The following is a 57,671-nucleotide window of genomic DNA, read 5'->3' on the forward strand; positions in this document are numbered from 1 at the left end:
GCCGAAGCCAAGCAGACGATTGCCGACGGAGAAACCCAGCTTGCCGACGCGAAACAGGAAATCGCCGACGGAAAAATCTCCCTTGCGGATGCGAAACAGGAAATTGCCGATAAAGAAAAGGAACTTGAGGACGGCAAAGCCGAATATGAAAAAGCAAAAGCCGACGCCGAACCAGAAATCGCGGATGCGAAGCAGGAAATTGCGGACGGTGAGAAAACACTCGCAGACCTGAAAAAACCAACGTGGTACGTCTGGGGACGGAATAAGGTAACGTCAACTGAGAGCTTCGGTCAGGATGCCGGCCGTATCTCGAATATCGGAAAATTCTTCCCGGTTATCTTCTTCCTCGTGGCTGCTCTCGTCAGCCTGACGACGATGACACGAATGATCGAGGAACAGCGTCAGCAGATCGGAACGTTAAAAGCCCTCGGCTATTCCGACGGCGTGATCGCCTTTAAATATTTCGCATACGCGATGCTCTCCACCGTATCCGGCGCTCTCGCGGGCGTGGTGGTTGGAGAAAAAATCCTGCCCTGGGTTATTATGAATGCCTACGGCATGCTGTATACCGGACTCCCGTATTACATGACCCCGCTGAACTGGGAGCAGGGAGGCCTTGCGATTCTGGCGAGTGCAGCCTGCACCGGCGTGGCGACGATCGCGGCATGCTACAAAGAACTCGCCGCAGGTCCGGCAGAGCTGATGCGGCCGGAAGCACCGAAAAACGGCAAACGGATTTTCCTGGAACGCATCGGCGTACTCTGGAAACATCTGAACTTTACGCAGAAATCAACCGTGCGGAATCTGGTGCGGTATAAAAAACGATTCTTCATGACCGTTATCGGAATCGGCGGATGCATGGGTCTGATCCTCGTCGGTTTCGGCCTTCAGGATTCCATCACCGCGATTGCGAAAAACCAGTTCGTCAGCCTCTTCACCTATCAGGCGAATGCTGTGCTGAATTCAGATGTGGATGAATCCGAAAAAGAAGCATTGCAGACCGATCTGGAAAACTACAGCGGCATCGATGAGCTGCTGGAAATGTACTGCCAGAACATCGAACTGCAGACCGACAAAAAGACCGTGGATGCAGTGCTTGAAGTGCCGAAAGAACTGACGAATTTCAATGACTTCTATGCCTTCCGAGACCGGAAAAGCGGAGAAGTTTACGAATTCCCGACCGACGGCGGCGCAGCCATCAGCGAAAAGACAGCAACGATGCTCGGCGTAAAAGCAGGCGACACGGTTCAGCTGAAAAAAGGCGATGATATTGTGGACGTAAAGATTTCGATCATCGTCGAAAACTACGTGCGCCATTACCTGTATCTGGCCCCGGATCTCTACGAGGAGCTGTTCGGCGGAGCGCCGGACTACAACCAGCTTCTGATGAAATATCAGGACATGTCGGGCAATTATGAGACAGCACTCGGAGAAAAAATCATGACGTACGACGGTGTAGCGGCAATCTCGTTCACATCCGACCTGATTGATCAGATTGACAACATGCTTCGTTCCCTCGACATCGTCATCGTGGTGCTGATCGTATCGGCGGGCCTGTTGGCGTTTGTGGTGCTGTACAACCTGAACAACATCAACATCACCGAACGACAGAGAGAGCTGGCAACGCTGAAAGTGCTCGGCTTCTTCGACGGCGAGGTGGCATCGTACGTGTACCGGGAAAACATGGTGCTGACACTGTTCGGCGTTATCGCGGGCATGGGAATTGGAACGTTTTTACATCATTGCGTAATTCAGACCGTCGAGGTCGATATGATGATGTTCGGACGAAACGTGTTCCCGCGGAGCTACGGCTGGAGCGCCCTGATTACCCTGGCGTTTGCTCTGTTCGTCAATTTTATGATGTTCTACCGGTTAAGAAAAATTGATATGATTGAATCGCTGAAAAGCGTGGAGTAAACAACAGAAAAAGGCCGTCCGCGGTGATGCAGAGAATCTGCAGAAACCGTGGGTGGTTTTTTCATTTTGAAAGTGAAATATGAGCCGGAATGCTTGTTTTTTCAGACATTTCGTTGTATAAAAAAAATAAGGGTTTTTATTAGAACAGAATCAAAAAACAAAGAGTAAAGGGGATTTTTACAAATGGGAACAACAGAAACGAAAAAAATGAGAGTCGGCGTTGTCGGCTGCGGAGCGATCAGTGATATTTATCTGACGAACATGATTCATAACTTTGAGAATCTTGAGGTAGCAGCATGCTGCGCAGGCCATCTTGAACATGCGAAAAAGAAAGCAGAGCAGTATGGCATCAAGGGCTGTACCTACGAGGAAATTCTGGCAGATCCGTCGATTGAAATGGTAGTCATTCTGACACCGGCACCGACCCACGAGGGGCTGATCCGTCAGGCACTGGAAGCCGGAAAACACGTTTACACTGAAAAAACAATGACCCTCGCACCGGAAACGGCAGCGAAACTGATCGGGCTGGCAGAGGAGAAACATCTCTATCTCGGTTCCGCACCGGACACCTTCCTTGGATCGGCACTGCAGACCGCAAGAAAAGCGATCGACGACGGGCTGATCGGCGAGGTGACATCTTTCGAAGCATGCGCAAACCGCGATCTTGATTTGCTGGCGAGCATCTTCCGTTTTCTGCGGATGCCGGGCGGCGGTATCTGCTACGATTTCGGTGTTTATTATCTGACGGCAATTGTGAGTCTTTTTGGTCCGGTGGATCGCGTTGTATCGTCCGTGCGAAACCTTGCGGCGAAGCGTGTGAACATCATTCCGGGCAGCCCGGAATACGGACAGGAATTTGACTATACAAACGAAAGTCAGGTCTTTACCATTCTGGAAATGAAAAACGGTGTGACCGGTACATTCTGCGTCAATGGTGACAGCGTCATCAATGATCAGGCGGTATTCACCATTTACGGTAAAAAAGGTATCTTAAAGCTTGTTGATCCGAACAATTTCGGCGGCGATGTTGTCTATATTCCGGGTGTAAAAGACTGGACACAGCAGGCTGTTCCGGAAGTTTTACATTATGGCTTTGATTACAGCGAAAACAGCCGTGGTCTTGGCCCGTCTGAGATGGCAGAAGCAATTGCCGAGGGCAGACCAAACCGTGCGAGTGCCAAAATGGCATATCACGTACTCGATACGATCGATCAGATTATGAAGAGTGCGGAAACGGGTGCATTTGAGAAGGTTCCATCCACCTGCGAAAGACCGGAGGCCATGCCGAATTCATAGTCTATTTCTGATAGGATTGCAGGTACATCTGACGGAAGTCGGTAGGGCTTACATTTTTTGATTTCAAAAAGACTCTGTTAAACGTAGAAATACTGTTAAAACCGGATTCGAGCGACACTTCGGTGATCGTGAGATCCGGTTTTTTTAACAGGTTTTCGGCGATATGGAGCCGTTCCCTGGTGACGAAATCCGTGAAGGAGAGGCCGGTGTATGCGCGGAACAGCTTGGAAAAATGGCAGCGGGAGAATCCGGCGACTTTTGATGCTTCTTCCAGGGAAACCGGTTCGGTGCAGTGACTTGAGATCCAGGTACATGCAGCAACCATCTGGCGGTGTACCTGTGCGGAATGGCCTGTTTTTTGCGGTGCGGCAGTTTCGGTCGGCACGGAGAGATTTTCGCCGAGCAGAATAAAAAACTGATACAGCAGAACGCATCCGCGCAGTTCGGAAAAACTGATACCGGAGAGGGAGAGCCTGCGAAGCTCTGTCAGAAATCCGCGAAGCTTTTCGATTTCCGGGAAGTTGTTCGCATTCAGAAGACGGATCTGATAAAAAAGATAAGCAACAGACTGGAAATCCACGCGTTTTTCCAGAAAATCTGCATCGAGCTGAAGCATGATCAGACGATGTTCTCTGTTGGTTGTGGAAACAGCGTGCAGCTCGCCGGGCCAGATAAAGAGAAGATCACCGGGCTTCAGCGGAAAGGCTTCTCCGTTTACTTCATAGATAATGCCGTCATCCTGTGCAAGCACAATTTCAATATAGTGATGCCAGTGCAGACCGAAATAGGCGGGGACATGCGAAATAGAGATATCGTAAACATAGCTGTTAGCAAAATGATTGTTTTCGAAAAAAGAAGTCGAATCGTTTTTCATGGCAAAAGAATCCTCCGTATCTGATAAACGGTATTATACAACAGAAGAGAGAAAAAATATAGAAAAAATCGAAACATCTGGGCAATGATCGGCAATATATAAGTAGTGTTTTACGAGGATCTGTATTATGGTTAAGATATGAAAATTGTGAAGAACGGCAGAAATCGGAAAAAGAGTGATGTGATTTTGGCGAAAATTCACAATAAAAGTTTATGAAAAGTGAAGAAGTGAGAGGTAAGCGAAAAATGCAGATTTATGTAGATGGAAATGCTGTGCGAAGCGGAAATGGGCAGAAGGAATATCCATTTCAGACGATTTCCGAGGCGGCAAAAATTGCAATGCCCGGCGACGAGGTGCTTGTAGCGCCTGGCGTATATCGGGAATATGTAGATCCGGCGAATGCGGGATGTGAGGATGCAAGAATTGTGTACCGTTCTGTGGAACCGGGAAAAGCTGTGATTACCGGTGCGGAAATTGTGGATAACTGGGAGCATTTGGAAGGTGATGTGTGGACAGCGCGCGTTTCGAACGGATTGTTTGGGGATTACAATCCATATACGACACTGGTCAGCGGTGACTGGTTTATCGCATCCTACACGGCACACACCGGAGAAGTGTATCTGAATGGAAAATCCATGTATGAGGTGACAAGTCTGGATCAGGTGAAAAAGCCGGAGATCTATAAAAAATCCTGGGATCAGGCATTCACGGTTTACACCTGGTATGTGGAGCAGGACGAAGAAAAAAATGAGACCGTTTTCTATGTGAATTTTCAGGGAAAAAATCCGAACGAAGAAACCGTAGAAATCAATGTACGTGAGAATTGCTTTTATCCATCGAAGGAGGGCATTGGTTATATCACGCTGTCCGGCTTTGTTGTAAAACAGGCGGCAACTCAGTGGGCTCCGCCGACGGCATATCAGGAAGGAATGGTCGGCCCGCACTGGTCAAAGGGATGGATCATCGAGGATTGTGAAATTTCAGATTCGAAGTGCTCGGGCATTTCACTTGGAAAATACAGACAGCCGAACAATGACAATAAATGGCTCAAATGGAAATTCAAAGATGGTACACAGACGGAGCGTGACTGTATCTGCCAGGCGCAGCGGGAGGGATGGACAAAGGAAAACATCGGAAGCCACATCATCCGCCGGTGCAACATCCACGACTGTGGACAGACGGGTATTGTAGGCCATTTAGGCGGTGTGTTCTCGATTATTGAGGATAACCACATTCACCATATCAATAATAAACAGAACCTTGCGGGTGCGGAGATCGGCGGCATCAAGATGCATGCGGCGATCGATGTGATCATTCGAAGAAACCATTTCCATCACTGTACGAGAGGCCTCTGGCTCGACTGGCAGGCACAGGGCACACGTGTTACGCAGAACCTGTTCCATGACAATACGCTGCCGAACGAGGAGAATGCAAATCCGGAGGGGATGGACGGCATCGGCGAGGATATCTTTATTGAAATTTCCCACGGACCGACACTGGTGGACAATAACGTACTGCTTTCGGACCGCGCGATGAAGCTGGCAACACAGGGTGTTGCGGTAGTACATAACCTGATCGCGGGATCGTTTACTGCTGTCGGCCGCGGTGTCAACAATGGCTCCGAAAAGCTGCCGTCGCCACGCTACACACCGTACCATGTGCCGCATCGCACAGAGATCAACGGATTTATGACGGTTCTTCACGGTGACTGCCGGTTCTACAATAATATCTTCATCCAGAAGCCGGTTCGTGCGGGAATGGAAGAAATCCGTAAACTGACCGGAGATAATGAGTGGGATGACGGAAATCTGACAGCAGGAACCGCACCGTACAGCGGATATCCGACGCTGGAGGAGTACGTGGCAAGATTTGAGGGCTACTGCGGAATGGGCTCCGGAAAGTCGCCGGATCTGTATTACGAGAAGCTGCCGGTATGGCTTGGCGGAAACGTTTACTTCAATGGGGCGAAGCCGGCCAAGCAGGAACAGGACGCTGTAGTGGATACCGAGCATGAAATCACCATCGGTGTAAAAGAAGAGAACGGAAAATGGAAACTGGAGACCAATGTTTACGATTATCTGCCGCAGAATGCCTGTGCAGTGATCTCAACGGAGACGCTTGGCATGGCATTTGAGCCGGAACAGAAATATGAGAATCCGGATGGAACGCCGATCGTGTTCCGATATGACTACTTCGGAAACCGTCAGGGCATTCATCCGCTGCCGGGCCCGTTTGCATCAAAAGAGGCTGCGGAAGAAGCATTATCGTAAAGAAATTCTATAGACCCGCAAAAAAATAGCGTAAAAAATTCAGCGCCGCAGAGAGTGAATGATTGCGTCACAGCCTTTTTGGCAGTGTTTTCGGGTTTTACTATAACAAAAAGGAGTATAGAGAAATGATTTACTATGTCAATAATTCCGCTCCGAAGAATGGAAACGGAACAAAAGAGATGCCGTTCAAGTTCATCAACGATGCGGCAAAAATTGCAAAGGCAGGAGATGAAGTTCTGGTTGCACCTGGTATTTACCATGAATATGTTGATCCGGTCAACGGCGGAACCGAGGATGCGAGAATCGTCTATAAGAGTGAGAAGCCGCTCGGCGCAAAGATCACCGGTGCGGAAACGATGAATGACTGGGAGCATTACAAAGATAATGTGTGGGTATGCCGTGTAGACAACGGAGTTTTTGGCAATTATAACCCATACACGACAATGGTCGGCGGTGACTGGTATTTTGCACCGGTGGTACGCCATACCGGCGCGGTTTATCTGAATGACCGCCAGTTATACGAGGCAGAGACACTCGAGGAGTGTATCAAGGGCGAGGTTTATGCGCCGTCCTGGGAGCCGGAGTGGTCGGTTTACAAATGGTATACCGAGCAGGACAAAGAGAAAAATCAGACGGTCATCTACGCAAACTTCCAGGGTAAAAACCCGACGGAGGAAAAAGTAGAAATCAACGTGCGCCGGAACTGCTTTATGCCGTCGAAAACAGGCGTAAATTATATTACGTTCAGTGGATTTGATGTCAGCAAGGCGGCAACGACATGGGCGCCGCCGGCTGCTTATCAGGACGGTATGATCGGTCCGCACTGGTCGAAGGGATGGATTATTGAGGACTGTGAGGTCAGCAACAGCAAGTGCTGCGGTATTTCGCTCGGAAAATATTACGATCCGGAGAACGACCATTACTTTACCAGAAAACACGTAAAAAGCCCGACCCAGATGGAGCGTGATGCTGTGTGCCGCGGCCAGTATCACGGCTGGACGAAGGAGAACATCGGAAGCCATATCATCCGCCGCTGCCACATCCATCACTGTGAGCAGACCGGTATTGTCGGACGAATGGGCGGTGTGTTCAGTATTATCGAGGACAACCACATTCACAACATCAACAATATGCAGCAGCTTGGCGGAGCCGAGATTTCCGGTATCAAGATGCATGCGGCGATCGATGTTGTGATGAGAAGAAATCACATTCATCATTGTACGATGGGCATCTGGTGCGACTGGGAGGCACAGGGAACACGCCTGACCCAGAATCTGCTGCACGACAACTGCCCGCCGGAGGGAACACCAAAGGCAGAGGGTGCAATGATGAGTCAGGATATTTTCATCGAGGTTGGCCATGGTCCGACACTGATCGATAACAACATTATGCTCTCACCGGTCAGCGTTCGTATGGCGACCGATGGTATTGCCTGCGTACACAATCTGATGCTTGGCTCATTAACTGCAGTTGGCGGCGGAACAGGAGACCGTTACACGCCGTATCACATCCGTCACCGTACCGAGGTTGCCGGATTCATGACATTCCTGCATGGCGATGACCGGTTCTACAACAACATCTTTATCCAGAATTACCCGGTTGAGGAAACAGAAACGGTTGAGGACATGGGCTTCAAGATGGAGGATAACCAGGAGGTCGGAACGCATGTGTTCGACGAGTATCCGACCTATGACGAGTGGATCAGTCACTTTGAGCTGGATAAACCGGCCGACATGAGCAAGCTGGAGCCGTATCACAACAAGTGCCATCTGCCGGTTTGGGTAAACGGAAACGCTTACTTTAACGGAGCAAAGGCGTGTGTGAATGAAAAAGAGAGTCTTATGGATAACGAGAACCAGGTTAAGGTGGAACTTGTGGAAAAAGACGGCCACTATTCCATCAAGACGAACGTGTATGAGTTCCTGAAGGATTTCCGGACGGGAATTATCAACAGTGATATTTTAGGATACGCCTTCGAGCCGGAGCAGAGATTCGAAGATCCGGACGGAAGCACGATTATCTTCGATCAGGACTATCTTGGCGAGCACCGCGGCGTGGCAGCAATGCCGGGACCGTTTGCGGATGGAGCTGAGGCAGAGAAGATTCTGTGGTAGAAGAAATCAGAACTTACCGGTTGATACGAAAAAAACAGGGCGCTGTGCAGGAAATGGCACAGCGCCCTGTTTTGGTAAAAGGAAAGTCAGGATGCCTTTGCAGAATCTTTTGCCGTCGGCATTTTCTCGTATAAGATTTTCAGCATAATCGGTGTTGCAATACTCGAGAAGAGAATCAGCAGAATCACGGCACTGAAGAAATCGCCGGATAAAAAGCCTGCATTCAGACCCTTTTGTGCGACGATCAGACAGACTTCACCACGGGTCATCATACCGACACCGATTTTCAGGCTGTCGCCCCAGGTAAAGCCGCATCCCTTTGACATCAGGCCACAGCCGATAATTTTTGCGGCAAGGCCGACGATGACGAAACAGATGGCAAAGAGTACGAATTTCTCGTTCATGCCGCTGAGCGTTGTTTTGAGTCCGATACTTGCAAAGAAAATCGGTCCGAAAATCATATAGGAGCTGATATCCATTTTTTCTTCGATGTAATCGGAAGAATCGAGGGAACACAGGATAACGCCCGCAACGTATGCACCGGTAATATCGGCGATGCCGAAATATTTTTCGGAAATGTAGGACAGTCCGAAGCAGAGCGCAAGACCCAGAATCGGGAGACGGCGGGTGTGCGGAAATACGGAGTTCATGCGGTTGAACAGCTTAAAGCAGAGAAAACCGAGCACAATCGCAAGGGCAAAAAACAGAATGGTGGAGGCTGCTACTTTCAGCGGATTGGATGTCGGATCTTTAAAACCGATGACAACAGTCAGCACAATGATACCAATGACATCGTCGATGATGGCTGCATTTAAGATGGTTGTTCCAACCTCTGTTTTCAGCTTGCCGAGTTCTTTCAAGGCCTGTACGGTGATGCTGACCGATGTTGCAGTCAGAATAACACCGATAAAAACAGCGTGGTAAAATTCTTCCGTTCCGACAGCAGAGAAGCCATAAAAGCTCATGTATAAGATGGCTCCAAGAACGAGAGGAACAAAAACACCGGCACAGGCGATCAGCAGGGATTTCACTCCGGTGCGGAGCAGATCCTTCAGGCTGGTGCCAAGACCTGCGGAGAACATCAGCAAAATGACACCGATCTCCGCCATTTGTGCGAGAAAGTCAGACTGCTGAACGAGTCCCAGCACACTGGGTCCAAGGACAATACCGGCAATCAGCTCGCCCACAACCTGCGGAGCCTTGCATTTTCTGGCAAGAATACCAAACAATTTTGCGAATACGATAATGATTGCCAGGTCTTTTAAAATGACATACGTATCCATGAAAAAGATACCCCCTTTTATGAAGTTTATGTATGTGTCGGCAGCTTGAAAGAGCAATGCCGGAGTTTGATACGCATACATTTTCAGTATAACAAAAATTGAGAAAAAATACTATCGGCAAGAAAGAAAAAATAAAGTAAAACGGAAAAAGAGATATAGAAAAGAGCATGTAGATATAGTATGATCAAAGCAGCAAATAAATTTTACATGAAGTTCAAAAAGCGGGATCAAAAAAACGAAAGGGGAAATAAAAAATGAGAGTTGGGAACGTGAAAGAAATTGTATTTTCCAAAGATCCAAAACAGATGAACTGGCTGCGGGAGGATTTCCCATACGCCGAGGTGAAATGCCCGCCGGAGTTTTCGGCTGAGGTGCAGAATGAGAAAGACGGAGATGTGCTGACAACGAAGATTGTGGTTTCTTACAACGGTGCGCATCCGTATTTTACAAATGCCGGAAGTATTGGGGTTTCATTTCCGTTGCAGGACCGCTACACGGACAGTGTGACCTGCCGGGATTACCGGTGCCATGCACATATTTTCTGCGGGGAAAATACCAGTTATATCATGGCACTCCGCATGGGCGGTGCGGCTCCGCATCTGGGAATGGTACTCACAAAAGGCAGTCTTTCTGCTTACAGTATTGAGCGCGATCTGAAACTGCAGAGCAATGACAGAGGCTGCTTCTGGCTGCACCCGTCCGCACAGGAATTTGCGCCGGGAGACACGATGACGCTGGAGTGGAAAGTATTTCCGCATCAGGGACGCGAAGATTTCCGGGAGAAATTAAGAGCATTTTCCCAGGTGATTCTGGTGGATGCGGAGCAGTATGTGATTTATCCGGGAGAGACGAGTAAGGTAACCATTGAACCGGTATTTCCGGCGGAAAAAGTGACGGTAAACGGAGTATCGCTGGAAAAGACGGAAAAAGGTGTTTATGAATATCTGTTTGAAAATGAAAAAACAGGGGAATATGTACTTTCAATTTGTGCCGATGAGGTGAAAACTATTTGCCGTCTTCTCGTACAGGAGCGGCCGGAAGAACTGGCTGCAAAACGGTGTGCGTTTATTGTCGATCACCAGCAGTATCATGGAAAGATCAAAGAACTACAGGGTGCCTATCTGCCGTATGATAACGAAGAAAAAATTCTCGTCTGCACGCCGGAAAATGATTTCAATGCCGGACGGGAGCGTACCGGTATGGGTGTGCTGATTGCACGGGCACTGCAGCAGAATCTTTTAAAAGACCGGGAAAAAGCGGAGAAGAGTCTTCGTGAGTACCATGCATTCTATCTTCGCGAGCTGGTAAATGCATCAACTGGACTTGTATGCAACTGCTCAGGAAAAGACAACAGCTATTTTCGGCTTTACAACTATCCATGGGCAGTGACATTCTTTCTTGAATGCTGGAAGCTGTGGGGAGAAAAAGAAGATCTGAAGACAGCAGTTCGTATCACAGAGAAATTTTATGAACAGGATGGATTCCGTTTTTATCCGATTGAAATGCCGATTGTGATGCTCTGTCAAGAGCTGGAAAAAGCAGGAGAACAGGAGGATCTGAAAACAGTAAGAGATCTGTTCCGACGTCATGCTGATCAACTGATTGAGATTGGAACGGCTTATCCGGCTTCGGAAGTAAATTACGAGCAATCGATCGTACAGCCGGCGGCTGAAGTCATTCTTCAGGTTTATGAAGTGACCGGGGAAGAAAAATACCTGTGCGGAGCCGAGCAGCAGATCGCCGTCCTCGAACTCTTCGACGGCCAGCAGCCGGACTACCATCTGCATGAAATTGCAATCCGTCATTGGGACGGCTACTGGTTCGGAAAACGCAGAGTCTTCGGAGACACTTTCCCGCACTACTGGAGTGCAGAAAACGGTCGAACCTTCAAGCGCTACGCCCGCCTGACCGGAAACGAAGAATATAATATTCGCGGTGAGCATTCCCTGCGCGGCGTGCTGTCCATGTTCTTTGAGGATGGAACAGCGACCTGTGCGTACCTGTATCCGTATTCCGTCAACGGAAAGAAAACCGATTTTGCCGATCCGTATGCCAATGACCAGGATTGGGGATTGTGCATGAACCTGGAATAAAGAATGACCAGAACCTTCAAACTGAAATCATACAGAGTGATTCAGTTTGGAGGTTTTTTGGATTTGCAGAAGATGGATTCCGGCATGGTGTAAGAATAATGATATGATTTTCCTCAATGATGATGTAATAAAACCAGAACCAGACAAAGGATTTGTGAAAATCAAAAGGGTATGGAAACAATCCATACTCTATTTTTTCTTTTAAAAAGAGAAATAAAAAACGTTGACGAAAAAAAAGAAATTTGATAAACTGGAAAAATAAAAGGGAGTAGCTAGCCAACCGTGTTCACTTCTTCGTCAGTACAGCTATTGACATTCAATAACTCGGAAAGTGATTAAATAGCGAGACTTTTACTGTAGATGCAGTAGGAGTCTCTTTTTTTATGCCTATAACACCTGCTGCAAAGAATGCAAAAGAAAGAGAGGAAGATACGTATGATGTTACAGGCAGGGATTTTGATAGTGGGTTTCCTTTTTCTGGTAAAAGGAGCAGACTGGTTTGTGGAAGGGTCTGCAAGCATAGCAAGAAAGTTTGGAATTCCCCAGCTGATTATCGGACTTACCATTGTTGCAATGGGAACGAGTATGCCGGAGGCTGCTGTAAGTATTACCGCAGCGATGCAGCAGAACGCAGGAATTACGATAGGAAATGTGGTTGGAAGCAATATTTTGAATATTTTTATTATTCTCGGACTTACGGCATTAATAACAAATGTGGCAATACAAAGGTCTACCTTGTTTTATGAAATACCGTTTATGATGTTTGTTACGGTAGTTTTAATGATATGCGGAATGACAGGAGGAAAAGTAACGTTTGCCGAGGGCATAGTCTTATGGGCACTGTTTCTTGTATATCTTGGCTATTTGTTTGTAATGTCGAAAAAAGGGGAAAATCCGGAAGAGGAGGAAGCGAAAAATTATCCTGTCTGGAAATGTCTTCTTTTGATGGTGGCAGGCGGCGTCCTGGTTGTAAAAGGAAGTGATTTTGCCGTCAGCGGGGCAACCGAGATTGCCCGATACTTTGGAATGAGTGAGCGTTTTATCGGATTGACGATAGTTGCTCTCGGAACATCTCTTCCAGAGCTGGTAACATCTGTGACAGCGGCAAAAAGAGGAAATGCAGGGATTGCAATCGGAAATATTGTCGGAAGCAATATTTTTAATATTTTATTTGTAATTGGAACAGCCGCACTGATCTGTCCTGTGCCATTTGAAACTAAATTTATTGTAGACACAGGAATCGCAATTCTGGCAGGTCTGGTTTTATGGATTGGGACGTACAAGAACAGGGAATTACGGAAAACGTGTGGTGTCGTTATGCTTTTATGCTATGCAGGATATTTTGCATATTTATGTGTGGTATAGGATGAACCATTTTTGATGAAACCATTATTTAAGCACCGACCATTTGGCCGGTGCTTTTGAAGTGCATTCAAAGCTATGCGAAACGGAAGAAAAAATCAAGAATCATGCTAGAATCTAGTACATCGTTTTGTAAATAACTATACCAATCACGCAGGATGCAGATTCGAGTGTGCAGGTATAAAAATGTAGGCGTAGCGGGCTACGCCGAGGCTTTTATGCCTGTGCAATCAGATTTGCAGACAAGTGAGTGGTATAGTTATTTCGAAAACGATGTACTAGCTTCGGAAGGCGGAAAACAGTCCCAAAAAGTGCAACAATTTTCTGGAAAATATGCTATAATCTGATCAAAGTAGAGAAAAGCGGAGAGTAGAAATGAAAAAATTACCAGAATCAGAACAGGAAATTATGATGATTATATGGGAATATGAGGAACCTGTCAGTCGATTTCAAGTTGAAGAAAAGTTGAATGTAGAGAAAAATGTTGCACCGAGTACCATTTTAACATTGCTTACTCGTTTGGAAAAAAAAGGATTTATTCAAAAAGTGAGGAACGGGAAATCAAATCTTTATGTACCATTAGTAGAAAAAGAAAATTATATAGGCACGGTTGGAAAAAACATGTTAGATAAAATGTTTCAAGGGTCATTAGCAAAATTCGCATCGGCACTGTATGATGGAGAAAAACTTAGCTCAAAAGAGGTTAAGCAATTGCAGGAATTTATTGACAGACAAAAATAGAAAAAGTGGTGTAGAGGATATAGTTACAGATGGCATTTATCATAAAGTGGAATCTTTCAATAGGCATAGTCGCATTTATGGCATATGTTGTACAAAAAATAATGGGGAAAAGGCTCGGTCATTACTGGAGAAAGATAGTCTGGATACTTCTGACACTTAAAATGTGCTTTCCATTTTGGAGTGTGACAGAGAAATTTCGGCAACATCCTTTTATGATTTCTATGCCGGCATATTATATCGGGGAACAAAATCAAAAGACCGCGATCATGACGAAAATGGGAAACGTTTCAATTCGAAGGTGGATGTCAGGCGAAAAATTTTTGCTGTATATATGGATTGCAGGGATGATTTTATGTCTTTTGTTTCACGCAATACAATATAGAATATGGAAAAAAAGAATATTTGCAGAATGTAAAAAGATGCAAAAAAATTCCGTATTAGAAGCTCTAAAAAAAGCAAGCGAAGTTTGTAAAATAAAAAAAACAGAAATATGGGTCTGTGAAAATCAAGATTTTTATTCTCCTATGTTGTTTGGTGTACGAAATACAAAAGTATTGATTCCACAAGAAATGCTGGAAACGGAAAATTACTCCTATGAAGAATGGTATTTGATTTTTTTACATGAATTGACACATCAGAAAAAACACGATTTATGGTATAAAAGGTTTCTTCAAATTATAAGGGATGTTTATTGGTTTTGTATCCCAATGCTGTGGGTGCAAAAAATGGCAAATATAGATATCGAATGTGTCTGTGATGAGACTGTTACAAAACATATGAATCTGACGCAACGGAAAGATTATTGCAATGTTATTTTAAAAGTGGCTTCAAAACAAACGAAAAAAGAATTGTCTGGAGTTGTTTCAATGGTATCAGAAACAGAGATACTGAAAGAACGATTTTACAATGTGTTTTTAGCAAGAAAAAAACTTCGAATATACGTCACTGTTTTTCTTTTTGGAATAATTATTTTGAGTTTTTCGGAAATGCAAATAGCGCGACAAATATGGTCATCATCGCATATAGAAAATTGTCCCAAATGCAAAGCTGCGGTACAAGGAGAAGTGGTTTGGAATGCATGGGAAAATGAAAAAAATGTAGTATGTACACATCAATATGCATGGGGAGATGACTTACAGAAAGCCAGATATGGAGTAGAAAAAATCAGGTGTAATGAATGTGGAAATTTTTTTGAGATAAAGATCAGGCAAGAAAAAATAGTCTGCCATGGGTATAATGATTAATTAGACAAATGTAGAAAAAAGATTGACAAAAAGTAGGAAGTATGGTATTTTTTGTTATACAAATGTAGAACGTACGTTGACAGGTATAATAAATTTTTAAGGAGAAAAGTATGAAAGCGGTAAAGAAAAAAATTTCCATTTTTCTAATGACCTTAATGTTGGCCAGTACATTTTCTGCCAATGTAACAAAAGCGGATGTTATCGAAAGTAAGAATATTTTTGCGTATGAAGAAATTATGCCGTATGCTGCAGTTTGCCCGAGATGTGGAGGAAGAATAACATCGTCAACCGTATGGGGAAGCTGGATAAGCAGTGGTACAGTTACATGTACTCATGGTCACGCATGGGGAACTGATTTGAAGCAGTATAGAACAGGAATAAAAACTACAAAATGTTTAAATTGTAACGCAGGAAATACTGCTAATGTGAAAGAAACAAGAACAATTTGTCACGGATATGATAATTAATGGTTAAAACACAAGGCTGTTGTATGATATGTAAAAAAACAGAAGTCATGCAATAGCCTTGTGCTATATAGAAACATAGGGGGTAGCATAATGATGGGAAAAAGGTTGAAAGAAATTTTTGGTTTGATTCTGATTAACATCACATTAGTCAGTGGGAGCTTAAATGCAGAAACGGTATATGCAGATACACAAGCCAAGATTGAAATTGAGAAAACGGAAATGCCATTAAAAATTTGTGTTGATGAAGAAAATAAAAAAACGGTACTTCAAATAGTGGCAGCCTGGAAGAAAATATATAAAAATAATGGAGTGGAACTAATGGTAATCCCATCAGGGCAACAGGCTTCGGAAGAAAAAGTACAGGAGATCCAGAATGAAATTACGACAGGAGAAGGGCCGGATGTATTTTTGGCAGAAGGGCCGAATCCGACCTGGAGTGAGCAAAGAGCAGTTGTTTTTGAGGACCCCAAAAAAGAAATGTATCAGGGAACCTTTCTTTCGTTGAAACCATACATGAAATATTTTGATATAGATATTTTAGAAGAGAAGATTTTGTCTGCAGGTATGGCTAATGAGGAACAAATACTGATTCCTATGACATACGATTATTTTCTATATGCATTTACAACACAGGATTTACCGGAAAATACAGAAATATCAAGAAATTGGCTGGAATTAGCCAGACAAAAAGAAAAAGCAATTCAACAGATTGTAGGGCAAAGAAGTGGGGTTCAATTTTTTGATACATTTAGTGAGGTAGTTGATTATAAGAAAAAAACACTTCTATATTCGGAAGAGCAGATAAAAAAAGTTTTGGATGAAACAGTAGCATTAAAAACAAGATCATTAGCTTTAAACTGGAAAATAAAAGATACAGGAGTAGTAAGTCTAAATGATTTGGAAGAACTTGGAGGTGAAAAAACAGTTCATACGGTATTTGCAATGCCGAATCAGGAAGGCGGATTCACTGCAAATGTTACACTTTATGCAGGAATTAATAAGAACACAAAGCAACCTTTAAAAGCAGTCTCCTTTTTACAAATGCTATACAGTGAAGAAGTTTTATCAGGAAAAGGAATAGAGTTAGAAGATAGAAGAGAGGCAAGCAATATAAGATTTCCGCAAGGGGTTTCTATTTACAAAAAGGAACTAGAAAAACGAATGCGGAGTCTTTCGAGACAAGATCAAAAACAAATCAAAACGATACAGGAAGAAGTAAACACCGTTCGATTTTATTCGGTATGGGACAGGGAACTTAATTCCTTATTATCTAAGTATGAGGCACAGGAAGATGAAAAGCAAAAAGAGCATGTCTTCATAAAAACAATACAGAAATGGAAGGGAAAAATACAGAAATGACATAAAAAATCAGCCCTGTGGAGTGAGAGTTGCAAGAAACAGATTTTCCGGAGTACTGTGGAACAGTCTGTAAAGCTAAAGCGGATATTCGCAATCCGCTTCGTTACTTGCTCATAACTGAATAGCTGCTTCACCGCTTATCAGGACTTGGTTGATTCGGTTAAATTCTTTTAGGGTTTGTCAAGGGTGATGAGGAGCTTTAAAAACAGGCTCCTCTTCACCCTTAATTTATATATCGGTTAATGATCTGTGCGTTTGAGAAATTGATTCGTATATATCAAGACACATATGACAGAGCATTACTTTTGACAGGAATTTTTAGAAACAATAACCTTTGTCGGTCGATACAGTTTTTCTCCGAAGAAGTAGCCTTTCTGTATTTCCTCGACAACTCTGTCTTCTTCCACCCGGTCGGTTTCTTCGATGTGCACTGCATCATGGATATGAGGATCAAATATTGTACCATTTGCTTCCATCGGTAAGACATTCAGCTGATATAAATTCTGCGCCAAAGCTGTACGGAAATCCATCATAAGAAGCTTTTCATCCATATAGGCCCAGCGATTCGTCGTTCGTTCCGAACTGACAATTCCATATTCGAGATTGTCTTTTACAGCCAGCAGCTTTTCAATCCATGTGCTGACTCGGATATTTGTATCTCCGTCATGACAGTCTGCAAATACTTCTTGTGTCTGTCTGGCGATCATCTGGATTCTCTTTCCAATTGCAGAAGCCTTCGTTGTGGGGTTCAGATTTTCCGCCCCCAGGCAAAACTCTTTTCCGGCCTGAAGTACATTTGCGAGAAGCTGTTCCGGTACGAAAACGGTATTTATCGGGAAGCGTTTCGGCTTTTCTTCTGTGAATTGACTCAAATCTATCTTTGCAAGATTCTCTCCTGATTGCAGTATCAGGGTAAAATCGCCGCATTCCATTCCAACCTCGATCCATGCTTTCAGCCGGCTTGCATCCTTTGGAAATTCAGGACAGATCTCCTCCATTTTCTAGGTTCTGACTTTCCTTTTAGAATCCTTTGATTTCAGATACAGGTTCAGACCTTTTCCTTTGATTCCGGAATCCAGCAAAATGTCGAAACCATCTGTTCGCATGGGAATCATGTGTCGTTCTTCGTTAAGCCAGGTTAATGGAATGCATTCCTTTCCCCATTGGATGGTTGAAATTTCAATTCCGGCGGTCCATGGGAAAAGTACAAGCATGGTAATAGGCTTCGCGGTAGGATTGGTAAGTCTGGCTCCCTGGGCTGCAGTTCTATCCGCGGCCACAACGGAAAGATCCTCGTATCCGATTGTTTCCTGACCCAGTGTTTCTCTCGATTTCGTATCACTTAGATAATAGTACGTCATATTTGGAATCATTTCTGGAGTATTCTCTCCGATGGTATATTCCAATCCTTCCAGCATATTAGTTTGATCTGTCCATGCTGAAAATTCTGCCAGCAGATTTTGCTTTTTACAATTTGAAATCACACGAACCCCAAATTGCTGGTCATGTTTCATATCTTGTGCTTTTGAAAGGGCACAAGCATCTGTCGCAGTCATAACCCTTATTACATGAAAGCCTGCTTTTTCCATGGCGGTCCGTACATTTTTCTGCGTTATAATTTCCGGTATAGAAAGGGCAAGCACACAATCGCTTATCTGTGCAAATGCAGTTTTTTGAAGCTCCATTTTCAATTCCTTCATCAGAGCAATACAATATCGAATCGAACAAGGCTCCAGGGTAGAAGAAACTGCGCTTTCTGCTTCCTGCATAAAGTCTTCTTCGTCTGTGTTTCTCTCGTGAAGCATCCGTAATATCCGCCTGACTCATAACGGTGAAGATACGGAGCAGTTACTTTTTATCAAGGGTTCTCGCGCATTACGCCGACCAGTGCATGCGGGACATATGGCTCTTCGAGATAAGCAGTCTCATCCGGTGTCAGCTGTACACCGATGGCTTTGACGCCCTCTTCAATATGCGATACCTTTGTCGCCCCGACAACCGGAGCAGTTACTTTTGTGAGCAGCCATCCGAGCGAAATCTGGATTCTCGTCAGCCCCTTCTTCTTTGCAAGTTCACCGACGCGGTCGATAATGATGGCGTCTTTTTCTTTCGTCGCATCATACTTTCCTTTTGCGTACGTATCTTCCTGCAGCCGTTTGGAAAGCTCCGACGGTTTTTTTGCCAGGCGGCCGGAAGCCAGCGGGCTGTACGGTGTCAGTGCAATATTCTGATCCTTGCAGAACGGAACCATCTCGCGTTCCTCCTCGCGGAATAGCAGATTGTAATGTCCCTGAATCGAAACAAATTTGGCCCAGCCGTTCTTATCCGCAATATAATTTGCTTTTGCCAGCTGCCATGCGAAGCAGTTAGAAATACCGATGGCGCGTACCTTTCCTGCAACGACAGCTGAATTTAATGCCTCCATCATTTCTTCTACCGGTGTGTGATAGTCCCACATATGGCAGATATAAAGGTCAACATAGTCCATGCCAAGATTCGTAAGGCTGCGATCGAGAAGACCTAAAATATGATCTTTTCCGCTCACCCCGTCTGCAATTTCCTGCGGGCTGCGCGGGAAAAATTTTGTTGCGACAACGACTTCATCACGTTTTGCAAAATCGTTCAGCGCGCGTCCCAGATACTGCTCGCTGGTGCCGCTCTGATAACCGGCAGCGGTATCAAAAAAGTTTACACCAAGTTCCAGACCGCGTTTTAAAATCGCGCGGGAATGCTCCTCGTCCAGTGTCCAGGAATGTATGCCGCTTTTTGCATTTCCAAATCCCATACATCCCATACAGATTCTCGATACCTTTAAATCCGAATTTCCAAGTTTTGTGTATTCCATGAAAAAATCTCCCTGTGCGATGATGTACTCCCAGAGTACATGATTTCGTGCTTTTCTAAGATACTTCCATTGTAAAATCGGAATACAGATTTGTCCAATACTTGATGCAAAAAGAAGGGTATGTTCAAAAAGCATGAAGAACGAGAGAAAGAACAGGAAAAACATGTGAAGGAACATATACAAAATCAAGTGAAAGTCAGTTTTCTAAAAGTAAAAAGTCAAATCAGAACATTTTTTTTCATCCCGGAGTATGCTAAAATTTTTTTATAAGACAAAGACAGGATGTGCGAAAGCATGTTGCAGGGGTTTTTACGCACAATCCGGAAAAGAGGAAACATGAAGAAACAGTATTACTGCAATCCATTAAACATGGACTACCGTTACCAGTTTATCGAGGATATGAGAAGCGGCGAGGACAAGATTTCCCGCGAGGCCGCCGATCCGTCGATGATTTTATTTCAGGGAAAATATTATATTTTTGCATCCATGACTTTGAGCGTCTGGGTTTCGGAGGATATGGTTCACTGGGAGAGCCACCGTCTGCCGGACAGCCTGCCGCTGTATGACTATGCGCCGGATGTGCGCGTGGTCGGCGATTACGTGTATTTCAGCGCATCCCGTCGTGGCACGATCTGCGATTTTTACCGCACGAAAGATATCTTAAACGGTCCGTTTGAGCGTATTCCGGGAACCTTCGATTTCTGGGATCCGAACCTGTTTCTTGATGATGACGGAAAGCTCTATTTTTACTGGGGATGCAATAACGTGACTCCGATCTGGGGTGTGGAGCTTGAACCGGAGACGATGGTTCCAAAGACCGAGAGAAAAGAACTGATCTACGGTCAGCCGGAAAAAATCGGATACGAGCGCGTCGGAGAAAATCATTCCAAAATGCCGCTGAGTGAAGAAGAAGCTGTTGAAAAATTCAAAGAATTTCTGAAAGCACAGGGAAAAGATGCGGATCATCTGACGGAGGAGCAGATCGGGTTTGCCAAAATTATGTTCAGTCAGAGACCGTTCATCGAGGGCGCATGGATGACAAAGCACAATGGAATCTATTATCTCCAGTATGCCGGCCCGGGAACGGAATACAACGTTTACGGTGACGGTGTTTACGAGAGTGATTCCCCGCTTGGCCCGTTCCATCTGGCAAAGAACAATCCATATTCCTATAAACCGGGCGGATTCCTGCGCGGTGCAGGTCACGGTTCGACGATGGAGGACCGCTATGGAAACTGGTGGCATACCGCGACAATGCAGATCAGCAAAAACCACGATATGGAGCGTCGTGTTGGCATCTGGCGGGCAGGCTTTGACGAAGATGGTGTTCTGTTCTGCAATCAGCAGTTCGGCGACTGGCCGATGGCAGTGGAGCAGGCAAAAGAAGACCCATGGGCAAAACCGGAGTGGTATCTCTTAAGCTATCAGAAAGCAATGAGTGCATCGTCCTGTGAAGAAGGCAGAGAACCGTCGTTTGCGGCAGATGAAAATATCCAGACCTGGTGGCGCGCCGCCGGAAATCAGCCGGGTGAGTGGATCTCGATGGATCTTGGTGAGGTAAAAGATGTCCGCGCCGTACAGATCAATTTTGCGGATGATAAAATCGATGTACCCCTGCCGGGCGAGCGTCAGGGCGAACGATATATTGACCCGAGTCAGCATAAAACAAGATGGCTGCTTGAGGCATCCGCCGATGGAACAAACTATTTTGTCCTGGCAGACAAATCAGACGCAGAAACTAATCTGCCACACGATTTCGTTGTAAAAGAAGAGGGTGTACAGATCCGCTATCTGAAACTTACTGTTTTTGAAGTACCGTACAATCAGAATCCATGCATCTCCGGCTTTCGTGTCTTCGGACTCGGCAACGGCGAAAAACCATCCGCACCGCAGTATCAGGCAGAGCGAACCGGAACCATGGATATGCGCATCACCATTGAGCCGCAGACAGACGCCGTCGGATACAACGTCCTCTGGGGTTTTGCTCCGGACAAGCTGTATCACAGCTGCATGACCTTTATGCCGGAGCAGAATATTGGCGCGCTGGTCGAAGGCGAAACGGTATATGTGAGAGTCGATGCGTTTAATGAAAATGGAATTACGGAAGGGACCGTAAGGCCGCTTGCATGATACAATTATATTGAAAAAGCAGAAAAACAGCTCAGGTGCTCTTTGGAGAAATGAACATTAGAAATAGACAGATCAAACATAAGGAGTAATCATGGAAATAGATAAATTGCAGCAATTGCTTTCAGAAATGTCTTTGCAGGAAAAAATAGGACAGATGGTACAGCTTACCGGTGTATATTTTGACAAAGAGGCAGTGCTTACCGGTGTTGTTGGCGAACAGTTACCACCGGAATGGATCATTCAATATGCCGGTTCAGTGCTAGGAGTGATCGGTAAAGATAAAATTTATGATATCCAGAGCAGATATATGGAACAGCATCCCCATCATATCCCGCTTCTCTTTATGGCAGATGTTATCCATGGATGTCGGACGATTTTTCCGATTCCGTTGGGGCAGGCGTGTTCATTTCATCCGGAACTGGTGTCTGAGGCGGCTTCTATAGCTGCCTGGGAGGCATCTTCAGAAGGGCTCAGAGCAACATTTTCTCCTATGATTGATGTTTCAAGAGATCCCAGATGGGGAAGAATGATGGAATCCTTTGGAGAAGATCCATATGTAAATGGGATCATGGGAAAAGCAATGGTAGATGGCTATCAGCAGAAAGATGATGCCGGAATAGCGGCATGCTTGAAGCATTTTGCGGGTTATGGAGCAGTGAATGCAGGCCGGGAATATAATGATGTTGAAATATCCCAGCGAACATTTCTGGAACAGTATGTAAAACCTTTCCGTATGGCATTAAAAGCAAAGCCTGCTATGGTCATGACAGCTTTTAATGCTATTGACCGTAAACCGATAAGCGGAAATAAGGAACTTCTTAAAGGGCTTCTGCGGGATAAGGAAGGATTTGAGGGAACTGTAATTTCAGATTGGGGCTCCATAGGTCAGCTGGAAGAACAGGGAGTGGCAGCTGATATGGAAGAAGCAGCAATCCAGGCTTCAGAAGCCGGTGTAGACATTGATATGATGAGTCCTGCTTATATGCTGTGTCTGGAAAAACTGGTAGAAAGCGGAAAAATCCCGGAAGCGTTTGTTGATGAAAGTGCATTCCGGGTCCTGATGATGAAAAATCAGCTTGGGCTTTTTGAAAATCCGTTTGCCGGTCTTGGAAAGAGTGGAAAACTGACTCTGCATAACCGGGAAAAAGCATATCAGCTGGCTGGCGAAAGCTGTGTCCTTTTGAAAAATGAAAAGCTGCTGCCATTAAGCATGAAGAAGAAAGTTATCTGGGCAGGTCCTTATACAGCGTCAAGAGAACTATTAAGCCGCTGGTCAATTTTTGGAGAACATGAGGCAGTTGAAACAATAGAAGATGTTTTGCAAAAAAAGCAGATAGAAGCAGAATGTATTACAGGATGCGATATTCTTTCTGATGAAGAGTGTAAGGTATGGCAGGTGGAACAGGAATTGTCTGACAAGCCAAGGGATGAGCAGTGGCTGGAAACGATAACCCATGAAGATACGGTTGTATGTGTACTTGGGGAACATGAGTCCCAGTCAGGAGAGGCTGCCAGCAGGGCATTCCTGACTTTGCCGGAAGAACAGCAGGTGTTATTTGAAAAAATAGCAGAACGTACAAGTAATATTGTGACTGTGGTAATTACAGGAAGACCATTGGACCTGCGGAGGATATCAGAAAAATCCAAGGCTGTCATTATGGCATGGAGACCCGGCACTATGGGAGCTGAAGCAATCATAGATCTTGTGTATGGCAGAATAAACCCTTCCGGCAAATTAGCTGTGAGTATCCCATGGTGTGTGGGACAGGTGCCCATAAGCTACTGGGATGTAAAAACCGGGCATGTGCTTACTGCAGATAACCTGGAGAACCGTTTCACCAGCAGATATATGGATATTCCCAATACACCATTATATCCATTTGGTTTTGGATTATCCTATACAGAGTTTGATGTTTCGGATGTTGAAGTTCGGATGGAACAGGACAAAAGAGTGCATGTACATTGTAAGGTAAGTAATACAGGCAATATTGCGGGGGCAGAGGTCGTTCAGTGTTATTACGAAACATTACATGCATCTGTGGTGCGTCCGATGAAAGAGCTTGTCCGTTTTCAGAAAGTCTTTCTGGATCCGGGAGAAAAGAAGGATGTAGATTTCTTTATTGACCAGGAAGAATTCTCATATTATGGCAAAAACATGGAAACCGTCAGCAGCGGAATGAAACTGCGTATCAGTATTGGAAACAGTAGTGACCACCTTGTTTCTGAGAACATTATACAAGCATAGGAGAAAAGAGACATGAAAGATTTTGAAAAGGATTTGATTTATGGCGAAACGGTGTATGTGAGAGTCGATGCGTTTAATGAGAATGGAATTACGGAAGGAAGCGTAAGGCCGCTTGCATGATGCAATTATAGTTGAAAAAGCAGAAAAACAGCTCAGGTGCAGAAATGCACTTGAGCTGTTTTGACGTTAGGCATATCAACGTCTAGCGTAAAAGCCTTTTTCAGACACGCTCTAGGATACGGAGAAACGTCGGTGCAGTATTAGAAGAACCACATGCCTGCACGTCAGAAGAAAAAAATCAGTCATTGGAGTGATGCACTTTTTTGTGCTCGTTGCATTGGTCCCTGTATTGTTTTGGCGTGAGTTCGTTTACTTTTTTAAACATTTCAATAAAAGCGCGGGAACTGGAAAAACCACTTTCTTCTGAAATATCAGGAATAGAAGAAGTCGTAGTTTCAAGGAGATGGGTCGCATGGTCTAATCGGAGCGAAGAAAGATAGACATTAAAATTGCGACCTGTTTTTTTGGCAAATATTCTGGAAAAATAGGTCGGATTGAAGCCAAAATGTTCGGAAACACTTTCCAGAGTGATATGTTCTCTATAATGTGCTGCCAGATATTCGGTAAAAGAAATCGAATCCTCTAATTTGGATCGGGGGGGGGTAGTACAAGTCGGAGCAGCCATGCTTTCAGAGAGAAGGATATGAAAAATTTGGAGAACACAGGCATTCATCCCAAGGAGATCAACCGGTTTTTCGGATCGTGAATATCGGTAGATATCCATAAGAAGTTCTATGATTTCTTTCCGATGTCTGTTCACAACATCCTGTTCTATAATAGGGTAGTTTTTACTATCTGGGTTAAAAAAAAGCTGTATGATAGAGACAGGAACAAGCACTGCAAATCCTAGAAAGGAGGCAGAAACTTCAAGTGACTTATGAATAACATTTGGGTTCACAAAAAGAAAATCATTATCTTTTGCATATGTCATAGTAGAGCCGATTTCACAGCGCAGTGTTCCCGAAATAGAACAGTTAAATTCAAAACTGTTATGCCAGTGAAAATGCGGTGCTGAATTTACATCTTTAGGTTTTTCTAACTGAATCCAGTCAGAATGAAATACCTTGCAAAAGCGTCCGTCATACAAATTGATTGGTTCATATTCGATAATTTCCATATGCTTTGCCCTCTTTTGAATTGTAGATTAACCATGAATAAAAAAGGAAAAATGATCACATACCATAAAGATTGCACAATAACATATTAATCGAAATTCGTTAAAAAGTCTATAAAAAAGTGATATAAAGTAAAAATACTGTATAGATTAGATAAGAAAGCGTCTTGAGAAAAGATAAGAAAAAGTATAAAAATAGATTATAACAAAAACGAACTTTTCTAAAGGAGGAAAAGAGATGAAAAGAAAAACATTAGCAGTTTCACTATCAGCAATCCTTGCAGCATCCGTGCTTTTTGGATGTGGAAGCAATTCCAAAAGTGGGGATACGAAGAGTTCTTCTAACAATGGTAGTGCCAGTGCCAGCGCATCTGATACATCCAACACGGGCTCAGATACTTCTGGTTCAGGTATCCAGTACGATGGAGACGATGTAACGATTACCTATTGGCATACACATGGTGATTCAGAGGAAGAGGTTCTTGTAGATACCATTATTCCTGAGTTTGAAAAACAGTATCCAAATATTCATGTTGATGCTGTAAGAATGCCATACGATGGATTGATGCAACAGATTATTACCAGCCTTTCCAGTGGAACAGGCCCGGATCTGATGCGAATGGATATTATCTGGGTTCCAGAACTTGCTGAGATGGGAGCACTTGCAGCAGTTGATGATCTGGAAGGATTTGCAGATCTGAAAGATAATCTGTACGAAGGACCGCTGAGTACTAATTATTACAATGGAAAATATTATGGATTGCCATTGAACACAAACTGTCTGTCAGGCGTTTACAGTAAGACCATGATGGAGGAACTGAATATTGACAGTATTCCGACAACTTACGATGAAGTTGTTGCATTGAAGGACAAGCTTGGCTCAGATCAGTATCTGATCGCATGCGAGGGGGCAAACTCTTGGGCTATGGCTCCATTGTTTCATTCTCTGGGCGGCGTTTATACCAATGAGGACTATACGAAAGCATCTGGTTATGTCAACAGTGAAGATAGTGTAAAGGCACTGGAGACTATCGTTGAGTGGTATGATGAAGGAATTATTGGACCTTGCTTCACAGGTGGAAAGCCGGATGCAGCAAATGGTCTTTACGATGGAAATTATCTGTTTAGTTATCAGGGTCCATGGTTCTTCACAAATGATGATGAAGAAAATCTGGCAAAAGTAGAAGTAGGACTTCTGCCGGCTGGTAAAGCCGGATCTCTTACCGTTAACGGTGGCGAGGATTTGGTTATGTTTGAGAGTAGCGATAAGAAAGAAGCATCCTGGGTATTTGCAATGTTCTTAATGAGTGAATTCTCTCAGACAGCACAGGCTGTAGGCGGTGGACATCTGATCCCGACTGTAAAAACAATTGCCGAATCTGAAGAAGTACAAGCAGTACCGAATATGAGTACGTATATTGAACAGCTTGAGGGAGCTGTATCCCGTACCCCATCTCCGGCATGGGAGAAAATTTCAGATAAACTCTCTGTAGCATTCCAGAGCGCAGTTCTTCATGAGGATACGGCACAGTCCGCACTCGATAAGATTGCTCCGGAACTGGATGCATTGCTTGCAGGTGAGGCATCATAATTCAAGAAAGATGAAACAAATTTCCACAGGCTTTCTTGCCTGTGGAAATTGTTTATAGGGCGATAAAAAGCAGCCCGGAAAGGTATCTGTTATGAAAAAACCTTTATCAGAAAGATTTTCCAAAGGTCTGAAACAATGGTTGGCCGTTTTGCCCTTCCTTGCAGTGGGAATGACCTTATTTATTGTCTTTGTATTATATCCACAAATTAAGAATATTTATATTGCACTAACAAATTATAGCATTATGCCAGGTTCGGAAAATACATTTGTTGGAATAAGTAATTTTGCTAAAATGTTCAAAGATATTTCAACAAAAGGATCTGATGCCTATTTTTTCTGGATTGCATTTCGAAATAATATTTTAGCAGTTCTGGTTACTGTGCCAGGACAGTTGGTTCTTGGCCTGATCGTTGCTGTTTTGATTCATAACCTGAAAACAGGAAAAAATGTATATAAAGTACTCTTATATATTGCAGTTATTTGTGACTGGGTTGTTTTCTGTAATATCATTGATTATATTTTCCAACCGGATGAAGGAAGTCTTGTAAACTACTGTCTGACTACCATCGGAATCTTAAAAGAGCCGGTAGCATGGTTGAAGAATACATGGACAGGAAACTTTGTTATCTGGATCTGCTCAATCTGGAAGGGCTATGGCTGGGTTATGATCATTTACACCGCCGGTCTTCTTGGAATCCCATCAGATCAGTATGAAGCTGCAACGATGGATGGAGCCAATGCGGTTCAGAAATTCTTCCACGTTACACTTCCTGGATTAAGAGGAACTACGCTTTATCTACTGATTAATCTGATTAACGGTGCAATGAATATCTTTATTCAGGTGTTCCTGTTGACAAAAGGAGATCCGCTCGGAACAACAGATGTTGTTATGGATTATATTTACCGGAGGGCGTTCAATTATTTCGATTTTGGGTATGCGGCCGCTTGTGGTATTGTCATGGGTATTGTTGTATTTGTTATTTCCATGGGACTGAAGAAATTCCTTCGCTATGGTGAAAATCTTTAAGGAGGAGAGCAGCAATGAAGAAAAAGAAAATAATTAGTCAGATCTGTATTCATGTGATTTTAGTAGCGTTGACAGCAATATGCCTTCTTCCTTTTTTGTCAATGATTTCGACTTCATTTATGAAGGTAAAAGGTGTTTTGCCGAACGAGCCAATTTTATTTCCGAATTTTCCACTTTATCTGGAAAACTATGTAAAAGCGTGGACTGCAAACCATTTTCAGACGTACTTTTTCAACACACTATACGTGTCTGTAGTGGGCCTTATCGTAAATCTGTTAATTTCGATCACGATGGCATATTCTTTCTCACGATTCCAGTTTCCAGGAAAGGAGCCTATTTTTAACTTGCTGTTGCTCACAATGATGATTCCGGCACAGCTGGCTATGATCTCCCAGTACACTGTTTTAAACGGATTGAAACTGATTGATACCTATAAAGGAATTTGGCTGCTGTGGGGAGGCACTTGTGTGGCAGGAAACACCTTCTTCTATAGAGGTTTTTTTGAAGCAGTGCCGAAAGAGCTGGAAGAGTCCATGTACCTTGATGGTGCAACCAGGTTTCAGACCTTGTTACATTGCATTATTCCGTTAAGTAAACCGGCAATTGCAACACAGGCAGTATTGGCGTTTAATGGATACTGGTCGAACCTATTTGATATTCTTACCTTTACAAAATCGACAAACAAGAGAACACTTTCCGTTGCACTGCAACTGTTCCGTGGACAGTATACGACGAACTATGGCCTGATGTTTGCTGCCAGTGTTATTGTTATTATTCCGATTATTGTATTGTTTGTTATTTTTCAGAAACAGTTTATGCAGCAGGGCATTACGGACGGTTCCATAAAAGGATAATATCGGATTCTCTGCAAAATTTCAGCCGGGAGGTGAAGTATGATTACAACTAGAAAAAAACAGTCGTTTGGTATTGCAGCAGTTGAACTTGGTGCACCGGTTTCGGCAGTACCTTCCATTCCTGTGAATTTAAATGAATGGGAACATGCGGTGTTAATGGACACATTTTACAGTGCAGGCGGAAGAGAGACCGTTTCAAGTACAAATCTACGGATGATGTGGGATCAGAAAAATCTGTATCTGTATCTGATTTGCTATGAAAAAGAGGCAAGGGTTTCCCGTCCGTCTGATGAAAATGTGCTGAAAACAGAATGGATGCTTCGCAAAGATAAGATAGAAATTGCATTGAGCAGCGGAAATTTTGGAGAGCGAGACTACGCAGTATTTTGTGCAGACACAGAGAAACAGGCGGGAGCCAGGACGGAAAAGGGAATGACCTATTTCGGTGGCGATAAAGCAATTTTAAATGATTACTTTACCGAAAAAAATGATGCGGTAAAAACAGAAATCCCATCATGGAAATATACATGCAAAATCGCTGTAGAAAAAAACTGTTGGCGTGTCATGTTTGGAATCCCATGGGAGCTGTTCGGTGGATTTCCGGAAAAATATTTTAAGTTTCAGGTTTACCGGAAAAAGAATCAGACCAGTGAAGTGTTGGCTTTGAATCCGTTGGATTTAAATGCAAATTACGAGTCCAGATTTGATTTTGATCCGGAAAGCTTTATTGAGTGCACACCTGGAGGAACACCGCAGGTTATCTATTCCAACAGTGCTTGCGTGATCCTACCGGATGGAACGATGCATTGGCAGCGGCCGGCGACACTGGAATGGCCATCTATAAATGAGCGGGCTGAGATTATGCATTTGCAGAAATCGCTGACACCGACAACACCGGATGAATTGCCAGATCGGATTATAACCGTACAAAGATGGCAGGATGTGTTAATGTTGGAAGGAATGGATTTCTTCCCAAATGCAAGATGTGAAAACTCTTTTGATAAAGTGGATCCTTGGGTACAGAGACGTCTCTGCAACGAAGCACTTCGAAAAGGAGATACTGCGACAGCCTGCAGAGAACTGGATGTCTTGATTGGCTATTTCCGAACGCTCACGGCATGGTGGTATGCAGATCATACACTTGGAGATGCAGACGAAGACAACTGGATTGGATTCACACATTTGAAATCTGTTTCAGATCAGGGGAATCAGATCGTATTAAAGTACGAATATGGTTTGAACACCTACGATGCCGTATTGATTCCACAGAATCGTGGTTTTCGCTTTTATACAAGAGAAAAAGGAGATTTTGACAGCGAAGCAGTTTCGTATACATTTTCAGAAATAGAGGGAGAATATCAGATCAAAACAGCACATTCTGTGATTGTGATTACAGCGGGAGAAGATTGGAAGATCTGTGCAGATGAAAAATTTGTATTAGATGCAGATAACTTCAAGCTCTATGATTATGCAGGAAGCAAAGGATTCGATGTATGCCAACCGCTTCAGGAAAGAGAAATGGTGTATGGATTCGGTGAACGCTTTGATGCTATAAACCAGAGAGGTCGGGTACTTTCTTTGTGGCAAAGAGATGCATTTGAAGGTTGTAATTGTTCTATTGGAAATCAGTCATACAAAAACGTATCATTTTTACACTCTACAAAAGGTTATTCTTTGTTTATTAACAGTTTTTACAGAATTAGAGCAGATATTGGAAGAGTCAGCAAAGGGCTTCGAATCACAACAGCAGGACCCAAAGCAGATATTTATGTTTTTACGGGAAGCGTCTTAGAAAACATGGAGGAATATACAGCCTTAACCGGAAAACCGCTGCTTCCGCCTGCGTGGGTGTTTGAACCGTGGGCCGGCGGTGGGGTAGGCAGATGGATGGACGGACCGACGCACGATGTAATCCAGGAGATGGAAGGTGTTGTACGGAAGTTTAAAAATCTTGATATCCCACATTCTGGCCTGTATGCAGAGGGTGCTGGTTGGAAATGGGAAGACCATTACAACAAAGAAGAAATTTATAAGATTGCTGCGTTTACAAAACAACAGAAGATGCGGGTTTTTTCGTGGCAGTTTTCACATCTGGATATGGAGCAGGCAAAGGAACTTCTGCCGAACTGTGCGGAAGAAGATCTGCCAATTACAAGAACGCCGGGTTATCATGGAGAAAAAGTTCTTCCATGTGCTATTGATTTTTCACATCCAAGAGCAGAGGAACTTCTGGAAAATCAATGGCATGATCGAATGGATGCAGGTTTTGATGGAACTATGGTGGATTTTGGAGAAATTATTCCAGATGAAGCAGTGTTTTACGATGGTCGTACGGGAGATGAAATGCACAACGCTTACGCGCTGGATTATACAAAAGCGTATCGAAAACTCTTTGAAAAATATAAAGGAGAAGATCACGTGCTGTTTTCAAGATCTGCGGCAGCGGGTGTTCAAAAGTATTCCTGCCAGTTTGGTGGAGACCAGCTTTCAAGCTTTAGAGGCCTGACTTATGCAATGAATGGAGGTCTGACACTGGCGGCTTCCGGTTTTCCATTCTGGGGTGTTGATGCAGGAGGTTATTCAGGATTTGCAGACGAAGAAACGTATCTCCGTTGGACGGAATTTGCAGCCTTCTCACCGATTATGCGTTTCCATGGAGTGACCCCAAGAGAGCCGTGGGTTTACAGTCGATATGCAGTGTCTGTTTATAAATTTTATGCATGGCTAAGAGAAAATCTTCTGAAATATTCGGTTCATACAGCGGAAGAGGCACATAAAACAGGCATACCAATGATGAGACCGTTGCCAATGGTATTTCCTAATGATAAAGAGGCTGTCTATTGGGAAGATGAATATTTTTATGGTTCAGATCTGTTAGCTGCTCCGGTTCATCAAGAAGGGGAACAGAGAAGAATTTACTTCCCAGCAGGAAGATGGATCAATTTGTTGGATTTCAGAAAGATGGTTGGTGGAAACCGAATTCTTCAGGTGGATGTTCCAATTGACAAAATTCCTGTTTATATTCGGGAAGGAGCGTGCATTCTGTCTGTTATGAATGGAGAATTGCAGCTTGGACAAAGCATGACATATGAAAAAAAGAATACAGTTCTTATGAGCCGAGCTTTAAATGAAACCTCAGGCAAACGGTATGCGGATGGAAAAGAAATTGAATACAATATTTTGGGCCAAACGGGTGAAGATTTCTTTATGCTTCGCCATGCATCCGAGACAGAATTTATTGTTCTTCTTGGTTTTGACAGAAAGCCAGAAAGTCTGGAGTTGAATGGAGTTTCTCTTTCAGAGAGTGCATCCTTGAATGCATTGAATTATGGCTCCGGTTGGTATTGGAGAGAGGATGCAGCAGTTGTTGTCAGTGTTCCGAAATTGGAAAAAACAGAAATCCATGTAATTCATAAAGAACAATAGTATCAAAATGACGAAGTGATCCCTGCGAAGATTCTTGAGAGAAAGTCCCGTCTTCGGTTTAATTTCGAAGAGGGGACTTTCTCAAAAACAAACGAAACATTTCATGGAAAGAGAGGGTGGAAGATGGAAAATACAGGGTTTTATGTAATACCTAATAAAACGCAGTATGAAATTGGGGAAAGAGTCTGGCTGGAAATAAAAAAAACAGGGCCGACGAAAGCAAATCACGTGAAAGTTTCGTTGTTTACGTATCAGGGAGAAAATCTGAAAATGGAATGTACCCTGGAACAAGGAGTGTATATTCCACTTGCGGAAAGCATTTCAGAAAAAACGGGTGGATATCTGGTAAAAATAGAATTCTTTCAAAAGACTGAAAAACTAGGGAGCTGTTACACGGCATTTGATGTTGTGAATTGCTGGACAGAAGCTCCAAGATATGGATTTCTTAGCAGTTTTTCTGAGGAAGATAAACAAAAAGAAGAGTATCAGGAATTTTTCAGGGAAATGCACTTGAATGTGATTCAGTTTTATGACTGGATGTACCGCCATGATGAGTTTTATCCGGAGAGTGATATTTATACAGATATCATGGGAAGAAAAGGTTCGATGACTGCTGTTGCGAAAAAAATCGAAGGAGTGCACGCTTGCGGTGCCAAGGCAATAGCATATGGCGCTGTTTACGGTGCAGAATCATTTCAGGAAGAACATCCGGAATGTATCTATCGGTACGATAATGGAGAACCAATGATTTTCATTGACAAAATATGGTTGATGGATATTCACAGGGGAACGGCGTGGAGAAAACGGATTTTACAGGAATATGGAAAAGCGCTGGAAAAAGGTTTTGATGGCGTACATATGGATCAATACGGAGATCCGAAAGAGGCATTAATTTTGGAAAATGGAAAATATGTCATTCGAGATCTGGCGTATGATTTTGGCGATTTAATCAATGAAGCAAAAGAAAAATACCCGGAAAAACAGTTCATTTTTAATGCAGTAAATAACTGGCCGGTAGATTCGGTAAAAAAGAGTCGCGAAGATTGTGTTTATATAGAGGTCTGGTCGCCGAATGATACTTATAGAGATCTATATCGTTTGATTGCGCATGCTCGGGAAACAAAAGATGAGAAGAGGGTGATTCTGGCAGCGTATTTGAATCCGTTTAAAACAGAACCAGAAAGAAATCTGAAGGGATCTACAGCGCAGCTTGCAATGGCAACAATTTTCGCTTCTGGCGGATACCATCTTCTATTGGGCGAGGAAGGAAGTGTTCTGACAGAGGCATATTATCCGGACAACTGCAGAATTGGGGAACATTCGTTCCGAAAAATATTGAAAAAATATTATGATTTTATTACCGCGTACGGCGGACTTTTATTTCCGGAAAGTTGGACGGATCTGACGATGCAGTATGCAGGAGGAATCAACTCAGAATTTATATTCGAAAATGTTGATTGGTCACCGTATCCGGAAGCAGGAAAGGTATGGATTCAAATTTATAAGAGAGGACGAGAATTTTCAATACGATGTGTGAATTTTACGGGAATTTCGGACATGAACTGGAATAGAACACATGAGGAATTCCCACAGCGTGTAGAAAAGATAAAAGTGAAGGCAAAACTTCCGGGAGAAAAGAAACAAATATACGTTGTGACACCGGACGGTGAAATTCAGGAGCCAGAAGAAGTGTATTATAAAGTAAAACTAGGGGATGATCAAAGACAGGAAATTACATTTGAATTGGACAAATTATTGGTGTTTTCTGTTATATATCTGCGTTTGGAATAGGATTCTGAGCGTAGGTAAAAAAACAGGAGGGTTTTTACATGAGATTGAAATTAGATAAAAGAACAGGACCCCTTTACTGGTGTACCTATGAGAAACAGTTTACTGAAAATACTTTTATGCCAGAAGAACGGTTCAAAGAAAATATTGATTGGGTAGCAAAGGAATTTGTTCCATATGGATACGAGATGGTATGCACAGATGGATGGATCGAGGATTCTTTCTGCATCAATGAAAATGGATATCTAACTCGTCATCATGATTCATGGAAACATGATTGGAAATATTGGGCAGACTATCTGAATGAGAGAGGAATGGCTCTCGGCGTTTACTACAATCCGACCTGGATCAGCCCGGCAGCGGTAAAGAACAAAGAAATTTTGGTCAAAGGAACAAATATTCCGGTGCGGGAAATTACAGATTTGTCGTATGTTTATAATGGAGAAAATGAGAAAAAAATAACGGGGGATCGTTTTTCTTATCCAAATGGAGAAGATCGAGCATTGTATTGGGTGGATGTAGATCGTTCTGGAGCAAAAGAGTATGTGCAAGGATATGTAAAGTATTTTATTGACTGCCATGTAGCTTTTTTACGAATTGATTTTCTTTCCTGGTACGAAGATGGAATGGATAAAGGAAAGCAGATTGGCAGAAATCATGGATCAGCAAATTACCGAAAAGTTCTCGAATGGATCAAGGAAGCAGCAGGGGATCAGATAATGATCAGTCTTGTTATGCCGCATTTGAAAAACAATGGTGAGAATGAGTTTGGCATGGGACAGATGGCGCGTATTAACGAAGACTCCGGTACGGGAGGCTGGGATACTTTTAGTGATCGAAACAGAGGACTGCATTTTGATTATTGGTCTCAGTGCACGACAGCATTTGAAGGCCTGATTTACTGGTCAAAAATTTTTGCTGACCACAACATGATCATGGATGCGGATATGCTTCGCCTGAATACCTTTGCAAATGATGAGGAGTGCAAATCGGCTGTATCGCTGGAACTGATTGCGGGAGCGCCGCTGGATATCGCAGATCAGTATGATACGATCAAAGATCGGGCATGGATTTATCAGAATGAGGAACTTCTTGCGTTGAATAAAAAAGAAATTTTATCCTTCCCATTGTCAACGGATACCAAAAATCCGGACAGTACCATCTGGATTGGAAAAGAAGCAACAGGAGAGATTATTCTTTCCGTATTTAATAGAGATGCAGAAGAAAAAGAAGTAGAGATTGATTTTAAACAAGTGTTATTGTGCAGAGCTGCCAATGTCAGGGATCTTTGGATGCATGAAGATCTTGGAGAAATGAAGAGCTTTCATACCATGCTTCCGCCACATGGATGCCGGGTACTGAAACTTTCGGAAAGGAGTTAGTATGAATCTGGCTGCTTTTTATCACAGCGGGATGTACCCGGAAATTTATGCACCGGATCGGTTTCATCTGAGATTTTCTTTCCGGGCAGCGAGTGGGGACATAGAAACGTGTACGTTGGTTTATTTTCATAAGAATCACAGAGAAGAAACAACGAAAGAAGAAAGAATGTCAGAGCAGTACCATTTAGGAACATCGGTTGTATATACGGCAGTGGTTTCTTTTCAAAAGCCGGCGAGATATCTTCAATATTATTTTCGAGTGACGGGAAAAAACGGGGATACGCGTTGGTATAATGCGTGGGGAACAGTTGAAAAATGTCCGGATTCCGGCTTTTTCGAATATGCATATGCCAATAAGTGTACTGTAGAGTATATGCCACCCAAATGGAGTCAAGGAACGATTTACTATCAGATATTTCCAGAGCGCTTCCGCAAAGGAAATCCGTCTTATGCGCCGGAGGATTGTGTGGCGTGGGGAAGTAAACCGACAGCTTCCAACTTTATGGGCGGAAATCTGGATGGAATCCGAAAATCGCTTAGCTATCTGGCAGAGCTTGGAGTAGAATGTATTTATTTGAACCCGGTGTTTACGTCTCCTTCAAATCATAAATACGATACGACGGATTACTATAAAGTAGATCCTCATTTTGGAATCAATGAAGATCTGCGAGTTCTGGTCAAAGAAGCACATGAAAAAAACATAAGGGTTATTTTAGATGCTGTGTTTAATCATACTGGAACAGATTTTTTTGCATTTGCTGATCTTTTAAAAAAGCAAGAAAAATCAGAGTATCAGAGCTGGTATCATATTACTCGTTTTCCGGTAAGGGAAGAGGCAGACTGTTATGAATGTTTTTTTGGATTTGCTGGCATGCCAAAACTGAATACAGGAAACGAGAAGGTACAGGAGTATCTTTTGAATGTACTGGAATACTGGGTACGGGAAGTACAAGTGGATGGATATCGCTTTGATGTGATTGATGAAATTGATGAGAATTTTGTTCTCAAAATCAGAGATCGACTCAAACGCTTGAACCCGGAACTTGTTCTGATTGGTGAAACATGGGCAGAGGGAAAACGACTGCTGAACGGATGTGAAATGGACAGTATTATGAATTATTCTTTCCGCCAGGCAATGCTGGACTTTTTTGCAGAACGGAGTATTAACGCCGAAACATTTGGCCATCGGTTGGAAACTGCATTGTCGCGACATCCTGATGAAACTAATATGGCTATGTTTAATGCATTGGACACACATGATACCAAGCGTTTTATCAACAGTTGTAGTCATCGGTTAGATTCCTTTAAACTTGGTGTTGTTGTGCAGATGATGTTTCCGGGTTCGCCGTCCATTTATTATGGGGACGAAGCAGGAATTGACGGAGAAAATGATCCGGACTGTCGAAAGTGTATGACGTGGCAAGAAAATCCGGGAGAAAAAGAGAGTTTCCGTTTTTATCAGAGACTGATTCAGTTTCGAAAAAAACATTCTGCCATACGAAACGGTTCGTTTACAACAGTTTTGGCAGATGGACGCGTATATGGTTTTGCGCGTGAAAATGAAACGGAGATAATAGAAATTTTTGTAAATGACAGTGATGACACAGTAGAGATTACAGTCGAAAACGCTAGATCAATTTTGATTTCAAAGGGAAATTTTTACATTGTGTGCAGAAAAAATGGAGAAATAATAGAAGAAATCTGCAGTTGAAAAAACTGCGGGAAAGGAGTTCTTTATGGGAAAACTGAAATTTGGGGTTTCATCAATTATTCTGGGAAAAGAACAGAAAACGGAGAATCTGAAATATGATTCTGTGGAGTGGGGAGAGGCGGCTACGATACGGGATTTTTTCCGCGCGGGAGGAAATCCGTCTCCAGTTACACCAACAAGATGTAAACTTCTGTATACAGCAGAAAAGCTGTTTGTTTTGTTTGAAAACATGGAAGAAAAAAATCATCATATCTTGAAAGAAGAAAATACCGTTACAGAGCTAACAGTAAAACGAAAAGATCAAGTAGAAGTTGCACTTTCAGGAAGAGAGTTTTCAAGAAGGGATTTTGCAGTTTTCACAGCAAAACGGGATGGCAGTAGCAGTGCTTTTGTAGAAAAAGGAATGACATATCTTAGCGGAGATCAGGCATATCTGGGAGAGGGAAAAGACCAGGGAGAAAAAACGGCAATTTCGAAAGAGCAGTATTCTGTAACAGTAGATATTCTGCAGGACAGATGGTACGCTTTATTTGCAATACCGTGGATGCTTTTTGGCGGAAAGCCGGAGAAAGAGAAGTCTTTTGATCTTCAAGTCTATCGAAAAAAACATCAGTCAAGTGAAGTTCTCTGCCCAACACCATTAGATCTGAATGTGAATTATTCGGATCGATTTGAATATGATCCAGAGACTTTTCTTGAGGTATCTTTTGGAGAAAAGGGGGAAACGAAAACGGAGAACGGCATTGTCTTTGTCATGCCGTCCGGAATTTGCCACTGGCAGAGACCAGGAGTGTTGGAAAAAACTAGTACGGAAGAACGGAGGGAAATTTATCAGCTACAAAAGAGTGTGGAACCAACAACGAGAGAAAATCTGACAGATAGAATCCGAATTGCACAGCGCTGGCAGGACAGTCTGACATTGGAGGGCTTTGACTTTTTCTTTAACCAGGAAGTTGCAAATCCATGGAAGCCTATGGACCCATGGGTAGAAAAGCGTTTAGTGAATGAGCGGTTAAGAGAAAACCGATGGGAGGAAGCAGCTGCTGAGCTGGATCGTTATCTTACGTTTTTAAGAACTTGCAGTGCATGGTGGTATGCGGATCACAGCTTTGGAAACCAGGATCTGGAAAAATGGACATCATGTAGTGAAATTGGACATGTTCTGGAAACAAAAGATCATGTAACGATTTGTGTTGAATCAAAAGAGAGAACATGGGAGCTCATGATTTATCCTGTGGTCGGTGGTTTCCGAATGGTCTCTGGAAAGAAAGGCTTCTTTGATGGACAGCCGGAAGCATTTTCTGTGGAAGAATCAGAGCATGCATATATAATCAGAAGCAAAGAGCATGAGATGATACTCCAGAAAGAAACACTGGAAATTTCTATTGATAGAAAAGCAATCACAAATCTGAAAAATATTTCGTTTATATTTGAAAAGGAAAGTGTTTCGGCTTCGCGAATTCGATTTTCAATTCGGGAAAACAGTGCCATTTATGGATTTGGAGAACGTTTTGACAGCGTGAACCAGTATGGAAAAACCGTTGCACTGTGGCAGAGAGATGCTTGTGAGGGATGTCTTGCATCCATTGGAAACCAGGCGTATAAAAACATTCCATTGGTACACACAAGTGATGGTTTCAGCTTTTTTGCAAATACTTCATATCGGATGCGGATGGATGTGGGAGATGCTGTGCAAGACTATCTTTCGGTGGAAGCACTTGGAGATGTTTTTGATTTTTATATTTGGAGCGGAACACCGCGTGAGGCGCTGACTGCTTACGGAACGCTCACAGGGCTTCCGATTTTCCCACCGGAATGGGTATTTGAACCATGGGCTGGCGGTGGCGGCGGAAGATGGAGAAACGGTCCGTTACAGGATATTGCGCTGGAGCAGATGGCGGCAATGAAAAAGTTCCATGAACTCGATATTCCGCATTCCGGCTTTTATGCAGAAGGAGCAGGAGCTACCTTTTTTGGAGAATATAAAAAAGAGGAATTATACAAAGTTGTATCGTTTGGAGAACGTCATGGATTCAAGGTGTTTTCCTGGCAGTTCCCTAATATGACGCAGGAATTGGCGCAGGAATTGTTGCCGGAATGCCCGAAGGAGGAGCTTCCGATTACGAGAAATAAAAATGATGAGGAAGAAAAACTTCCGGTGTATATCGATTTCTCCCATCCGCGTGCGAAAGAGCTTCTGGCAGCACAGTGGAAGGATCGTATGGATGCAGGTATTCGTGGAAGTATGGTTGACTTTGGAGATGTTGTACCGGACGAGGCAGTTTTTTATGATGGAAGACGCGGCGATGAGATGCATAACGCGTATGCCTATCAGTATGCGAAAAATTATAGAGAGTTATTTGAACAAAAATATGGAGATGACCATGTTCTTTATACAAGAGGCGCTGCACCCGGATCTCAACACTTTGCGTGTCAGTTCGGCGGGGATCAGCTGACCAGTTTCCAGGGACTGAAATATGCGATTGCAGGAGGCCTTTCTGCAGCTGCTTCTGGACTTCCATTCTGGGGTGTTGATGCGGGAGGTTATGATGGATTCCCAGATCAGGAAACATATCTCCGGTGGACAGAGTATGCTGCATTTTGTCCATTGATGCGTTTCCATGGAACGGAGCCGAGAGAGCCGTGGGAATACGATGCTTTTACAGTGAAAGTTTATCGTTATTATACGTGGCTGCGGGAAAATCTTCGTCCATATATTGTAAGTGTAGCAGCAGAAGCTCACAAACTGGGAATACCGATGATGCGTCCGCTTGCGATGATGTATCCAGAAGATCAGGAAGCAACAAAGGTATGGGACGAATATCTTTTCGGAGAAGATCTTCTGGTTGCGCCGGTTTCTGATGAAACAGAAGAGCGGGAAATCTATTTTCCTGAGGGACGGTGGATTAGTCTGTGGAATTTAAATGATGAAATTTCCGGTCCGGTGCAGAGGAGCGTTGAGGTGCCAATTGATAAAATACCGGTGTACATTCGAGAAGGAAGTTTTCTTCCACTTCGACTGAATGAAAGTCTGAAACTTGGAGAAAGTATGAGCGAATCGGAAACCGAAATGATTTTGGCCGTGGTGCCGCAGAATGACAGTATCGTAAAAGAAACATTGTATGAGAGATCCGGTGCCAAAACATGTTGTGGCATGGAAAAAAATGGCGAAACTATACAGCTCCAAATTTCAGGAAAAACAGTAGAGCTTTATGTAATGCTGGCGGGAATTCATTGGAAAAATACAGAAGCTATCGTAAACGGAAGAACATTAACAAAAGTGACTGCGAGAGAAGGTCTGTATTTCACGGAAGGTTATCTGGAGTTGGAAGAGGGTATCCTGGTGAAAATTAATCCATCTGCCGAATCGGTGATAAAAATACAAAAAAAATAAGATAAACATTAAGGAAAATCTGATAAACAGTAGGGTGAGAACAGAACATATAAGTCGCTGATTTGAAATCAGAACCCCTTTGTTTGGGATACATCAAGCCTTTTCAGACACGCTCTAATGAAAAGCAAATTTTAAATTGTAAAAAGTAACAGGTTTTTCCAAGGTATCTTAATAATTATGAAAAGGGCTGAACAGTCACACTGTACAGCCCTTTTCGATTATTAAAAATTTACCGCTCTTTCTTCATCTCAAACACCAGCGCAATCGGTGCGGAGCCTCGTCTGAATCCTGCCGGGACGGTCATACAAATGCCGCCTTCGACTTCTTTGAATGCAACATTTTCTCCGTTTTCCACCATACAGATCTCCGAAATCTTCGCCTCGGTATACGGTACGAAAATTTCTGCCTCTACCGATTCCTGTACCGTCGGATATAACCGGAATACATAGACAGAATCACCTTTCTGTGTGAACGAAAGGGTTCCGCTCTGGTACGGCGCGCAGACGCGGGTTCCGTAGATAGCATCGCCGAAAGTTTTCATCCACTGGCCAAAACCGTTCAGGCTGTCCCAGGCATCGACCGGGATGCGGCCGTCTGGCTGTGGGCTGACGTTCAGTGCCATGTTGCCGCCTTTGGCAACGATGTTGACAAGCATGCCGACAAGCTCACGCGGAGATTTATAATGGTCGCCGTATTCGTACGTAAAGTCAACGCCGAGGGTAAGGCAGCTTTCCCACGGAACGTTCAGCGGTTCTTCCGGAATGCAGAGCTCCGGTGTCACGTAGTTTTCGTAAGCACCGCCGATTGTACGGTCAACGGAGAGAATCCACGGCTGAATCTTACGTGCTTCCTCAACGATCTTTCCAAGCTCAATATCCTGGCCGTTGCTCTCAGAGACCCAGCCCGCGTCGAACCAGAGAATATCCAGCTTACCGTAATTCTCACAGAGCTCCAGAACCTGATTTTTTGTATATTCTTTAAAACGGTTCCACACCTTGGGATATTCCTTCGGATCGTAGGAAGGTCCGCGGGATGTCAGACCATCTTTTCTCAGATCTTCATTCCAGTAGTCCGGGCAGTGCCAGTCGGCTTTGGAAAAATAAGCACCGATGCCGATGCCTTTTGCACGGAATGCATCAAACATGGATTTTACGATATCCGCATTTTTATGTTCATGGAACGGGCAGTCCTCTGCAGTTGTTTTATAATCTGTATATTTGGTGTCCCAGAGGCAGAATCCGTCGTGATGCTTTGTGGTCAGAAGAAGATAACGGAATCCGCAGTCCTCTGCCATCTGCGCCCATTCCTCCGGCTGAAAGCGGACCGGATTAAACGAACGATTCAGGCCGAAATACTGTTTTTTAAAGGTTTCGCCGTCCGTCCAGTTTACCTGGTGGCGGGACCAGTCTGAATCCTTGTCGCTTAATGCCCAGGAGGCAACCATGCCGGGCTGGCAGTACAATCCAAAATGCATCATCAGCGCAAGCTTCTGATCCCGGAACCATTCGAGCTGCTGCAGAACAGCCGGATCGGTCGGACACACATACGTTTCAGCGGCGCTGTAGTTGTGGACACCCTGGGAAACAATTTCCTGTTCTGGATCAGAGGGCGCTTCATTGCCCAGGATATCGATGATCGGTTCCGTTGTTCTGTTTTGATCTTCGTGTTCTAAGTTCTCTGTGCTCATAAGAGAGTCTCCTTCTCGTCAAGATGAAATTCACACCAATACTCGAAAATACAGCCAGAACCCGTTAAAGAGCCGGTTTTGGCACTAAAATAAGAAAGAATCCTGCCCGGAGGGCTTTTTTCTGTAGAAAAAACCGCGGCGACCCGATGACGTGCAGGCGGCCGCGGATCGGACAGGAATCCTGTCCTCGAGATAGTGTGTGTACGGACTCCCGACACCGGGATATCCGTCTGTGTTGTCTATAGAATACCATATAAATGTTAAAAAGTCACCCTTTAAATTTAAACAAAATGTTCATAAAAAATCGGTAAAAGTGAACAAAAAGGATCATAAAAAAATCCCAAAAAATAACCCCCACGGGGGCTTGCAGGACGAATTTTAGCGTAGTAAAGTAAAAAAAGAAAAAAACAGAAACCAAAAAGGAGGAGAACATTATGCATATGGCTGATGCGCTGGTTGCGCCTGCAGTGGCTGCAACAATGTATGTCTGTTCCGGCGGAGTAGCTGGCTTTTCTGTAAAAAAAGTACGCCTGGAGAGCGACCCGAAAAAGATCCCAGTGATGGGAGTGATGGGTGCGTTTGTCTTTGCGGCGCAGATGATTAACTTTACAATTCCGGGCACAGGCTCGAGTGGTCATCTCTGCGGCGGTATGATGCTGACCGCGTTGCTCGGACCGTATGCCGCGTTTTTAACAATGATCGGTGTGCTGCTGATCCAGTGTCTGCTGTTTGCGGACGGCGGTCTTCTGGCGCTCGGGTGCAACATCTGGAATATGGCGTTTTATGGGTGCTTTCTCGGTTATTTCCTGTTCTGGCGTCCGATGATGAAAAAGGGAATGTCGCGCGGAAAGATTGTAGGTGCTTCCATCCTTGGGTGCGTGGTGACGCTGCAGCTTGGCGCTTTTAGTGTGGCACTGGAAACACTTGCATCCGGCATAACGGATCTGCCGTTTTCGGTATTTGTGGCAACAATGCAGCCGATTCATCTCGTGATTGGTCTTGTAGAAGGCCTGATTACAGCGGCCGTTCTGCTGTTCGTCTATGAAGCCCGCCCGGAGATGCTTTCGTGCAGCGAAGAAAGGGCAAAGAGCCGATTTTCTTTCAAGAAGACAATTGCGATCTTAGGAATCGCAGCACTGGTGATCGGCGGAGCCGTTTCTCTTGCGGCATCCTCCAATCCGGATGGACTTGAGTGGTCTATGGAGCGTCTGACTGGTTCGACGGAACTGGAAAACGACGGAACCGGCGCACATGCAGCGGCGGAAGAAATTCAGGAAAAAACGGCACTTCTGCCGGACTATGGATTTAAAAATTCCGATTCCACGTTTGGAACCAGCTTTTCCGGAATTGCGGGATCCGCAGTTGTTCTTATTGTCTGTGTCGGTGCATGCTATGCATTCCGTTTCTTTAAAAAGAAAAAGTCATAAGCTGCACGGAACAGGAGAAAGAAATGAATAAACTTGGCAATGCACTATATGAAATCCATCATATGGATATGCTTGCGGCAAAGGACCAGTGGGTGAACAAGCTTCATCCGCTGGTTAAACTTGTTTTAACGGTTGTTTTTCTGACCGTAACCATGTCCTTTCCAAAATACGATCTGACCGGCCTGTTGCGCATGGGAATTTATCCGATTGTACTCTTTATCGTCGGCGAAATTTCATTCCGTGACAGTATCCGGCGGCTTCGGATTGTCCTGCCGCTCGTCTGCTTTGTGGGGCTGTTCAATCCGATCTTTGACCGTCAGGTAATCGGGCATATTGGTACTGCTCCGCTGACAGCAGGGATGCTTTCCATGGTGACGCTGATGATCAAAGGTATTTACAGCGTACTGGCGGCGTATCTTCTGATTGCGACAACATCCATCGAGAAAATCTGTTATGCACTGCGTCTGGTTCATATCCCTGCCATTCTGGTGACACAGGTGCTGCTGACGTACCGCTATGTCACGGTGCTTCTTGAAGAGGCAAACCGTATGACCCAGGCGTACAGTCTGCGCGCGCCGAATCAGAAGGGTGTTCATTTCAAGGTATGGGGAACACTGGCCGGCCAGCTGCTTCTGCGCAGCATGGACCGCGCAAATGAGGTGTATGAAAGCATGACTTTGCGTGGCTATCAGGGAGAATTTTACTATACAGCGAAGGAGCCGTGCAAAGCGAAGGACTGGCTGTATATGGGTGTGTGGCTTGTACTTTTTGCCGTACTGAAAGTAACGGGATGAAGCGCTGCGTGGGAAGACATCTATTTGCAACGAGTCGGAAGATGTAGAAAAGCAACCCGGTGCAGTGGCCTGCACGCGGAAGAGGAAAGAATTGTCGGGAGATATCAAAAATGAGCCATATTCACATCAATTTTGAACATGTTAATTATTCTTACGAAAAAACAGTCCCGATTCTGCAGGACATCACATTTACCGCACACGAAAATGACAGCATCGGACTGATCGGCGCGAACGGTGTTGGAAAATCGACGCTGCTGAAACTTCTGGTGGGACTGAATCTGGACTACGAAGGCAGCATCCGTGTGGAGGAAATGCCGGTTGTAAAAGAGATGCTTCCCAAAGTGCGCGAAAAAATCGGCTATGTCTTCCAGGATTCCGACAGCCAGCTTTTCATGTCGACGGTATTTGAGGATGTTGCATTTGCTCCGCGAAATTACGGGCTGCCGGAGGAAGAGGTGGAAAAACGTGTAAACCATGCACTGAAACAGATTCACATCGAGCATCTGCGGGACAAACAAATTTACAAAATGTCGGGCGGAGAAAAAAAGATGGCATCGATCGCGACGATTCTCGCTATGACACCGGATATTATCCTGATGGACGAGCCATCGATTGCACTCGATCCAAGAAACCGCAGATCACTGATCCACATTCTGAACGATTTTGAACATCTGAAAATCATCGCATCGCACGATCTCGACATGATTCTGGAAACGTGCAGTCGCGTGATTCTGATGTCCGGCGGGCGCATTGTCTGCGATGGAGATGCAAAAGAAATTTTGACGAACCAGGAACTTCTCGAGGAAAATGGACTGGAACTGCCGTTCTGCCTGCAGAAGCCGGTGTGGTAGAAAAGGCCGAAAAAAAACAAAAGAAAACAACAACCGGGGATATCTGAAATCAAAAAATCAGATATTCCCGGTTGTTGTTTTTAAAAAGAATCCGAAGGTCGAATCGGGATTCGGATTTCTGTTACAAATTTTTCCGGATCGCTTGTCATTCCGTTGTCAATTAAGGTAATTTCCTGCGATCGTCTGTCATAAAGATATCTCCAAAGAAAATTTATGCAGCAGTACGAATCGGTTTCTTCTTTAAGTACCGGAACACCAGCAGGCAGATAATAATAGAGGTCAGAGATCCGCATGCCGTTGCAATGCCCATCGGGAACAGCGTGTCCGGGAACCAGATGGAAGTCAGATACACACCGGGGATTCTGACAAGCAGAATGGCAATGATATTGTGCAGGAAGGAAAATTCCGACCGTCCGCAGGCACAGAAATAGCCGCTGAAGGTGAAGTGGACTCCAGCAAAAATGCAGTCCCAGATATAACCGCGGATATACTGACCGCCGAAGCGTGCAACCTCCGCATCTGTTGTGAAAAGACCGACCACAGGAACGGAAATAAACTGAATCGTAATAACGACGATCAGTCCGAAAACGACAGTAATCAGTGCAGCACACCACATGGTCTGTTCGGCACGCTTCTGCTTTCCAGCACCGATGTTCTGCGCGCCGAGCGCCGAAACAGTGGAAAGCATGGAAGATGGAATCAGGAACAGGAAGCTGATGATTTTCTCTACAATACCGACTGCAGCCGCTGCTTCCAGACCGCGCCGGTTAGCGATGATGGTAATGATGATAAAGGCGATCTGAATAAAACCATCCTGCAGGGCGATCGGAACACCGATTTTAAGAATCTGTCCCATCACAGCTGTCTGAGGGGAGAGATCCGACCGGGTAAGACGGATGCCGGTATCACGTTTGCGGATCGCAATCAGTGCCAGAATGACGCTGAGTGTCTGGGAAAGCGTGGTTCCAAGCGCGGCACCGGATGGACCAAGATGCAGGGCGCCCATAAAGAGATAGTCGAGTGTGATATTGGCCGCACATGCGACTGCGATGAAGTACATCGGGCTTTTCGAATCACCAAGTCCACGGAAGATGGAACTGATGATATTATACGCGGTGATAAATGGAATACCAATGAAACAGATCGTCAGATAAGCGACGGTGCCGGAAACGGCTTCGGATGGTGTGGACATCACAAGTACGATCGGTTTTACCAGAAGAAGCAGGATTACCATCAGCACGACGGAAACACCGAGAAATAAAGTGATGGTATTTCCTGTGCAGCGTGATGCCTGCTTTTTATCTTTTGCGCCGACGGCCTGCGCGATGCTGACAGTCGTTCCCATGGCAAGTCCCACGATGATAACGGTAATCATATGCATAACCTGACTGCCGATGGAAACGGCTGTTGTACCGGCCGCGCCTTCAAACTGTCCGATGATGAAAAGATCTGCCATGCCGTAGAGCGTCTGCAGAAAATACGATAAGAGATAAGGCAGCGAAAAATAGAAAATATTTTTCCAGATACTGCCGGTTGTTAAGTTTCGTTCCATGATAGGGAAACCTCCTGTTGTAGAATATTACGATTATAGTAAACCCTACAATAATTATAGAGTCAAGAATATAATTTTCTGCACTTTATAAAAATACTTTAGATTTATAAGTTCGAACGTTTTCCGTGTGCACTCCTTGACAAATGTTCAAAAAAGAACTATTATACAAAAAAGTTCAAAATAGAACAAATAAGAATATCAAGTTAAAAAAGAAGGTGAAAAAGTATGTTTGATGAACAATGGCAATTTGCAGTGGAGGTAGAACGAAAATACGCCAAGTACCGAAAAAAGGTCATGGTGCGTTATGATCTGTCAGCTGCGGAAGTGGATGTTCTGCTGTTTCTTGCGAATAACAGCCAGTTTGATCTTGCAGTGGATATTGTGCGTGTGCGGAAAATGCAGAAATCGCATGTTTCACTGGCAGTGAACAAGCTGTGTGAAAAAGGATACATTCAAAAAGAAACAGATGCGGCGGATCGCAAGAAAGTGCATTTGAAGCTAGAAGAAAGTGCATCAGAAATTATCCGCTTTGGACAGGATTGCCAGAGAGCGTTTGGAGAATCGTTGTTTTCCGGAATTTCCAGAGAAGACAGGGAAGAATTTCTCAGATTATGCGAGCTGATTCGGAGGAACGTGACGGAAAAATAAAAACGCTGAAAGCCAGAGAGAAGAACATAATAGAAAAATAAGACAAAACAAAAACAGAAAGAGGAGGAAAACAGTCATCTGCCCCTAAATGGCAAAGTACAGGAAAAGTGCAACGGATCTAAGCGGATGACAGAAAAACTATGACAATAACACAACTTATCGTATGTATTGTGGCTGGTCTTGGCGCCGGCCTTGGCACGGGACTTGCGGGACTCTCCGCAGCGGCCGTTGTTTCACCGATGCTGATTACCTTTTTACACATGCCGGCTTATCAGGCGATTGGCATTGCGCTGGCATCGGATGTGCTGGCATCAGGAGTAAGTGCCTGGACTTATAAAAAGAATAAAAACATTGATATCCGCCATGGCGTGATTATGCTGATATCTGTTCTGATTTTTACACTGGTCGGCAGCTTCGTATCTTCGCTTGTGCCAAATGGAACCATGGGCGGATTTTCGAAAGTGATGACACTGTTTGTCGGACTGAAATTTATCATCCGTCCGATTATGACAACGAAAGAAGTACAGGCAAATAAATCAGAAAAACAGAAAATCCAGCAGTCGATTCTCTGCGGTGTTGTGATTGGATTTATCTGTGGATTTGTCGGAGCAGGCGGTGGCATGATGCTGCTTCTGGTGCTGACCAGCGTGCTTGGATATGAACTGAAAACAGGAGTTGGAACGAGCGTCTTTATTATGACCTTTACAGCTCTGACCGGTGCGATCTCCCATTTTTATATCGGCGGCGCGCCGGACATTCCAATTCTGATTGCCTGTGTCATCAGTACCCTGGTCTTTGCACAGATTGGAGCGAAATGGGCCAACGGGGCAAATGTGAAAATGTTGAACCGCGTGACGGGAATTTTGCTTTGTGCGCTGGGAGTGGTGATGCTGTTTTTCTAACTACGTCGACTGACACTTTAGAAGTTTTCAAATATGATTTAACCAAATCAAGGAAGTCCCTTGCTTCCATGGTGAAAAACAATAAGCAGCGAATCGGATTGAGAATATCTGCTGCTATATAGGAAAAAATCCTGTGGGACATGAACTGCCTCCCAATCTTCAAAATGGAAAGCGGAAGATTGAGAGATAGTTTAACGTCTTGCAGGATTTTTTCTATCATAAAACTATAGATTTTACGCAGATAACCTCAAAATCAGAAAATGGTGTACAACTGGATGAAAAATAAATCAGGATCTCATCGCACCATCCACGGAAAGAATTTCTCCGGTTACATACGAAGCCATATCGCTTGCCAGGAAGAGGAATGCGTTTGCAATGTCTTCTGCCTCACCAATTCTTCGAAGAGGAATGCGGTTGATGAGTGGATCAATCATTTCTTTTGGAAGTGCGGCAACCATATCGGTACGGGTGATGCCAGGTGCAACCGCGTTTACACGGATATGGAAAGGACCAAGTTCCCGTGCGAGGGACCAGGTCAGACCGTTGACCGCATATTTACTGGATGGATAGGCAACGCCGCCCGGCTGGCCGCAGATGCTGACCATTGAGCTGGTATTTAAAATACAGCCGCCGCCCTGTTCTTTCATAATAGCAACGGTTGGAAGGATGCCGTTCATCATGGCGTTGACATTTAGATCCATGACACTGGCAAAGCGCTCTGCGGTATACTTGTCAATTGGCGTACTGTCTGAGACACCGGCGTTGTTCACAAGAATATCGATTTTGCCGTATTTTTCTTTGACTTTGTTGATCTCATCTACCATGGCAGCTGCATCGGTCAGCTTTGGCCATGCACCGGAAACTTCCCAGTCCGGGTTTTCTTCTTTTAAAGATGCAACCGCTTTTGCAACGGTCTCTTCCCGGGATCCGAACAGGACGACTTTCGCGCCGTTCTGCAGAAATTTGTGCACAATGGCATAGCCGATTCCTCTGGTTCCGCCGGTAACAATTGCAACTTTATCTTTTAACATCATACCATTCACCCGATCCCGTTTTTTCGTATCAATGAAAACTGATTATGCAGGCTGTAGTTTTTATTTTTTTAACGATTCGGAGAAAAATGAATTTTGCATGAAAAATCATTTGACTCTGAATGACGATTCGTTTTGGAGAATACAAAAAACGGGATATTTCCTTTCTCTTAAATTTTGTTGCAAATCTTTTCCTTTACTATACGGGATATCGTTGGTGGACAGTCAATGCAAATTTTTTCAGAAATAAACAGCATTCTTTTCTCAAAAGCAGAAGATTTCTATGGAAAAAGAGAATTGTTACGTGGCTTTTTGAGGGAAAACAGGATATAATAGGAAACAAAAGTATACACCAGGTGTATGCTTTTATAAAATCAAAACGAAAAAAAGCGGAAAAACAGAAAGAAAAAGAGTGAAAAAAAGAGAAACGGTCAGAATGCGGGGGAATGACTGGACAAAAGGAAAAACGGGGTGCAACAATGAGGATTCAGGAAGTAATCAAAAAAACAGGATTGTCCAGGAGGACGGTTTATTATTATATCGATCAGAAGATGATCTCGCCTGTTGTTGATGAACATAACGGTTACCATGATTTTTCAGAAGCAGATATTCAAAAACTTTTTATCATCCGCAAGCTGCGCGAGGCAGGACTTTCACTGGCGGATATCCGCGCGATTCTTCACAAGCCGCGCACAACACCATTTTATCTGCATAAACAGCTGAATGCACTCCAGTCGCAGATGCTTACCATTCAGCAGACGATCAGCGAAATGGATCGTCTGAGCGGACAGCTTCCTGTGTGCCAGTCGCTTGAACAGCTTGCGGGGATGCTTGCAGATACCGATTTTTGCCCGGAAGATCCTACCCGGAATCAGATGGAATCCCGGGATGCCCGGCTGCTGGCACAGTATTTGTGGATGGCATATCTGGATACGCCGGTTACGGAATATCAGCAGTTTTTGTGGCAGAAAATCACACAGCATACGATTGAGCACGCAGGTACGGATTTGAAAATGATGTCCCGTTATTTACAGTACATTTCTCCGGAGCAGATTGATGCGACGAATATCAACCAGTATCTGCGCAATCAGAAAATTATCTCTCTGACGGAGGAAGATTATCCGGGTTTTGTGGAAGAGCTGAAAGTTTCTTTGCTTGCATTTGCGGCAGATCCGGTACAGCAGGAAAAATGGCGTCTTTTTTATCAGCCGGTGATCCATCCGACGGCGTTGTTCTGTGTATCCGTGAGCGGATGGATGCGGGAATTTCATCCGGCATACCGCCGCTATTATGAAAACACGCACACCTGCTGCCGGATGCTGAAAGATTTTATGGACAGTGATGAGGGAGCAGCGCTGAATGCGACACTGCGGGAGGCATTCCAGGGAAATTGTGATGTGCGTACAGGATATTACGGAGAACTGGAAGTGGCGGCAACATTCCATAAAAGTATTTATGCATTGCTGCCGCCAGAGAAGATCCGAAAATTTCTGGAAGAAAATTCAGATGAAAAATGATCTGGTTTTAGGATTCTGTTTTTATCATTCGAAGCGAGGATGCCCGGGGAACAAGTGTCACCGGCAGTACAATTTTTTCCGGTTCCGCCGCAGGGTTTTCCAGTGCGGAAAGGAGAATCCGGCTGGCTTCCCGTCCGATGCTTTCAAAGTCCTGATGAATAGAGGTAATTTCAAGACTCCGGCTGAGACTCGTGTCATCAAAACCACAGAGGCAGAGATCTTCCGGAATCCTAAGGCCAATGGTACGGCAGGCGAGAAAGATGAGTTCGGCAACCTGATCATTTTCTGCGAGAAGTGCAGTAATTCCATTTTGCCGCAGGGTAAGGAGCTGCTGTTGAAAAGGTGTGATTTCTGTTGAAAGGGCATCTTCTGTAGAAAGTGCATGTGGCCAGGTGATAAGCTGCCGGGAATCGGGCATGATTCCGGCGGCTTTTATTTCGTGCAAAAATCCGCCGAAACGATCACGGACCGACGAGGTTTCGGAAAGGGGAGCTGTTGTGAAAAAGGCGATGTTGCGATGCCCTTGTTCCAGAAGGTGGCGGGTGAGCTGCCGTCCGCCATCGTAATTGTCGCAGACAACATTGTTTAAATACGGACAGTCGGTCTGCTTGTCGATGATGACAACCGGGCGGTTTGCAAACAGGAAATCGTTTAACTGTTCCAGGTGGATATTGTCACGCTTGGGATAGTAGACAAGTCCGGCGATGTTCTGAGAACGGAGCAGTTCCAGTGTCGTACGTTCCTTCGGAGAGGAAGAGCCGGTGATATGAATGCTTAAAAAGTATCCTTTTTCGGCCAGTGCGGCACTTAAGGAACCAATCGTTTCCGAAATGTTTCCCTGTGTTGTGGCAAAGGGAAGCAGCAGGGAAACCATTTTTGATTTGCTGTCGTTTTCTGATGCGGAGGAGGAAACCGGTGGGATTTTCTGCGAGACAAAGCTTCCGACGCCGCGTTTTCGATACAGGATTCCCTGCTGTTCCAGATCTTCAATCGCCCGCTTTGCTGTGATGCGGCTTACCTCATATTGCTCCGAGAGCATTTTTTCCGTGCAGAACACGGCATCGGAAGAAAACTGTCCGGTGCGGATGCGCTCTAAAAGAGCTTCTTTGATGATTTCATATTTGGGTTTCGTTATTCTTTTATTTCTATCCATGTCTGTAAAATTCCTCAAATAGTATGATTGGTGACAACTGTATTTGTAAAAGTGTGATATCGACTTGCTTTGTATTATAATCTCGGGAAAAAGATAAGTCAAACTAAAAATGATATATCAAATAAAAAGAAAATGATATAAAATCATGGAAAAACGTAGAAATACTTGACAGAAGCATTGCGTTTTTTTATGATATGATATATCAAATCAACACGGCAATACAGGAACAAGACTTAATATAGAAAGAGTTTTAAGTTTGAAAATCATTTTTATAACAGGAGGAAACACATCATGAAAACAACTGTTCATATTATTTCCCATTCCCACTGGGACAGAGAGTGGTATCAGTCTTTTGAAAAACACAGAATGAAACTGATTGAGCTGGTAGACAATATTTTGGAAAAAGCAGAGAACGATCCGGAATTTGGTGGATTTTTCCTGGATGGACAGACGATTGCCCTGGACGATTACCTGGAAGTGCGCCCGGAAAAACGCGAGCAGGTGGAAAAATGCGTCCGTGAAGGAAAAATCCAGACTGGCCCGTGGTACATTCTGCAGGATGAGTTTCTGACCAGCGGTGAGGCATGTGTCCGCAATCTTCAGGTCGGCATGCAGGAAGCAGCGCGTTACGGAGCGATCGGAAATGTCGGTTATTTCCCGGATGCATTCGGAAATGCGGGACAGATGCCGCAGGTGCTGAAGCAGGCGGGCATGGATGCGGTTGTGTTCGGACGCGGTGTAAAACCGATCGGACCGAATAATGAGGTAACCGGAGGACAGTATGAGTCCACGTATTCCGAAATGATGTGGGCATCCCCGGACGGAACGAAACTGCCGGGTATTCTGTTTGCAAACTGGTATAACAACGGAGTGGAGATTCCGGTGGATGAGGCAGAAGCAAAAGTTTACTGGGACAAAAAACTGGCCGATGCGAGAAAATTTGCGGCAACACATCAGCTTCTGATGATGAACGGATGCGACCATCAGCCATTGCAGAAGGACATTACCGAGGCAATCCGTGTCGCACGGAAACTATACCCGGACATTGAATTTATTCATTCGGATTTCAAAACCTATGTAAAGGCAATGGAAAAAGAAATTTCCGAGAATTTCTCTACGGTAAAGGGCGAGCTGACAAGTCAGGAAACAGACGGAAGATGGACTCTGGCAAACACCGCTTCTTCCTGGATGGGACTGAAAGTGGACAACCGTGCCGGCGAAACAGCGCTGGAGCGGAAAGCAGAACCGGCGGCAGCCATGGCAGAGGTGCTTGGCAAAGCATACCCGGAAGACCAGATGATTTACAGCTGGAAAAAGCTGATGCAGAATCATCCGCATGACAGCATCTGCGGCTGCAGCGTCGATGAAGTAAATGAAGAAATGAAAACCCGCTTTGCGAAGAGCAGACAGGTGGCGGATGCGATTTACGATGAGAGTGTAGAATACCTGACCGATCAGGTGAATACCGCGGCACTTCCTGGAAACAGTGAAAAGATTCCGTTCGTTGTATGGAATACTTCTGGCACCGCGAAAAAACAGGTCATTGCAAAAGAACTGCATCTGTTCCGCGATTACAATCTGTTTGTATGGGATGGTTATGAGGCGGCCGAGGCGGTAGAAATGCCAAATCTGGTGCTTCGCGATGCAAACGGAAATGCAGTTCCGGCAAAAATCGAAAATGCAGGAATTTCCTTCGGATATGATCTGCCGGATGACCGGTTCCGTCAGCCATATATGGCAAAGAAGGTGCTGGTAACGTTTGAGGCAGAAGTTCCGGCGATGGGATATGCAACATATTATCTGGAGCAGGCAGAGCCGGATCAGAACCAGGAAACCTCTGCAGATTTTGCGAATGAGCGCGTTCTGGAAAATGAAAACCTGAAAGTTACGGTCAATGAGGACGGTTCCTACCAGATTCTGAATAAGGAAACCGGAAGAACGTATGAAAATCTGGGATTCTATGAAGATACCGGAGATATGGGAAATGAATATATTTATATTCAGGACTCTGGAAAACAGACAATCACAACGAAAGGCATGAAAGCTGAGATTCGCTGTGTGGAGAAAAATGCATTCCGCACGGTAGTTGAGATCTGTCACGAAATGATGATTCCGTCCGGTATGGGAGAGAAACTGCAGAGACAGCGTGAGATGTGTATTGACCCATATACGCGTGTGGCAAACCGTTCGAAAGAACTGGTTCCGATGGAAGTAAAGACGGTTCTGACACTGGAAAAATCGGGAAAAGGTCTGCATGTCGCAACGACGATCTGTAATCAGGCAAAGGATCACAGAGTCCGCGTTGTAATGCCGACGGGTCTGAATACGTCTACGCATTTGGCAGATTCTGCCTTTGAGGTTGTAAAGAGAAATAACCGTCATAATGATACCTGGACGAATCCCTGCGGATGTGAAAGACAGCAGTGTTTTGCTGCAATGGAAGATGAGACAAATGGTCTTCTTGTGGCAAACCGCGGATTGTATGAATATGAGGTTCTGGCGGATGAGGAGAATGCGATTGCGGTAACGCTGCTTCGCTCCGTTGCGGAGATGGGTGACTGGGGTTATTTCCCGACGCCAAAGGCGCAGCAGATCGGAACGTTTACCCTGGAGTTTGAAGTTGTGCCGTATGCAGCCGGTAAGACGGGCGAGGCATTTACCGAGGGTTACGCATTCCAGCAGGATCTGACAGCAGCACAGGCCGGTCTTTCGAAAGCATGGCTCAGAAAGCCGGGTCAGGTAAAACCGGAACTCGTATCGGGCGAGATGCCGCTGGAAATGAGCTTCCTCCGCTTTGAAGGGGAAGGAATTCATCTGACGGCGTTTAAGAAGGGACTTGCAAAGGACGATCTGTTTGTGCGGTTTGTGAACAATATGCCGCAGGATGAGGTGTTTTCCTTCCGAAAGGAGAGCTGGATGAAAGAGGTTTACCGCAGTAATGTAGTGGAAGAGAAGGGTGAGGTACTTTGCCCGGATGAGAACGGGGTGTATCATGTGACACTCCGGGAGTTTGAGATTGCGACATTTGGGGTTGTGAAATAACGGCTGGCGCGTGAGCTGGGAGTGAGAACGGGAGGAAAGTCTGGATCCGCCTGAAGGGCGGATCGGCGCAAGATGGTTGAAAAGAATAGGATGGAAAAAGCAAGAATGTGCTGGACTTTAGAGGGGACAAGTTATATGCTGGAAATATGAGAAAAATTTCCAAAGGAGGGTTTTTAAGATGCAGAAATGGACGAGCAGGATTGAGACCCCGATCAAGGCAGAGCTGATTTGTTATGATGTGAATGGAATTCATATTGTGTTTGGGGTGACGGAAGAGAATCAGCTGAAGCTGTTTCATTTTTCACATGCACCGTTTGACGCGGAGAATCTTTGCCGGAAGCCGGATGGAGTGTGGATGATGGAAGGAATGCGGGAAGCTCAGATTAAGGAGAGCTTCCAGCTGGTGCAGGTGAATTTTTCGGGGTATAACCGGCCGTATGAGAAGCATGGAAATAAGTATATTGTGACGGCTCCGGGATTTATGCTGAAGTTTGATTCCATTTCCGAGGAGAGAAATGAGAACGGGGATCTGCTTCGGATTGTGCAGTCGGATGATGTGACGGGCGCGAAGGTGGAGTCTGTGATGCAGTTTTTTGATGGGATTCCGGTTGCGAGAATGTACAATACAGTGACGAACGAAGGAAAGGAAGACCAGACACTGGAGTACATTTCGAGTTTTAGTTACTGGGGTATTGAGAAGGAACAGAAAGAGGGAATTCCAGAGCTTGTCAGCTCGGATGACAAGATGTCGATGGTTGTGGTTCACAATGGATGGCAGAAGGAGCTGACGGTGAAGAAGTACCGGTTTGCAGATCTTGGCATGGCGCAGACGCAGCCGCATAATTATCAGAGAACTTCGAAGACGATTGAGATTACGAATACGGGCAACTGGTCGGCGAAGGAATATGTGCCGATGGGATATATTGGAAACAGTGTGGCAGATTCGAGTCTGTTTTTTGAAATTGACCACAGTGGTTCCTGGCATTATGAGATCGGAGATCAGAACTGCCATTTTTATCTGGCGGTGAGCGGTCCGACAGAGATTCAGTCACACTGGTCGAAGAACCTGAAGCCGGGAGATTCCTTTACAACGGTTCCGGTGGCTGTCGGCGTAGGTCATGATGATTTCGAGGAAGCGATTGGTACTTTGACGAAGTACCGCAGAAAGATCCGCCGTCCGAACAAAGATAATGAAAATCTGCCGGTTATTTTCAATGATTATATGAATTGTCTGTTTGGAGATCCGACCACAGAAAAAGAGTTCCCGCTGGTGGATGCGGCAGAGAAGGCCGGATGTGAGTATTTTGTCATTGATGCCGGCTGGTATGCGGACGGCAACTGGTGGGACAGTGTCGGTGAGTGGCAGGAGAGTAAAAAGCGCTTTCCGAATGGAGTGCGTGAGGTGACGGATTATATTCGTTCGAAGGGCATGATTCCTGGTGTCTGGCTGGAGCTGGAGGTTATGGGTATCAACTGTAAGAAGGCTTCCATTCTGCCGGATGAGTGCTTCTTCCTGCGCCACGGCAAGCGTGTGTATGACAGAAGCCGTTATCAGCTGGATTTCCGTCATCCGCTTGTGATTGAGCATGTGACCGAAGTCATCGACCGTGTGGTACGGGACTACGGTGTCGGCTATATCAAGATGGACTACAATATTGAGCCTGGTATTGGTACGGAAGTGGATGCAGACAGTTTTGGAGACGGTCTTCTGGAGCATGAGAGAGCGTATCTGGCATGGCTGGATGGCATCTACAAAAAGTATCCGGATCTTGTCATTGAGAACTGCTCGAGCGGCGGTCTTCGGATGGACTATGCGATGCTGGCGCGAAACAGCATTCAGTCGACGAGCGATCAGGAGGATTACCGCAATTATGCGACGATTTCGGCGAATGCAGCCATCGGCGTGACGCCGGAGCAGGCGGCGATCTGGTCATATCCGCTGCGGGACGGCACAAAAGAGGAAGTTATTTTCAATATGGTCAATGCGCTGCTGCTTCGTATTCACCAAAGCGGCCATCTCGCAGAAATTTCGCCGGAGCGGTTTGAACTTGTAAAAGAGGGAATTGACTGCTACAAAGAGATCCGCAGCGGCATCAAGGACGGCGTTCCGTTCTGGCCGATGGGATGGGCAGACAATGAAGAAAAACACCTCGCAGCCGGAATCCGTGTGCCGGGAGATGTAATTTATCTTGGTGTGTGGAGACGCGGCGGAGAGGCTGATTTTGAAGTTCCGCTGAACCGGGCATTCCCAGGGAAAGAGCTGGAGTTTTCCTGCATTTACCCGAAAGCATGCGGTGATGTGTTCCATTACGATGACTACAGTAAGACGCTGCAGATTCACTTCCCGGAGACATATATGGCGCGTCTGTTTCAGATTAAAGGGAAATAAAATTACATAAATCCCCGCCCGCGGAATAAATTGTATCGGAGTGTATCTGATAGGATTTTTCTGGGGAGGGGATTTTTTGCGTTTTCTTTCG

At 44.6% G+C, this 57,671-nt stretch carries 39 protein-coding genes (2 of these 39 cut by a window edge); 29 read left to right on the forward strand and 10 right to left on the reverse strand.

Translation table 11 applies throughout. From position 1 onward, the window contains the following. Together DWY63_RS07865 and DWY63_RS07870 are read left to right on the forward strand one after the other, a co-directional pair. Positions 1 to 1,917 carry the 3' end of an FtsX-like permease family protein gene (locus tag DWY63_RS07865; RefSeq protein ID WP_117801801.1) on the forward strand. 2,349 nt of this gene lie to the left of the window's left edge, so only the last 1,917 of its 4,266 coding nucleotides appear in the window; its start codon lies beyond the left edge, outside the window; it ends in the stop codon at positions 1,915 to 1,917. 183 nt (positions 1,918 to 2,100) lie between these two features. Further along, positions 2,101 to 3,213 (forward strand): Gfo/Idh/MocA family protein, encoded by a 1,113-nt coding sequence (locus DWY63_RS07870; protein WP_117801802.1) that lies wholly within the window; start codon positions 2,101 to 2,103, stop codon positions 3,211 to 3,213. A gap of 1 nt (position 3,214) precedes the next feature. On the opposite strand, the gene DWY63_RS07875 is transcribed toward DWY63_RS07870, so the two are convergent. Next, a complete protein-coding gene (locus DWY63_RS07875) occupies positions 3,215 to 4,087 on the reverse strand; it encodes an AraC family transcriptional regulator (RefSeq protein WP_117801803.1) in 873 nt (290 codons plus the stop codon). 245 nt (positions 4,088 to 4,332) lie between these two features. On the opposite strand from DWY63_RS07875, the gene DWY63_RS07880 reads away from it, so the two are divergent. Both DWY63_RS07880 and DWY63_RS07885 read left to right on the forward strand, forming a co-directional pair. Further along, a complete protein-coding gene (locus tag DWY63_RS07880; RefSeq protein WP_117801804.1) occupies positions 4,333 to 6,357 on the forward strand; it encodes a right-handed parallel beta-helix repeat-containing protein in 2,025 nt (674 codons plus the stop codon). A gap of 125 nt (positions 6,358 to 6,482) precedes the next feature. After that, positions 6,483 to 8,471 (forward strand): right-handed parallel beta-helix repeat-containing protein, encoded by a 1,989-nt coding sequence (locus tag DWY63_RS07885; protein WP_117801805.1) that lies wholly within the window; start codon positions 6,483 to 6,485, stop codon positions 8,469 to 8,471. A gap of 86 nt (positions 8,472 to 8,557) precedes the next feature. Here DWY63_RS07885 and DWY63_RS07890 read toward each other — a convergent pair whose 3' ends face one another. After that, the gene (locus DWY63_RS07890; protein ID WP_022461245.1) at positions 8,558 to 9,754 is read right to left on the reverse strand and encodes a cation:proton antiporter; all 1,197 of its coding nucleotides are present in this window, start codon (positions 9,752 to 9,754) and stop codon (positions 8,558 to 8,560) included. A 254-nt stretch (positions 9,755 to 10,008) separates the two neighbouring features. On the opposite strand from DWY63_RS07890, the gene DWY63_RS07895 reads away from it, so the two are divergent. From DWY63_RS07895 to DWY63_RS07925, 6 genes are all read left to right on the forward strand, one after another. After that, positions 10,009 to 11,847, forward strand: coding sequence for a six-hairpin glycosidase (locus DWY63_RS07895; RefSeq protein ID WP_117801806.1), 1,839 nt, complete (start codon positions 10,009 to 10,011; stop codon positions 11,845 to 11,847). A gap of 435 nt (positions 11,848 to 12,282) precedes the next feature. Then, a complete protein-coding gene (locus DWY63_RS07900; RefSeq protein WP_117801807.1) occupies positions 12,283 to 13,212 on the forward strand; it encodes a calcium/sodium antiporter in 930 nt (309 codons plus the stop codon). 372 nt (positions 13,213 to 13,584) lie between these two features. Next, positions 13,585 to 13,950 (forward strand): BlaI/MecI/CopY family transcriptional regulator, encoded by a 366-nt coding sequence (locus tag DWY63_RS07910; RefSeq protein ID WP_022461242.1) that lies wholly within the window; start codon positions 13,585 to 13,587, stop codon positions 13,948 to 13,950. A gap of 29 nt (positions 13,951 to 13,979) precedes the next feature. Further along, complete coding sequence (locus tag DWY63_RS07915; RefSeq protein WP_022461241.1) at positions 13,980 to 15,194, forward strand: M56 family metallopeptidase; 1,215 nt, start codon at positions 13,980 to 13,982, stop codon at positions 15,192 to 15,194. A 110-nt stretch (positions 15,195 to 15,304) separates the two neighbouring features. After that, the gene (locus DWY63_RS07920; RefSeq protein WP_022461240.1) at positions 15,305 to 15,661 is read left to right on the forward strand and encodes a hypothetical protein; all 357 of its coding nucleotides are present in this window, start codon (positions 15,305 to 15,307) and stop codon (positions 15,659 to 15,661) included. A gap of 90 nt (positions 15,662 to 15,751) precedes the next feature. Further along, positions 15,752 to 17,020, forward strand: a complete 1,269-nt coding sequence (locus DWY63_RS07925) for an extracellular solute-binding protein (RefSeq protein ID WP_022461239.1) — start codon at positions 15,752 to 15,754, stop codon at positions 17,018 to 17,020. A gap of 299 nt (positions 17,021 to 17,319) precedes the next feature. Here DWY63_RS07925 and DWY63_RS07930 read toward each other — a convergent pair whose 3' ends face one another. Genes DWY63_RS07930 through DWY63_RS07940 form a run of 3 tightly spaced genes read right to left on the reverse strand, consistent with a single transcriptional unit; the run spans position 17,320 to position 19,865 of the window. Further along, positions 17,320 to 18,018, reverse strand: a complete 699-nt coding sequence (locus DWY63_RS07930; RefSeq protein WP_022461003.1) for a nucleotide exchange factor GrpE — start codon at positions 18,016 to 18,018, stop codon at positions 17,320 to 17,322. Between the two features lie 3 nt (positions 18,019 to 18,021). Continuing rightward, on the reverse strand, positions 18,022 to 18,825 hold the full coding sequence (locus DWY63_RS07935; RefSeq protein ID WP_022461004.1) for a hypothetical protein: 804 nt from the start codon (positions 18,823 to 18,825) through the stop codon (positions 18,022 to 18,024). A gap of 53 nt (positions 18,826 to 18,878) precedes the next feature. Then, on the reverse strand, positions 18,879 to 19,865 hold the full coding sequence (locus DWY63_RS07940; RefSeq protein ID WP_117801808.1) for an aldo/keto reductase: 987 nt from the start codon (positions 19,863 to 19,865) through the stop codon (positions 18,879 to 18,881). A gap of 336 nt (positions 19,866 to 20,201) precedes the next feature. On the opposite strand from DWY63_RS07940, the gene DWY63_RS07945 reads away from it, so the two are divergent. Together DWY63_RS07945 and DWY63_RS07950 are read left to right on the forward strand one after the other, a co-directional pair. Next, on the forward strand, positions 20,202 to 21,995 hold the full coding sequence (locus DWY63_RS07945) for a family 43 glycosylhydrolase (protein WP_117801897.1): 1,794 nt from the start codon (positions 20,202 to 20,204) through the stop codon (positions 21,993 to 21,995). A gap of 91 nt (positions 21,996 to 22,086) precedes the next feature. After that, positions 22,087 to 24,240: a glycoside hydrolase family 3 N-terminal domain-containing protein gene (locus tag DWY63_RS07950; protein ID WP_117801809.1), complete on the forward strand. Its 2,154-nt coding sequence runs from the start codon at positions 22,087 to 22,089 to the stop codon at positions 24,238 to 24,240. A gap of 298 nt (positions 24,241 to 24,538) precedes the next feature. Here the strand turns inward: DWY63_RS07950 and DWY63_RS07955 are convergent, their stop codons facing one another. Next, positions 24,539 to 25,417, reverse strand: coding sequence for a helix-turn-helix transcriptional regulator (locus DWY63_RS07955; protein WP_055267222.1), 879 nt, complete (start codon positions 25,415 to 25,417; stop codon positions 24,539 to 24,541). Between the two features lie 235 nt (positions 25,418 to 25,652). Between DWY63_RS07955 and DWY63_RS07960 the strand changes: the two genes are divergently transcribed. The 8 genes from DWY63_RS07960 (at position 25,653) to DWY63_RS07995 (ending at position 40,587) form a co-directional block, all read left to right on the forward strand. Then, positions 25,653 to 27,005: an extracellular solute-binding protein gene (locus tag DWY63_RS07960; RefSeq protein WP_117801810.1), complete on the forward strand. Its 1,353-nt coding sequence runs from the start codon at positions 25,653 to 25,655 to the stop codon at positions 27,003 to 27,005. Positions 27,006 to 27,384: 379 nt separating this feature from the next. Further along, entirely contained in the window at positions 27,385 to 28,032 is a 648-nt protein-coding gene (locus DWY63_RS07965) for a carbohydrate ABC transporter permease (RefSeq protein WP_238032975.1), read from the forward strand. A gap of 14 nt (positions 28,033 to 28,046) precedes the next feature. Beyond that, positions 28,047 to 28,886 (forward strand): carbohydrate ABC transporter permease, encoded by an 840-nt coding sequence (locus DWY63_RS07970; RefSeq protein ID WP_117801812.1) that lies wholly within the window; start codon positions 28,047 to 28,049, stop codon positions 28,884 to 28,886. A 1,089-nt stretch (positions 28,887 to 29,975) separates the two neighbouring features. Further along, complete coding sequence (locus DWY63_RS07975; RefSeq protein WP_158568339.1) at positions 29,976 to 32,312, forward strand: TIM-barrel domain-containing protein; 2,337 nt, start codon at positions 29,976 to 29,978, stop codon at positions 32,310 to 32,312. A gap of 123 nt (positions 32,313 to 32,435) precedes the next feature. After that, positions 32,436 to 34,103, forward strand: a complete 1,668-nt coding sequence (locus DWY63_RS07980) for a glycoside hydrolase family 66 protein (protein ID WP_117801814.1) — start codon at positions 32,436 to 32,438, stop codon at positions 34,101 to 34,103. A 38-nt stretch (positions 34,104 to 34,141) separates the two neighbouring features. Next, the gene (locus DWY63_RS07985; protein ID WP_117801815.1) at positions 34,142 to 35,482 is read left to right on the forward strand and encodes an alpha-galactosidase; all 1,341 of its coding nucleotides are present in this window, start codon (positions 34,142 to 34,144) and stop codon (positions 35,480 to 35,482) included. A gap of 1 nt (position 35,483) precedes the next feature. Beyond that, positions 35,484 to 37,193, forward strand: a complete 1,710-nt coding sequence (locus DWY63_RS07990) for a glycoside hydrolase family 13 protein (protein ID WP_117801816.1) — start codon at positions 35,484 to 35,486, stop codon at positions 37,191 to 37,193. Between the two features lie 25 nt (positions 37,194 to 37,218). Next, positions 37,219 to 40,587 (forward strand): TIM-barrel domain-containing protein, encoded by a 3,369-nt coding sequence (locus tag DWY63_RS07995; protein ID WP_117801817.1) that lies wholly within the window; start codon positions 37,219 to 37,221, stop codon positions 40,585 to 40,587. A 229-nt stretch (positions 40,588 to 40,816) separates the two neighbouring features. On the opposite strand, the gene DWY63_RS08000 is transcribed toward DWY63_RS07995, so the two are convergent. Next, entirely contained in the window at positions 40,817 to 42,274 is a 1,458-nt protein-coding gene (locus tag DWY63_RS08000) for an alpha-L-fucosidase (RefSeq protein ID WP_117801818.1), read from the reverse strand. 434 nt (positions 42,275 to 42,708) lie between these two features. Between DWY63_RS08000 and DWY63_RS08005 the strand changes: the two genes are divergently transcribed. The 3 genes from DWY63_RS08005 (at position 42,709) to DWY63_RS08015 (ending at position 45,346) form a co-directional block, all read left to right on the forward strand. Continuing rightward, on the forward strand, positions 42,709 to 43,701 hold the full coding sequence (locus DWY63_RS08005) for an energy-coupling factor ABC transporter permease (RefSeq protein ID WP_055267214.1): 993 nt from the start codon (positions 42,709 to 42,711) through the stop codon (positions 43,699 to 43,701). Between the two features lie 23 nt (positions 43,702 to 43,724). Continuing rightward, the gene (gene cbiQ / locus DWY63_RS08010) at positions 43,725 to 44,495 is read left to right on the forward strand and encodes a cobalt ECF transporter T component CbiQ (RefSeq protein ID WP_117801819.1); all 771 of its coding nucleotides are present in this window, start codon (positions 43,725 to 43,727) and stop codon (positions 44,493 to 44,495) included. Positions 44,496 to 44,605: 110 nt separating this feature from the next. Then, on the forward strand, positions 44,606 to 45,346 hold the full coding sequence (locus DWY63_RS08015) for an energy-coupling factor ABC transporter ATP-binding protein (RefSeq protein ID WP_117801820.1): 741 nt from the start codon (positions 44,606 to 44,608) through the stop codon (positions 45,344 to 45,346). A gap of 211 nt (positions 45,347 to 45,557) precedes the next feature. On the opposite strand, the gene DWY63_RS08020 is transcribed toward DWY63_RS08015, so the two are convergent. Continuing rightward, on the reverse strand, positions 45,558 to 46,898 hold the full coding sequence (locus tag DWY63_RS08020; RefSeq protein WP_117801821.1) for an MATE family efflux transporter: 1,341 nt from the start codon (positions 46,896 to 46,898) through the stop codon (positions 45,558 to 45,560). A 225-nt stretch (positions 46,899 to 47,123) separates the two neighbouring features. Here DWY63_RS08020 and DWY63_RS08025 point away from each other — a divergent pair, with 225 nt between their 5' ends. Both DWY63_RS08025 and DWY63_RS08030 read left to right on the forward strand, forming a co-directional pair. Continuing rightward, the gene (locus DWY63_RS08025) at positions 47,124 to 47,546 is read left to right on the forward strand and encodes a MarR family winged helix-turn-helix transcriptional regulator (protein WP_117801822.1); all 423 of its coding nucleotides are present in this window, start codon (positions 47,124 to 47,126) and stop codon (positions 47,544 to 47,546) included. Between the two features lie 140 nt (positions 47,547 to 47,686). Continuing rightward, entirely contained in the window at positions 47,687 to 48,448 is a 762-nt protein-coding gene (locus DWY63_RS08030) for a sulfite exporter TauE/SafE family protein (protein ID WP_117801823.1), read from the forward strand. Positions 48,449 to 48,735: 287 nt separating this feature from the next. Here DWY63_RS08030 and DWY63_RS08035 read toward each other — a convergent pair whose 3' ends face one another. Next, positions 48,736 to 49,482 carry an SDR family NAD(P)-dependent oxidoreductase gene (locus DWY63_RS08035; protein ID WP_199596439.1) on the reverse strand — a complete coding sequence of 249 codons (747 nt, stop codon included), beginning with the start codon at positions 49,480 to 49,482 and terminating at the stop codon, positions 48,736 to 48,738. Positions 49,483 to 49,958: 476 nt separating this feature from the next. On the opposite strand from DWY63_RS08035, the gene DWY63_RS08045 reads away from it, so the two are divergent. Next, a complete protein-coding gene (locus DWY63_RS08045; RefSeq protein ID WP_158568340.1) occupies positions 49,959 to 50,996 on the forward strand; it encodes a MerR family transcriptional regulator in 1,038 nt (345 codons plus the stop codon). A 7-nt stretch (positions 50,997 to 51,003) separates the two neighbouring features. On the opposite strand, the gene DWY63_RS08050 is transcribed toward DWY63_RS08045, so the two are convergent. Then, entirely contained in the window at positions 51,004 to 52,149 is a 1,146-nt protein-coding gene (locus DWY63_RS08050) for a substrate-binding domain-containing protein (RefSeq protein ID WP_117801826.1), read from the reverse strand. A gap of 291 nt (positions 52,150 to 52,440) precedes the next feature. Here DWY63_RS08050 and DWY63_RS08055 point away from each other — a divergent pair, with 291 nt between their 5' ends. From DWY63_RS08055 to DWY63_RS08065, 3 genes are all read left to right on the forward strand, one after another. Then, entirely contained in the window at positions 52,441 to 55,191 is a 2,751-nt protein-coding gene (locus DWY63_RS08055; RefSeq protein WP_117801827.1) for an alpha-mannosidase, read from the forward strand. Positions 55,192 to 55,369: 178 nt separating this feature from the next. Next, on the forward strand, positions 55,370 to 57,580 hold the full coding sequence (locus tag DWY63_RS08060) for a glycoside hydrolase family 36 protein (RefSeq protein WP_117801828.1): 2,211 nt from the start codon (positions 55,370 to 55,372) through the stop codon (positions 57,578 to 57,580). A gap of 76 nt (positions 57,581 to 57,656) precedes the next feature. Then, positions 57,657 to 57,671, forward strand: partial view of a spore maturation protein gene (locus tag DWY63_RS08065; protein WP_117801829.1) — the start only. Its footprint extends 510 nt past the window's final position; 15 of the gene's 525 nt are visible here — the first part of the coding sequence; its start codon is at positions 57,657 to 57,659; its stop codon lies off the right edge, out of view.

It is taken from the genome of Blautia sp. AF26-2, assembly GCF_003460955.1.
Taxonomy (GTDB): Bacteria; Bacillota; Clostridia; order Lachnospirales; family Lachnospiraceae; genus Fusicatenibacter; species Fusicatenibacter saccharivorans.

Excerpts from the sequence above, each read along its gene's own strand:
- DWY63_RS07980 (WP_117801814.1), top strand. The coding sequence starts at position 32,436 with ATGGAAAATACAGGGTTTTATGTAATACCTAATAAAACGCAGTATGAA.
- DWY63_RS08060 (WP_117801828.1), top strand. The coding sequence starts at position 55,370 with ATGCAGAAATGGACGAGCAGGATTGAGACCCCGATCAAGGCAGAGCTG.
- DWY63_RS08050 (WP_117801826.1), bottom strand. The coding sequence starts at position 52,149 with ATGGATAGAAATAAAAGAATAACGAAACCCAAATATGAAATCATCAAA.
- DWY63_RS07990 (WP_117801816.1), top strand. The coding sequence starts at position 35,484 with ATGAATCTGGCTGCTTTTTATCACAGCGGGATGTACCCGGAAATTTAT.
- DWY63_RS07960 (WP_117801810.1), top strand. The coding sequence starts at position 25,653 with ATGAAAAGAAAAACATTAGCAGTTTCACTATCAGCAATCCTTGCAGCA.
- DWY63_RS08035 (WP_199596439.1), bottom strand. The coding sequence starts at position 49,482 with ATGATGTTAAAAGATAAAGTTGCAATTGTTACCGGCGGAACCAGAGGA.
- DWY63_RS07945 (WP_117801897.1), top strand. The coding sequence starts at position 20,202 with ATGAAGAAACAGTATTACTGCAATCCATTAAACATGGACTACCGTTAC.
- DWY63_RS07950 (WP_117801809.1), top strand. The coding sequence starts at position 22,087 with ATGGAAATAGATAAATTGCAGCAATTGCTTTCAGAAATGTCTTTGCAG.
- DWY63_RS07900 (WP_117801807.1), top strand. The coding sequence starts at position 12,283 with ATGATGTTACAGGCAGGGATTTTGATAGTGGGTTTCCTTTTTCTGGTA.
- DWY63_RS07935 (WP_022461004.1), bottom strand. The coding sequence starts at position 18,825 with ATGCTTCACGAGAGAAACACAGACGAAGAAGACTTTATGCAGGAAGCA.
- DWY63_RS07890 (WP_022461245.1), bottom strand. The coding sequence starts at position 9,754 with ATGGATACGTATGTCATTTTAAAAGACCTGGCAATCATTATCGTATTC.
- DWY63_RS07915 (WP_022461241.1), top strand. The coding sequence starts at position 13,980 with ATGGCATTTATCATAAAGTGGAATCTTTCAATAGGCATAGTCGCATTT.
- DWY63_RS07995 (WP_117801817.1), top strand. The coding sequence starts at position 37,219 with ATGGGAAAACTGAAATTTGGGGTTTCATCAATTATTCTGGGAAAAGAA.
- DWY63_RS08045 (WP_158568340.1), top strand. The coding sequence starts at position 49,959 with ATGAGGATTCAGGAAGTAATCAAAAAAACAGGATTGTCCAGGAGGACG.
- DWY63_RS07910 (WP_022461242.1), top strand. The coding sequence starts at position 13,585 with ATGAAAAAATTACCAGAATCAGAACAGGAAATTATGATGATTATATGG.
- DWY63_RS07920 (WP_022461240.1), top strand. The coding sequence starts at position 15,305 with ATGAAAGCGGTAAAGAAAAAAATTTCCATTTTTCTAATGACCTTAATG.
- DWY63_RS07880 (WP_117801804.1), top strand. The coding sequence starts at position 4,333 with ATGCAGATTTATGTAGATGGAAATGCTGTGCGAAGCGGAAATGGGCAG.
- DWY63_RS07970 (WP_117801812.1), top strand. The coding sequence starts at position 28,047 with ATGAAGAAAAAGAAAATAATTAGTCAGATCTGTATTCATGTGATTTTA.
- DWY63_RS08055 (WP_117801827.1), top strand. The coding sequence starts at position 52,441 with ATGAAAACAACTGTTCATATTATTTCCCATTCCCACTGGGACAGAGAG.
- DWY63_RS07875 (WP_117801803.1), bottom strand. The coding sequence starts at position 4,087 with ATGAAAAACGATTCGACTTCTTTTTTCGAAAACAATCATTTTGCTAAC.
- DWY63_RS08030 (WP_117801823.1), top strand. The coding sequence starts at position 47,687 with ATGACAATAACACAACTTATCGTATGTATTGTGGCTGGTCTTGGCGCC.
- DWY63_RS07985 (WP_117801815.1), top strand. The coding sequence starts at position 34,142 with ATGAGATTGAAATTAGATAAAAGAACAGGACCCCTTTACTGGTGTACC.
- DWY63_RS07925 (WP_022461239.1), top strand. The coding sequence starts at position 15,752 with ATGATGGGAAAAAGGTTGAAAGAAATTTTTGGTTTGATTCTGATTAAC.
- DWY63_RS08020 (WP_117801821.1), bottom strand. The coding sequence starts at position 46,898 with ATGGAACGAAACTTAACAACCGGCAGTATCTGGAAAAATATTTTCTAT.
- DWY63_RS07955 (WP_055267222.1), bottom strand. The coding sequence starts at position 25,417 with ATGGAAATTATCGAATATGAACCAATCAATTTGTATGACGGACGCTTT.
- DWY63_RS07940 (WP_117801808.1), bottom strand. The coding sequence starts at position 19,865 with ATGGAATACACAAAACTTGGAAATTCGGATTTAAAGGTATCGAGAATC.
- DWY63_RS07895 (WP_117801806.1), top strand. The coding sequence starts at position 10,009 with ATGAGAGTTGGGAACGTGAAAGAAATTGTATTTTCCAAAGATCCAAAA.
- DWY63_RS08015 (WP_117801820.1), top strand. The coding sequence starts at position 44,606 with ATGAGCCATATTCACATCAATTTTGAACATGTTAATTATTCTTACGAA.
- DWY63_RS07870 (WP_117801802.1), top strand. The coding sequence starts at position 2,101 with ATGGGAACAACAGAAACGAAAAAAATGAGAGTCGGCGTTGTCGGCTGC.
- DWY63_RS07930 (WP_022461003.1), bottom strand. The coding sequence starts at position 18,018 with ATGGAGGAGATCTGTCCTGAATTTCCAAAGGATGCAAGCCGGCTGAAA.
- cbiQ (WP_117801819.1), top strand. The coding sequence starts at position 43,725 with ATGAATAAACTTGGCAATGCACTATATGAAATCCATCATATGGATATG.
- DWY63_RS08005 (WP_055267214.1), top strand. The coding sequence starts at position 42,709 with ATGCATATGGCTGATGCGCTGGTTGCGCCTGCAGTGGCTGCAACAATG.
- DWY63_RS07885 (WP_117801805.1), top strand. The coding sequence starts at position 6,483 with ATGATTTACTATGTCAATAATTCCGCTCCGAAGAATGGAAACGGAACA.
- DWY63_RS08000 (WP_117801818.1), bottom strand. The coding sequence starts at position 42,274 with ATGAGCACAGAGAACTTAGAACACGAAGATCAAAACAGAACAACGGAA.
- DWY63_RS08025 (WP_117801822.1), top strand. The coding sequence starts at position 47,124 with ATGTTTGATGAACAATGGCAATTTGCAGTGGAGGTAGAACGAAAATAC.